At 61.4% G+C, this 56,624-nt stretch carries 54 protein-coding genes (2 of these 54 cut by a window edge); 32 read left to right on the plus strand and 22 right to left on the minus strand.

Annotation, left to right across the window (positions count from 1 at the left end; all coding sequences use genetic code 11):
- A protein-coding gene (locus HGO38_RS02750) for a helix-turn-helix domain-containing protein (RefSeq protein WP_250954376.1) crosses the window boundary here: on the minus strand, positions 1-660 show its 5' portion. Its footprint begins 207 nt before the window's first position; only the first 660 of its 867 coding nucleotides appear in the window; it begins with the start codon at positions 658-660; its stop codon lies off the left edge, out of view.
- 465 nt (positions 661-1,125) lie between these two features.
- Positions 1,126-1,962, minus strand: a complete 837-nt coding sequence (locus HGO38_RS02755) for an IclR family transcriptional regulator domain-containing protein (RefSeq protein ID WP_250954377.1) — start codon at positions 1,960-1,962, stop codon at positions 1,126-1,128.
- Between the two features lie 224 nt (positions 1,963-2,186).
- Here HGO38_RS02755 and HGO38_RS02760 point away from each other — a divergent pair, with 224 nt between their 5' ends.
- The 5 genes from HGO38_RS02760 to HGO38_RS02780 all read left to right on the plus strand — a co-directional run bounded on the left by HGO38_RS02760 (position 2,187) and on the right by HGO38_RS02780 (position 6,499).
- Entirely contained in the window at positions 2,187-2,942 is a 756-nt protein-coding gene (locus HGO38_RS02760) for a maleate cis-trans isomerase family protein (RefSeq protein WP_250954378.1), read from the plus strand.
- A 20-nt stretch (positions 2,943-2,962) separates the two neighbouring features.
- Positions 2,963-4,114 carry a thiolase family protein gene (locus HGO38_RS02765; protein WP_250954379.1) on the plus strand — a complete coding sequence of 384 codons (1,152 nt, stop codon included), beginning with the start codon at positions 2,963-2,965 and terminating at the stop codon, positions 4,112-4,114.
- The gene (locus tag HGO38_RS02770; RefSeq protein WP_250954380.1) at positions 4,114-4,536 is read left to right on the plus strand and encodes a Zn-ribbon domain-containing OB-fold protein; all 423 of its coding nucleotides are present in this window, start codon (positions 4,114-4,116) and stop codon (positions 4,534-4,536) included. The genes HGO38_RS02765 and HGO38_RS02770 overlap by 1 nt, the downstream gene beginning before the upstream one ends.
- 39 nt (positions 4,537-4,575) lie before the next feature.
- Entirely contained in the window at positions 4,576-5,961 is a 1,386-nt protein-coding gene (locus HGO38_RS02775) for a 3-oxoacid CoA-transferase (protein WP_250954381.1), read from the plus strand.
- A 109-nt stretch (positions 5,962-6,070) separates the two neighbouring features.
- Positions 6,071-6,499, plus strand: coding sequence for an SRPBCC family protein (locus HGO38_RS02780; RefSeq protein WP_250954382.1), 429 nt, complete (start codon positions 6,071-6,073; stop codon positions 6,497-6,499).
- 511 nt (positions 6,500-7,010) lie between these two features.
- On the opposite strand, the gene HGO38_RS02785 is transcribed toward HGO38_RS02780, so the two are convergent.
- Positions 7,011-8,258 (minus strand): MFS transporter, encoded by a 1,248-nt coding sequence (locus HGO38_RS02785; RefSeq protein ID WP_250954383.1) that lies wholly within the window; start codon positions 8,256-8,258, stop codon positions 7,011-7,013.
- A gap of 260 nt (positions 8,259-8,518) precedes the next feature.
- Here HGO38_RS02785 and HGO38_RS02790 point away from each other — a divergent pair, with 260 nt between their 5' ends.
- From HGO38_RS02790 to HGO38_RS02815, 6 genes are all read left to right on the plus strand, one after another.
- Positions 8,519-9,742 carry an acyl-CoA dehydrogenase family protein gene (locus tag HGO38_RS02790; protein ID WP_250954384.1) on the plus strand — a complete coding sequence of 408 codons (1,224 nt, stop codon included), beginning with the start codon at positions 8,519-8,521 and terminating at the stop codon, positions 9,740-9,742.
- A gap of 14 nt (positions 9,743-9,756) precedes the next feature.
- Positions 9,757-10,515 (plus strand): carboxymuconolactone decarboxylase family protein, encoded by a 759-nt coding sequence (locus tag HGO38_RS02795; protein ID WP_250954385.1) that lies wholly within the window; start codon positions 9,757-9,759, stop codon positions 10,513-10,515.
- Position 10,516: 1 nt separating this feature from the next.
- On the plus strand, positions 10,517-11,221 hold the full coding sequence (locus tag HGO38_RS02800; RefSeq protein WP_250954386.1) for a dienelactone hydrolase family protein: 705 nt from the start codon (positions 10,517-10,519) through the stop codon (positions 11,219-11,221).
- A gap of 123 nt (positions 11,222-11,344) precedes the next feature.
- The gene (locus HGO38_RS02805) at positions 11,345-12,190 is read left to right on the plus strand and encodes an SDR family NAD(P)-dependent oxidoreductase (RefSeq protein ID WP_250954387.1); all 846 of its coding nucleotides are present in this window, start codon (positions 11,345-11,347) and stop codon (positions 12,188-12,190) included.
- A 3-nt stretch (positions 12,191-12,193) separates the two neighbouring features.
- On the plus strand, positions 12,194-12,748 hold the full coding sequence (locus tag HGO38_RS02810) for a carboxymuconolactone decarboxylase family protein (protein WP_250954388.1): 555 nt from the start codon (positions 12,194-12,196) through the stop codon (positions 12,746-12,748).
- A gap of 109 nt (positions 12,749-12,857) precedes the next feature.
- Entirely contained in the window at positions 12,858-13,712 is an 855-nt protein-coding gene (locus tag HGO38_RS02815) for a fumarylacetoacetate hydrolase family protein (protein WP_250954389.1), read from the plus strand.
- Positions 13,713-13,801: 89 nt separating this feature from the next.
- Here HGO38_RS02815 and HGO38_RS02820 read toward each other — a convergent pair whose 3' ends face one another.
- From HGO38_RS02820 to HGO38_RS02845, 6 genes are all read right to left on the minus strand, one after another.
- A complete protein-coding gene (locus HGO38_RS02820; RefSeq protein WP_250954390.1) occupies positions 13,802-14,557 on the minus strand; it encodes a maleate cis-trans isomerase family protein in 756 nt (251 codons plus the stop codon).
- 67 nt (positions 14,558-14,624) lie between these two features.
- Positions 14,625-16,118 (minus strand): bifunctional 3-(3-hydroxy-phenyl)propionate/3-hydroxycinnamic acid hydroxylase MhpA, encoded by a 1,494-nt coding sequence (mhpA, locus tag HGO38_RS02825; RefSeq protein WP_250954391.1) that lies wholly within the window; start codon positions 16,116-16,118, stop codon positions 14,625-14,627.
- Between the two features lie 16 nt (positions 16,119-16,134).
- Positions 16,135-17,583, minus strand: a complete 1,449-nt coding sequence (locus HGO38_RS02830; protein WP_250954392.1) for an MmgE/PrpD family protein — start codon at positions 17,581-17,583, stop codon at positions 16,135-16,137.
- 31 nt (positions 17,584-17,614) lie between these two features.
- Positions 17,615-18,919 (minus strand): TRAP transporter large permease, encoded by a 1,305-nt coding sequence (locus HGO38_RS02835; protein WP_250954393.1) that lies wholly within the window; start codon positions 18,917-18,919, stop codon positions 17,615-17,617.
- A gap of 64 nt (positions 18,920-18,983) precedes the next feature.
- Positions 18,984-19,520, minus strand: coding sequence for a TRAP transporter small permease (locus HGO38_RS02840; RefSeq protein ID WP_250954394.1), 537 nt, complete (start codon positions 19,518-19,520; stop codon positions 18,984-18,986).
- Positions 19,517-20,536 (minus strand): TRAP transporter substrate-binding protein, encoded by a 1,020-nt coding sequence (locus HGO38_RS02845; RefSeq protein ID WP_250954395.1) that lies wholly within the window; start codon positions 20,534-20,536, stop codon positions 19,517-19,519. Before HGO38_RS02845 ends, HGO38_RS02840 begins: the two co-directional genes overlap by 4 nt.
- Before the next feature lie 140 nt (positions 20,537-20,676).
- Here HGO38_RS02845 and HGO38_RS02850 point away from each other — a divergent pair, with 140 nt between their 5' ends.
- The 5 genes from HGO38_RS02850 (at position 20,677) to HGO38_RS02870 (ending at position 24,393) form a co-directional block, all read left to right on the plus strand.
- The gene (locus tag HGO38_RS02850; protein ID WP_250954396.1) at positions 20,677-21,123 is read left to right on the plus strand and encodes a GlcG/HbpS family heme-binding protein; all 447 of its coding nucleotides are present in this window, start codon (positions 20,677-20,679) and stop codon (positions 21,121-21,123) included.
- 92 nt (positions 21,124-21,215) lie between these two features.
- Positions 21,216-21,749 (plus strand): VOC family protein, encoded by a 534-nt coding sequence (locus tag HGO38_RS02855; RefSeq protein WP_250954397.1) that lies wholly within the window; start codon positions 21,216-21,218, stop codon positions 21,747-21,749.
- Positions 21,750-21,869: 120 nt separating this feature from the next.
- Complete coding sequence (locus HGO38_RS02860) at positions 21,870-22,805, plus strand: fumarylacetoacetate hydrolase family protein (RefSeq protein ID WP_250954398.1); 936 nt, start codon at positions 21,870-21,872, stop codon at positions 22,803-22,805.
- A 127-nt stretch (positions 22,806-22,932) separates the two neighbouring features.
- Entirely contained in the window at positions 22,933-23,727 is a 795-nt protein-coding gene (locus HGO38_RS02865) for an IclR family transcriptional regulator (RefSeq protein ID WP_250954399.1), read from the plus strand.
- Positions 23,728-23,850: 123 nt separating this feature from the next.
- Positions 23,851-24,393 (plus strand): carboxymuconolactone decarboxylase family protein, encoded by a 543-nt coding sequence (locus HGO38_RS02870; protein ID WP_250954400.1) that lies wholly within the window; start codon positions 23,851-23,853, stop codon positions 24,391-24,393.
- A 105-nt stretch (positions 24,394-24,498) separates the two neighbouring features.
- On the opposite strand, the gene HGO38_RS02875 is transcribed toward HGO38_RS02870, so the two are convergent.
- The 7 genes from HGO38_RS02875 to HGO38_RS02905 all read right to left on the minus strand — a co-directional run bounded on the left by HGO38_RS02875 (position 24,499) and on the right by HGO38_RS02905 (position 32,382).
- Complete coding sequence (locus HGO38_RS02875) at positions 24,499-25,593, minus strand: branched-chain amino acid ABC transporter permease (protein WP_250954401.1); 1,095 nt, start codon at positions 25,591-25,593, stop codon at positions 24,499-24,501.
- A gap of 7 nt (positions 25,594-25,600) precedes the next feature.
- On the minus strand, positions 25,601-26,464 hold the full coding sequence (locus HGO38_RS02880; RefSeq protein ID WP_250954402.1) for a branched-chain amino acid ABC transporter permease: 864 nt from the start codon (positions 26,462-26,464) through the stop codon (positions 25,601-25,603).
- A complete protein-coding gene (locus HGO38_RS02885; RefSeq protein WP_250954403.1) occupies positions 26,451-27,173 on the minus strand; it encodes an ABC transporter ATP-binding protein in 723 nt (240 codons plus the stop codon). Before HGO38_RS02885 ends, HGO38_RS02880 begins: the two co-directional genes overlap by 14 nt.
- Positions 27,173-27,892, minus strand: coding sequence for an ABC transporter ATP-binding protein (locus HGO38_RS02890; protein WP_250954404.1), 720 nt, complete (start codon positions 27,890-27,892; stop codon positions 27,173-27,175). The genes HGO38_RS02885 and HGO38_RS02890 overlap by 1 nt, the downstream gene beginning before the upstream one ends.
- A gap of 59 nt (positions 27,893-27,951) precedes the next feature.
- Positions 27,952-29,232, minus strand: coding sequence for an ABC transporter substrate-binding protein (locus tag HGO38_RS02895; RefSeq protein ID WP_250954405.1), 1,281 nt, complete (start codon positions 29,230-29,232; stop codon positions 27,952-27,954).
- 287 nt (positions 29,233-29,519) lie between these two features.
- Positions 29,520-31,277, minus strand: coding sequence for an FAD-dependent monooxygenase (locus tag HGO38_RS02900; protein WP_250954406.1), 1,758 nt, complete (start codon positions 31,275-31,277; stop codon positions 29,520-29,522).
- A gap of 31 nt (positions 31,278-31,308) precedes the next feature.
- Positions 31,309-32,382, minus strand: coding sequence for a maleylacetate reductase (locus HGO38_RS02905; RefSeq protein WP_250954407.1), 1,074 nt, complete (start codon positions 32,380-32,382; stop codon positions 31,309-31,311).
- 101 nt (positions 32,383-32,483) lie between these two features.
- On the opposite strand from HGO38_RS02905, the gene HGO38_RS02910 reads away from it, so the two are divergent.
- A complete protein-coding gene (locus HGO38_RS02910; protein WP_250954408.1) occupies positions 32,484-33,434 on the plus strand; it encodes a LysR family transcriptional regulator in 951 nt (316 codons plus the stop codon).
- A gap of 977 nt (positions 33,435-34,411) precedes the next feature.
- Here HGO38_RS02910 and HGO38_RS02915 read toward each other — a convergent pair.
- From HGO38_RS02915 to alaE, 3 genes are all read right to left on the minus strand, one after another.
- Positions 34,412-34,750, minus strand: coding sequence for a hypothetical protein (locus tag HGO38_RS02915; protein WP_250954409.1), 339 nt, complete (start codon positions 34,748-34,750; stop codon positions 34,412-34,414).
- A gap of 7 nt (positions 34,751-34,757) precedes the next feature.
- A complete protein-coding gene (locus tag HGO38_RS02920) occupies positions 34,758-35,597 on the minus strand; it encodes a dioxygenase family protein (RefSeq protein WP_250954514.1) in 840 nt (279 codons plus the stop codon).
- 426 nt (positions 35,598-36,023) lie between these two features.
- Entirely contained in the window at positions 36,024-36,485 is a 462-nt protein-coding gene (alaE, locus tag HGO38_RS02925) for an L-alanine exporter AlaE (protein ID WP_284739284.1), read from the minus strand.
- A 298-nt stretch (positions 36,486-36,783) separates the two neighbouring features.
- On the opposite strand from alaE, the gene HGO38_RS02930 reads away from it, so the two are divergent.
- The 8 genes from HGO38_RS02930 to HGO38_RS02965 all read left to right on the plus strand — a co-directional run bounded on the left by HGO38_RS02930 (position 36,784) and on the right by HGO38_RS02965 (position 45,317).
- Positions 36,784-37,605, plus strand: a complete 822-nt coding sequence (locus HGO38_RS02930; RefSeq protein WP_250954411.1) for an IclR family transcriptional regulator — start codon at positions 36,784-36,786, stop codon at positions 37,603-37,605.
- 3 nt (positions 37,606-37,608) lie between these two features.
- Complete coding sequence (locus HGO38_RS02935) at positions 37,609-38,706, plus strand: ABC transporter substrate-binding protein (RefSeq protein ID WP_250954412.1); 1,098 nt, start codon at positions 37,609-37,611, stop codon at positions 38,704-38,706.
- 67 nt (positions 38,707-38,773) lie between these two features.
- Positions 38,774-40,492: an ABC transporter permease gene (locus HGO38_RS02940; protein ID WP_250954413.1), complete on the plus strand. Its 1,719-nt coding sequence runs from the start codon at positions 38,774-38,776 to the stop codon at positions 40,490-40,492.
- Positions 40,485-41,561, plus strand: a complete 1,077-nt coding sequence (locus HGO38_RS02945) for an ABC transporter ATP-binding protein (protein ID WP_250954414.1) — start codon at positions 40,485-40,487, stop codon at positions 41,559-41,561. The genes HGO38_RS02940 and HGO38_RS02945 overlap by 8 nt, the downstream gene beginning before the upstream one ends.
- 7 nt (positions 41,562-41,568) lie before the next feature.
- Positions 41,569-42,774, plus strand: coding sequence for a CaiB/BaiF CoA transferase family protein (locus HGO38_RS02950; protein WP_250954415.1), 1,206 nt, complete (start codon positions 41,569-41,571; stop codon positions 42,772-42,774).
- Entirely contained in the window at positions 42,771-43,619 is an 849-nt protein-coding gene (locus HGO38_RS02955; protein ID WP_250954416.1) for an HpcH/HpaI aldolase/citrate lyase family protein, read from the plus strand. Before HGO38_RS02950 ends, HGO38_RS02955 begins: the two co-directional genes overlap by 4 nt.
- On the plus strand, positions 43,616-44,632 hold the full coding sequence (locus HGO38_RS02960) for a hydroxyacid dehydrogenase (RefSeq protein ID WP_250954417.1): 1,017 nt from the start codon (positions 43,616-43,618) through the stop codon (positions 44,630-44,632). The genes HGO38_RS02955 and HGO38_RS02960 overlap by 4 nt, the downstream gene beginning before the upstream one ends.
- 7 nt (positions 44,633-44,639) lie before the next feature.
- Positions 44,640-45,317, plus strand: coding sequence for an RraA family protein (locus HGO38_RS02965; RefSeq protein WP_250954418.1), 678 nt, complete (start codon positions 44,640-44,642; stop codon positions 45,315-45,317).
- Positions 45,318-45,521: 204 nt separating this feature from the next.
- Here HGO38_RS02965 and HGO38_RS02970 read toward each other — a convergent pair whose 3' ends face one another.
- From HGO38_RS02970 to HGO38_RS02980, 3 genes are all read right to left on the minus strand, one after another.
- Positions 45,522-46,217 carry a FadR/GntR family transcriptional regulator gene (locus HGO38_RS02970; RefSeq protein ID WP_250954419.1) on the minus strand — a complete coding sequence of 232 codons (696 nt, stop codon included), beginning with the start codon at positions 46,215-46,217 and terminating at the stop codon, positions 45,522-45,524.
- Positions 46,218-46,582: 365 nt separating this feature from the next.
- On the minus strand, positions 46,583-47,128 hold the full coding sequence (locus HGO38_RS02975) for a flavin reductase family protein (RefSeq protein ID WP_250954420.1): 546 nt from the start codon (positions 47,126-47,128) through the stop codon (positions 46,583-46,585).
- 63 nt (positions 47,129-47,191) lie between these two features.
- Complete coding sequence (locus HGO38_RS02980; RefSeq protein WP_250954421.1) at positions 47,192-47,875, minus strand: FadR/GntR family transcriptional regulator; 684 nt, start codon at positions 47,873-47,875, stop codon at positions 47,192-47,194.
- 606 nt (positions 47,876-48,481) lie between these two features.
- Between HGO38_RS02980 and HGO38_RS02985 the strand changes: the two genes are divergently transcribed.
- The 7 genes from HGO38_RS02985 to HGO38_RS03015 form a co-directional block, all read left to right on the plus strand.
- Positions 48,482-49,957, plus strand: coding sequence for a 4-hydroxyphenylacetate 3-hydroxylase N-terminal domain-containing protein (locus HGO38_RS02985; RefSeq protein ID WP_250954422.1), 1,476 nt, complete (start codon positions 48,482-48,484; stop codon positions 49,955-49,957).
- 13 nt (positions 49,958-49,970) lie between these two features.
- Positions 49,971-51,005 carry a 2,5-dihydroxypyridine 5,6-dioxygenase NicX family protein gene (locus HGO38_RS02990; protein ID WP_250954423.1) on the plus strand — a complete coding sequence of 345 codons (1,035 nt, stop codon included), beginning with the start codon at positions 49,971-49,973 and terminating at the stop codon, positions 51,003-51,005.
- Between the two features lie 112 nt (positions 51,006-51,117).
- Complete coding sequence (locus HGO38_RS02995; RefSeq protein WP_250954424.1) at positions 51,118-51,999, plus strand: ABC transporter permease; 882 nt, start codon at positions 51,118-51,120, stop codon at positions 51,997-51,999.
- Entirely contained in the window at positions 51,999-54,020 is a 2,022-nt protein-coding gene (locus HGO38_RS03000) for an ATP-binding cassette domain-containing protein (protein ID WP_250954425.1), read from the plus strand. The genes HGO38_RS02995 and HGO38_RS03000 overlap by 1 nt, the downstream gene beginning before the upstream one ends.
- Before the next feature lie 98 nt (positions 54,021-54,118).
- Complete coding sequence (locus tag HGO38_RS03005; protein WP_250954426.1) at positions 54,119-55,189, plus strand: ABC transporter substrate-binding protein; 1,071 nt, start codon at positions 54,119-54,121, stop codon at positions 55,187-55,189.
- A 103-nt stretch (positions 55,190-55,292) separates the two neighbouring features.
- Complete coding sequence (locus tag HGO38_RS03010; RefSeq protein ID WP_250954427.1) at positions 55,293-56,438, plus strand: ABC transporter substrate-binding protein; 1,146 nt, start codon at positions 55,293-55,295, stop codon at positions 56,436-56,438.
- Positions 56,439-56,519: 81 nt separating this feature from the next.
- A protein-coding gene (locus HGO38_RS03015) for an isochorismatase family protein (RefSeq protein ID WP_250954428.1) crosses the window boundary here: on the plus strand, positions 56,520-56,624 show its start. The gene runs 558 nt beyond the window's last position; the window shows 105 of its 663 coding nt (coding positions 1-105); its start codon is at positions 56,520-56,522; its stop codon lies beyond the right edge, outside the window.

Consider the following 56,624-nt stretch of genomic DNA (forward strand, 5'->3'; position numbering starts at 1 on the left):
CATGCAGGCGAGCACCTTGCCATTGCGACGAATAGGGGCGGCGAGACTGGCACATCGCGGATGCGGTTGCTCCGCACAGGCGCTGACGCCATCGCGGCGGCCAGCCTCGATGATGTCGTCGATGAACACCCGGTCGCGGGCGCGACGATCATCGGTATCGGTGGAATTGCTGAGGGCGCACAGAATCGCCTGGCGCTCGTCATCCGGGCAGTGGCTCAGATAGGCACGACCCAGCGGGCTCAGCAGCATGGAACGCCGATGGCCGACCATGCCCACGTCGCATGACATGGGGCTGATGCGATGCGTGGTCCGCTGGATGACCATGGTCGACCGCTGGCAAACAGCGATGTCCGATGGCCAGATGACCTCCGAGGTCAAATCCTGCAGGGCCGGTACGGCGATCTCATCGATCCAGTCATGCCCGACATCGGTCCGGTTGCCAGCCAGCCGTTGCACGCCGGAGCTCAGACGATACTCGTCCCCGAGCTGGCTGTGATAGACCAGGTTGAGTTCGCTCAATGTCTCGAGAATGCGATGAACGGTCGGACGCGGAAGATTGACCTGTTCGGCAATTTCCGGCGGCGCCGCTCCTTTGACCGTGTTGAGGTACTGCAGCACCTCGATACCGCGCTCAAGAGCCCTGATATTCTTGTAAGTCATGGTTTCCTCCTCCCATTTCGTCGTTCTTTGCGAAGGCATGCCTCCTGGTCCCACCCTGTCAAACCTCCCGAAAACCGTTAAGGCCTCCGCTTTGACGGGCCGTGACCCATGCATTCACTCGGTGTTTATAACGCGTCGTCTGCCGAAAGTGGGTACACCAGGCGGACGGTGCCCAATTCGCAGCCGAAACGCTGAAAAAACGGCCCGAAAGCGCATCGGATGTCACCCTCCTGTGCACCCATGCTGCCGTTTTGCAACCATCGCTGCGTATCGCTGTGACCGGTACAATTCTGTATCGGACCTTGGCAATGGCCGATGACATGCAAAAATTCTGTCGCTCGTGGCTTACACTCCTCTGCCCGTGGGACTGTCGGCGCAGGACGCGCCGACCCGTCGCAGCATACCGGTGCACGCAACCCGTTCCTCAAGCGCGGTTGCGTGCACCATATCGGTCGGATCCGTCTTTCAAGCGTGCTCGTGCTGCGGACCACGCTGCGCCGGCCTGAAGGCAGGCTCCGGGGCGCGCCGGTCGGCGGCGTCGCGCTTGAGCTTCTGTTCAATGGCATCTTGCGCTCTCTGCAGTGCCGGCAGGAACCGCTCCAATCCGTCTTGCATCTTCACCGCACTCGGGATCCAGATGATGCTCAGACAGGCCAGCACACGCTCATCATGACGAATGGGAGCGGCGATGGCTGCGATCTGCGGATAAGAGCTCCGCCGCTCGACGGCGTAGCCGTCGCTGCGGATCTTGGCGATCATGTCCCGGGTATGGGCGCCGCAGTGGCTGTTGGGATCGACATGATCGCCAAAGCGCCCGAGATGTTCGAGAATCTGCACGCGCTGCTGCTGCGGGCAGAAGGCCAGGTAGGCGAGGCCGCAGGCACTCGTCAGCATCGAGCGATGGCTGTCGTCGAAATCCAGCAGCTTGATGTGAAACGGGTTCAGCGAATGGGTCGTATCCCGCTTGAGCATTGAGCAGCTATAGGTGTCGAAGGTGGTGATTTCGCTGGTCCAGACCACTTCCTTCTGCAGTTCCAGCAGAATGGGTTCGGCGGCCCAGAGCGCCCACACATCGTCCGTCAGCCCCTCTTTCAGGGCGCGTGTGGCGATGGTCGGGCGATACACCCCGTCCTTGCCAAGCGAGATGAGACCGCTTTTCTCAAGCGTCCCGAGTAGTCGATAGATCGTTGGTCGCGATAGCCCAAAATGCGCGACCGTCGTCTGTTTTGTCGCGCCACCGGTTTCGCTCAGAAACTCGAGCAAGCGTAGTCCACGAGACAAAGCCCTTATGTTATCTGTCATGTTGCACCTCCCATGTAGAGAGTGAGCCTTCACTTAACTTCTGTCAATCGAGGTGCATTTCGATGCGCCGGCGCGCTGAAGGCCGACGATTGTTGGCTTGGCGTATCACCTTGGCCATTCACCAGGCGGACGAGTGCCAGTCGGGAGTTGGCTCCTGGCGCCTTCACGATCAGAGATGAACGCGTTGATGCACCAGCTGGTGCATATGTCTTTGTGGAGTGAAAATGGCAGGTGCGGATACCAATTCCGGTGTCGGGAAGGGCTATGGGTGGCGCCTGAGTTTGGGCATGCTGTTGCCGTCGAGCAATCCGGTGGCCGAACCGGAAGTGACACGCATGCTGCCGGAGGGCGTTTCGCTGCTGACGACCCGGCTCAAGCTCGCGGGCAGCACCCGCGAGGATCTGCTGGGGATGACCCGTGACGTCGAAAGCGCCGTCGCGCTGTTGTGCGACGCAGGCGCGGATCGGATCGTCTTCAACTGTACCGCAGTGTCGACCTTCGACGTGGCAATGGGGGACGTGCTTCGCGAGCGCATCGAAAAGGTCGCGGCCCGGCCGGCGACCAGTACGGCGGACGCCGTCATTGGCGCGCTCAAAGCTCTCGGTGCGAAGCGGATCGGGCTCATCACACCCTATATATCGGCCGTCGTGGAGCGCGAGATCGCGTTCCTTAAGCACCACGGTTTCGAGGTGGTGCGCTCTGTCGGTCGGGATCTTGTCGAAGGCAAGGCGATGTCCAGCGTGGAACCGGGTCAGTGGTACCGCTGGACGATGGACAATGCGGACTGCGGCGCCGACGCCTACTTCCTGAGCTGCACCGCCATTCGCGTCATCGACATCATCCCCCATCTCGAGCGTGACCTCGGCGCGCCTGTGGTCACCAGCAATCAGGCCATGCTCTGGTGGTGCCTGCGCCATGCCGGATTGCAGGACAGTCCCGAGGCATTTGGTCGCCTGTTCACCAAGCGCTTGCCTGTCTGAAGACGTTGAGGACATTTGATATGAGTATTCGTGGTAAGGCCTTCATTGTGGGGGCATACGAGCATCCGGGACGCAATCTGCCGGATCATTCGGTGCAGCAGATCCATGCCGAATCGGCGATTGGCGCGCTTACAGATGCCGGGCTCTCGCTGCAGGACGTCGACGGTTATTTCAGCACCGGCCAGCTCGGGTTCGGCGGCATCTCGATGGCCGAATATCTCGGCCTGAAGCTTAGCTATATCGATTCCACCTTCACCGGCGGCTCCTCCTATATCGCACATGTCGGCCATGCTGCGGCCGCCATTGCCGCAGGAAAGTGCAAGGTCGCGCTGATCACGCAGGGCGCGAAGGTACGGGGTGTCATTCGAGGTGCCAAACATACGGCCGATACCCCGGAATTTCCGTTCGAGACGGTCTATGGCGAAACCAATGCCGCCGTCTATGCGCTGGCTGCCCGTCGGCACATGCATGAATACGGCACCACGCCTGAACAGATGGCCGCCGTCAAGGTCGCGGCGGCTGGCTATGCCCAGCACAATCCGAATGCGCTGTTGCGCAAGAGCGTGTCCATCGACGACGTCCTCAATTCGCCTGTAATCGCCGATCCGCTGCATCGTCTGGATTGCTGCGTGGTCACCGATGGTGGCGGCGCTCTCGTTCTGGCGGCGCCCGACGTGGCGCGAAGCTTGAAACGTCCGGGGGTCAAGGTCCTGGGCCATGGCGAGGCGATCCGGCACGGGGGGAGTGGGCCGAGCGACTTCGCCAGCACGGCGGCCGCTTTTTCCGGGTCGCGCGCCTTCGCAGAAGCGGGCGTCAGCCCTTTCGATATCCGATATGCGTCGATCTACGATTCGTTCACGATCACGGTCATCATGACCCTGGAGGATCTCGGCTTCTGCGCCAAAGGCGAAGGCGGAGCCTTCGTGGCCAGCGGCGCCCTGGGGCTGGATGGCATTCTGCCGATCAACACCGATGGCGGCGGCCTCTGCAACAACCATCCCGGCTATCAGGGCGGCATGGTGCGAACGATCGAAGCCGTGCGCCAGCTGCGCGGCGAAGCCAATCCGAACACACAGGTCAAAAACTGCAGCATTGCGCTGGCGCACGGCACCGGCGGCGGCATGTCGCGCCATGCCAGCGTCACGCTGGTGCTGGGGCAGGAGGACGCATGATGAGCGACAGTCAACACACGGACACTCTTCCCATTCCCGTGCCGGTGGTCTTTCCGGAAACCGAGCCGTTCTGGAAAGGCGCGCGGAAAGGCATCCTGCTTTTGCCGTTCTGCGGCCACTGCGCCAAGGCGGTTTGGTATCCCAAGGCAGTCTGCAATGCCTGTGGCAGCTCCGAGCTGGATTGGCGGGAGGCATCGGGGCTTGGCCAGATCTACAGCTTCACCGAAGTCTTCAAGGGTGAGGGGGCCTATCGGGAGACGCCGAGCTACATCCTTGCCCTGATCGATCTCGACGAGGGCGTGCGCATGCTCAGCAACATTGTCGAGTATGGCGCCGCGCCGCTGCACATCGGACAGCGCGTACAGGTGGTGTTCCACAACGGCAGCGACGATACGGCGCTCCCCCGGTTCAAGCCGGTTTGACGGGTTCGATGGCATTCATTTTCAGTGAAAGGAGAAGGCATGGATAAGGTCTTCAACAGTGCGACCGATGCGGTGGCGGATATCAATGACGGAGCGGCGATCGCGATTGCCGGTTTTGGCGTCGGCCATTCCTATCCCAACAGCCTCGTCGTGGCATTGCAGGCGCAAGGGGCCAAGCACCTCTCGATCATCGCCAACTCCCTTGGGGCCGGCGGGGACTTTCGCCCGCAGATCCTGGTGCAGAACGGCCAGGTGCGCCGGCTCGTCCTGTCCTTCTCGGTCCGTCCGGGCATGCCTTCACCGGAAGAGGAAAAGATCGCCGCCGGTGAAATTGCGCTGGAGATGGTGCCTCAGGGCATCCTCGTCGAGCGGTTGCGGGCGGCTGGCGCCGGTTTGCCGGCCTTTTACAGCCCGGTCACGGTCGGAACCCCGCTTCAGGACGGCAAGGAAGTGCGCCGGTTTGGCGACCACGACTACGTGCTCGAACACGCCCTGCCTGTCGATGTCGCCCTGATCCGCGGCCACCGGGCCGATCGGTTCGGCAATGTCGAGTTTCGCGGCAGCAGTGCGCATTTCCATGCCAGTTTCGCCAAGGCGGCCAAGCTTGTGATCGTCGAAGTCGAAGAGATCGTCGAGGCCGGCGAGATCTCACCGGAACGGGTGGGATTGCCCGGCATCTACGTGTCGCGGGTGGTGCGCACCAGCACCAAATACCCGCCGCCGACGGGCCGCATGGGCCGCCGTGCACCCGACAGCGGGCGCGAATATTTCGGCAAACCGGCTCTGACCCGCTCCAACATGGCGCGCCGCGCCGCCGCGCTCCTGCCGGAAGGCGGTTATGTCAATCTCGGTTCGGGTCTGCCGACGCTGGTGGCCGCCCATACGAAAGACAAATCCATCCTGCTTCACGCGGAAAATGGCGCGCTCGGCTACGATCTGCTGGACGACCCGACGCAGTTCGACGTCGACTTCTTCGACGCGGCCGGCAACTTCATCAAGATGCGTCCCGGCGGGGCGCTGTTTGAGAGCGTCGGCTCTTTCGAAATCGCCCGTTCGGGCAAGCTTTCGGCCGTCCTTCTGGGCGCCTACCAGGTCAGCGAAAAGGGCGATCTTGCCAATTGGGCCGTGCCCGGCCAGTCCGGCGGCGGCATTGGCGGTGCCATGGACCTGGCGTCCTCCGGCAGCCAGGTGATCGTTCTGATGGAGCATTGCGACGGCAAGGGCCAGCCAAAGCTGGTGCGCGACTGTGCGTACCCGCTCACAGCACCCGGCTGCGTGGACATGGTGATCACAGACCTGGCGCTGCTGGTCCGCAAGGGAAATGGGTTCGAAGTGACCGAGATTGCAGAGGGCTTCAGCCCGGATGAAATCCGCGCATTGACCCCGATCGACATCACATTTGCCGCTTCGATCGGGTCGATGTGACGCTGCCAAATGTGCCGCCCGGCAGCCAGCCGGATGCTGGGGAGACGGCGGCATCCCGTGTTTCAACCATCCATGTTGTTCCGACATGGAAATATCAGTGGAGACTAAAATGAGACTATCTCAGTCCGTTGAATTGAAGGCCCCTGCCTCGGAGGTCTGGACGTTTGTCAGTGACTTCTACAACTTTCAAACCTGGCAGCCTCATATCGAGTCGACGGCTCGGGGACCGGCGTCCGGCGAGCGCATCGTCAAGATGAAGCGGGGCAACACGATCCTCGATCGCATTGCCGTGCTCGACAACGAAAAGCGCACGCTGGCCTACGAGATGGTGCCGAACCAGGAACTGCCTCCAGGTGCGCCGAAGCTCGAAGGCTTCCTCGCGACCTTCATCGTCAACGAGGCCGGCTCCGGCTCCGAGGTCGAATATTCGATCGCCGTCGAGGTGCCGAGTGCCATTCAGGAAATGGCTGAAAAGGGCATCGGCAGCGACATCGCCGGCGCCTTGCAGGGCCTCAAGGACAAGTTCGGGGCAGTCTGACGTTTCCTCCCCACGACTTCCGGCAGGAAGTCGTTGCGCCGCCGCTCGCAAGAGCGGCGGCTTTTTTTTGTTTGACCGAGAGCCCAAATCGCGCCCTTGCCATTGCGTGAAGGTCCTCCTGCCGAGCGCTGCGCACCAAACGTGGCCGACGCCGCGCGGTTGATGGATGTTCGGATTAAGCCCGGCGGATTATTCGTGGACCGGTGTTGAACCAAGCAGGTTGCGATCGGGTCATCAGCACAGGCTGGGCGGGGAGCCCTGGTAAGGTAATGGCGATCGTCATCGTCGCTGGCCTGGGCCATATCTGGGACGGGGAGGTCCCGAAGTCCGGGGGCCGCAACACCGGGCACGTCAAGGCCGCCGGTTCCGTGGTGGTTTCGGTCGGGTGGATCTTCGAACCATCTGCCGAAACGGCAGGAGGCCGACCTGGTTTTCACCAGTGCCGACCTCCTTGCTTGGGAGCAAAACAGTGCTTTGCGGGGCTGGGCCGTTGGTCACGGCCCAGCAGCGATCATCGGGTTGGTGCGGGCGTTGCCTCCGACACGAACACCCGGCGATTGCTCATCATCAGCAAGGCCCCAGCGACATTCATTCCGGCAATGGCCAGAATGCTCGGAATGTAGGTCTGGGTGAGATCGAACAGCTGGCCGACCACGAAGGGCGCGACGGCGCTGGCGATCGTCATCATGGAGATTGCAAAGCCCGAGACCGACGCAAACTGCCGGGCCGGAAAGGTTTCGGCCAGCAGGGCCATCGAACTCACCTGGACCGCGCCATAGCCGGCGCCCAGCAGAACGGCGTAAGCATAGAGCATGAAGGTGTTTTCGGCGTAGCCGAGTGTCAGAAGACCGATGGCGAAGACGAGGAGGCCGCCGGTCAGGATATTGCGGGTGCCGAAACGGTCGCCCAGAGCGCCGACCATGAAGTTGCCGAGCAGCGTGGAGGCGGCCATCAATGACAGCGATGCTGCGGCGGCAGAGGGGGAGAAGGCGGAATCATGGAGAAGTGCCTGGCCGTGGGCGATGTAGAGCGAACTTCCGGCCCCGGCACTGACGATGCAGAGAATGACCAGCCAAAGCGCGGGCGATTTGTAGATTGATCCTTTCGGCTCCGGTGCGGAATCGGGCTGCGCAGTCTTGTCGACGCCTTCATTGCGAGCTGCGGACGGCGCATCGCGTACGACGAAGACGGCAAGACACAAGGCAAAAGCTCCGACGGCGATGAAGACAAGCCAGCCGGCACGCCAGTCGCCCTGGGCAATGACACTGCTGATCAGCGGCGCGGCGATGAAACCGCCCACGCCCATCGTCGCATAGAGGGTTGCAAACGCGCGGGCCTGCTTCTTGTCGAACCACGCCGCGACGCAGGCCTGATTGGCAATGAAGCCGCCGGCACTCATGGCCAATCCCATCAGGATGCCGAAGGCGAAGATCACCTGCCACGGCTGTTCCACCCAGAAGGCCATGGCGCTCGCACCGACGAGCAGCAGGAAGCTGCCGGCGATCAGCACGATGCGTGGTCCATAGCGGTCGACCGCCGAACCGATCAGCGGCGCCGTCAATCCGGTGACGGCCATGTTGACCGAGACCAGCAGGCCCAGCAGGCTGCGGTCCCAACCGAGCGACGTCACCATGGTGGTGTTGATCACGCTTGCGCCATAAATGGGGAAAGCCGCATTCATGCAGAGGATGAGCGCGCAGGCGCCCAGGATCACTCGGTCATACCGAGGATGGGTGGAATTCAATGGAGATAAGCTCATTGGTCGACCTCTTGATGTCGAAAATGTTCCGTATATCGGAGCCGGGCGCAACTAACCATTTAACCGCGCAGCGCAAACACTAGAGCGTTCCCAGGCGACAAGCATCTTGGCTTCTGCAGGCGTCCGGCAGATGTATCAGGGTACACATACCGGACGTTGGGTCGTCGCAGCTTGTCGATCTTGCACCGTGGGTCTCAAATCAATCCCAGGAGAGCACCCGCCGCAATTGCGGGTGCTGGTGCGGAGGATGAGGTGCGCCGATGGTCAGTCTTGAACGACGTTTTGAAGCAGAGGGCTTGCTACCGCCGGAGCCCAACCTGCGACCGGATGAGATGATTGCGCGCGCGACGTCGATGATCGGCACGCTGCGCGCCCGCCAGGCGGATGCCGAAGCCGCCGGCCGCCTGCTGGACATCACCCATGAGGAGTTCATGCAGGCGGGGTTCTATCGCATCGTGCAGCCGCGGCGGTTCGGTGGTTACGAGTTCGACCTGACAACTTACGTCCGCGTCATGATGGAAATTGCCCGCGGATGTCCGTCGAGCGGCTGGGTTCTGGCGCTCGTCTCGGGTCATCCGATCATGCTGGCCGACTTCAGCGACCGTGCGCAGATCGAAGCCTATGGCGATGACGGCGATTATCGGTGCCCATCGGTGGGCTCGCCCGTGCCGGTGAAGCCGGAAGAAGGCGGCTACCGCGTCAGCGGGGGCTGGGATTACGCATCGGGTTGCGATGTCTCGACCCACGCGATGGTCAGTGGGCTGACACCGGAACCCGATGGCAGCATGACGCCGCGCCTGATGCTCGTCGATCGCCGCGATTTCGAGATCGTCGACAATTGGCAGATGATCGGCATGCAGGGGACCGGCTCACGCCGGGTGGTCGTCAAGGATCTGTTCATTCCGGAGTATCGGACTGCTCCGATCGTCATGTGGCGCGGCGAACGTGGCGCGGCTGTGCATCCTAACCCGATGTATAACGGTCGCAAGGCATCGTATTTTGCCATCGAGCTTGGCGCCGTCATTGTCGGCGCGGCCAAGGGCGCGCTCGACATCTATGACGAGATCTGCCGCAGCAAATCCATGCGGTTCTCGCCGAAGCAGCGCCTGTTCGAGAGCCACGAGTTCCAGCAATATTACGGGGACGCGCAAACCAAACTCGATTCCGCCGAGGCGCTGCTGCTAAAGATAACCGAAGGCTATCTTGAAGCCTGCAAGTCGCACCAGGAGACCAATCAAGGCTTCAGCGAGGAGACCGACCGGCGGCTGTTTGCTGCTGCGCAGGAGGCCTGCCGGCTTGCCTGGGATGCGCTGGAAATCATTTTTACCACGGCCGGCACCAGTGCCGGCGCCAAACAATCGCAGCTGGCGCGCATCTATCGAGACGCCTCCGTGCAGAAGACGCATTTCGTCGAGCAGCGGTCGCGCACCGCGGTCAATGCGGCCCGCCTTCACTTCGGGCTCGCCCCGCTGACGCCGTTCTGATCGCGATGGACACGATGTTGACATCAGCAGGTGCGCCGCTCGATCCGGATTGGGTCCGTGCGGAATTCAAGCGGCGGCGCGGGCATTGGCATGATGACTGGGAAGCGATGCTGTCCTACTCACCGGCCTATGTTGCCGCCTATCTCGATTTTTCCGCCTATTCCAGCGAACACGGCACCATCCCGCCGAAACTGCGCGAACTCATCTATGTGGCGACGAATTGTTCGCCGACGCACATGTTCGAGAAGGGGTTCAAAAATCACGCCCGGCAGGCCCTGGAGCTCGGTGCCACCCCTGCGGAGCTTCTCTCCGTGGTCGCAACGGTCAGTGCGATCGGCATCCACTCCTATCTGCTGGTTGCTGCCGCCGTGGAAGAGTTCGCGCCAGGCCAGGTGGTCGCTGACGCAGGCCATGTGGAAAAGGTGCGCAAAGACCATCTCGCCGTCTTCGGCGCGGTGCTTGACGAGGTCAATGCCGGGATCGCGCTCGATCCACGCTTCTATGCCTGCTGGCTCGACTTTGCGGCCGCCCCGACACGGGGCCCCCATGCGGCGCTTTCGTTGAAGGAGGCACACCTGATCGCCCTGGCGGTCCATGCCCAGGTGACGCAGCTCAATGGAACCGGCGTGCGTCATCATGTGCGGGCAGCACTGGAGCATGGAGCCAGCGCGCAGGAGGTTCTCGATGTCTGCAGGCAGATCTCGAGCATGGGGATTCACGCCATGGTGTTTGCCCTGCCGATCATCAACAGCTTGAAACAGGGAGGTGTTTGACATGCAGGGCGTGGAGCGGCGTTACGACGCCGGGGGTGTCGAATGTGTGGGTTACTACGCGGCCGGGGACAGTGCCGCCAAGGTCGGCATTCTGTTGCTGCATGAGGCGCCCGGCCTCGGGCCGCATATGCGTCGGCGTGCCGATCTGCTGGCCGGTCTGGGTTACCATGCCTTCGCTGCCGACTTGCATGGAGGAGGGCAGTTGGTCCAGACGCCGGCCGAGGCACGGGTCCTGGTTGGCGCGCTGAAAGCCGACCCCGATCTCCTGATGGCACGGGTCGAAGGAGGGCTCAGAGCCCTGACGGAGGCCAGCCGGTTGGATGTCGAGGACATCGCGGTCGCCGGCTATTGCTTCGGGGGGTGGTGCGGTCTGGAATTTGCCCGCACAGGCGTACCCGTCAGAAACGTCAGCGTCTTTCACGGCGGGCTCACCAGCGAGCGCGGCGCCGCAGCCTTGAAAACCTCAGTGCTTGTCTGTGTCGGCGATGCCGACCCTTTCTCACCGATGGACCAGATCCGTGGCTTCCAGGAGGAAATGAGCAGCGCCGGCGTCGACTACCAGCTCTGCCTGTTCGGGGGCGTCGGACATGGTTTCACCGATCCCGACATTCACGGCGCCGGTCCCGGTTTCGGATACAGCGCCAAGGCAGATGCCGGCTCGTGGAGCGCCTTTGTTACTGCGCTGGGACAAACACCGACCGCCTAGAGCATTTCGGAAAAATCCGTCCAGCGGGGTCCCGTATGGACGCTTGGAAAGACAGATCGATAGAGCGTGTTCGTGTGTCGGCGACAGACGAAGACCCTCACGTTTGAACATAGGATTCAGCTGATGAAACTCGACGGAAAATTGGTGCTCATAACGGGTGCGGCGACCGGGATCGGTCGGGCGACGGCACGACGCCTCGGCCAGTTGGGGGCTCGCGTCGTCATCGTCGACTTGAACGGGGAGGGCGCTGAGGCGGCTGCCAAGTCTGTCCCGGGCGGCAAGGCGCTGGCGTTTCGCTGCAATGTCGCAAACGACCAGGAGGTCGCCGATTTGCAGCGGGAGGTCGAGAGCACCTGCGGCGCCGTCGACATCCTCATCAACAATGCGGCCAAGCCTCCGGTGACCGGATCCATCTTGAATACCGAACTCGATCAATGGCGCGAGGCCTTCGATATCAATGTGCTCGGTTATCTTCGCACCATCCGGGCCTTCGTGCCTGGCATGCTGGAGCGCAAGGCGGGACATATCGTCAACACATCTTCCGCATTGGCGCTGCTTCCCGATCCACCGATCCGCTTCATGGGGCCGTATATCGCCTCGAAAGGTGCACAGCTGTCGATGAGCTATGCCTTCGCGCATGCCTTGAGCGGAACCGGCGTTGGCGTTTCGGTCTTCTGCCCCGGCATTACCGCCACGGCAGAGATGCCGGGAGGCGTTCCGCCCACGCCGCCGCCGGGGATGCCGGCTCCGGAAGAGTTTGCCATCGGCGTGCCGAAGCGCCGCACGGTGCGGGTTCCGGCGGAACATGCGGCAAATGTCCTGATCGACGGTCTCGAACGGGACGCCTTCCTGATCTGCTCGCAAACCGGTTATCAGCCCGACCTGATCGCGTTCGCAACGGCGGGCTACGATCCGGCATCGATCGTCGGCGAGGCGCTTGGCGAGTTGTCCAGAAGCGTGGGGAGATAGCCCATGGGGCGGATAAAATATCTTTCGCCGGAAGACCTCGCGCCGGAGCACCGCAATATCCAACGCATGACGTCGAATATCACGCGGGCGGTCGCCCATAGCCCGGTGCTTGCGAAGCTCGTCGCGGCCAGGGGCATGTATTTCCGCCATGAAAGCGGGCTGAATCCCCGTCTGCGGGAATTGGCGATCCTGCAGGTCGGCTACACCACGCGCTCTGCCTATGAATGGGCCCATCACGTGGATGTGGCACTGTCCTTCGGGGTAAGCCCGGACGACATCCGCGCGATCGCCGTGGAGAGTGACGGCGGCACCTCAAATCTTGAGCCGCTCGCCCGAACCGTGCTGGCCGCAACCAGAGAGCTGACTGACCACATCACGCTTTCCCAGGAGAGGTTCGATCGTCTCGCGGAAGCCCTCAGCAGTGAACACCTCGTGGATCTGCTCGTGACGATCGGCGAATATATCGGTCTCGTCCGCGTCATGGCGGCCATCGAGATCGATCTCGAGCCGGAATATGTCCCGCGTCTTCTGGAGTTCCCGCTCCCTCAGGCCCGATGACTTCCATCCCCGACAAAAGCGGATGGCGTCTCAGCCGCTTTTGTCCCGGCAACCGACAGCAAAAACAGCGCCGTCCTGATAACAGGCGGCTTCAATAGGAGTGCTTACAATGAAACTGCTTACCTTTGAGATCCAGAACCGCATAAGCTTCGGCGCGGTTGTCGATGATGGCGTTGTCGATCTGGGCCGAAAGTTCGAAGGGCGCTACGCAGATCTCTTGGCTGTCCTCGAGGCGCAGGCCTTGCCCGAACTCGAAAGTGCATCCGTCGGCGCCAAGCCCGACTACCTGTTGTCGGATATTACGTTCCTTCCGGTCATTCCCAATCCCCCGAAAATCATCTGCATCGGCGTGAATTACGAGGCTCACCGCTCCGAAATTGGCCGGGATCCCAGCAAAAAGCCTATGGTTTTCGCACGGTTTGCGGCCACTCAGATCGGCCACATGCAGCCGTTGCTGGCGCCGCCGGAATCCCACACATTCGACTACGAAGGCGAGATCGCTGTGATCATCGGCAAGCCCGGCCGGCGAATTTCGCAAGAGGACTCCTGGAGCCATATCGCTGGCTACGCGCCCTACAATGACGGCAGCATTCGCGAATGGCAAGGGCATACCGCACAATGGCTGCCGGGCAAGAACTGGTATCAGACGGGCGGCTTCGGACCCTGGATGTCGACGCGCGGCGAAATTCCCGACAATGCGCCGCTGCAATTGCTCACCCGCGTCAACGGCATGGAGGTGCAGCGCGCCGACGCCAGCCAGATGATTTTCTCGATCCCGGAGATCATCGAATATTGTTCGACCTTTATCCCGCTGCAACCCGGTGACGTAATCGTGACGGGAACGCCCGGCGGTGTGGGCGTTCGCCGCTCGCCGCAATTGTTCCTCAAGGACGGAGACGTCGTCGAGGTGGAAGTCTCGGAGATCGGCATATTGCGCAATCCGGTTCGGGCGGAGAAAGCCTGATCGATGATCCAACCATAGACCGGATGCGGCCTTACGGCCGTATCCGATCTATTCTTCGCAAGAGATCCCGTCTCTTCGTCAATATGGCTTCAATAGGCGCTCAGGAGCTTGCCGAAACCCTCGACGGGCTGCTTGTAGCCGATCTCACGCAAACAATGCCAGAGCATGGCCTGGTTGCTGGTCACAACCGGACGTCCCAGCTCCCGTTCGAGACGATCGATGATCGGTGTCACGTGGATTGCGGTGCAGCTGAGGAAATAGGCGTCGGCGGTATCATCCCGATGTGCGCGGGCAAGTTCCACCCACTCGTCGGGCGAAACCGACGCCATGCCGTTTCCTTCCTTCAGATCGAGTCCCGTCTCGCTCAGGACTTCAATGCCGTAGTGCTTGAGGAACTCGACTTCCCGCAGGTTTACCGCCTTCACATAGGGCGTGATCAGGACGACGCGTTTCACGTTCATGGCCTTGAACGCGGCCAGCAGCGCATCGGCCGTGGTGGTTGCCGGCCGTCCGCAGGCGTCGGTGATGCGCTGCGAGATTTTCGAGCCCATGACGGGATCGAAGGTGGACACGGCCGTGCAATTGAAGACGATGAGATCGACACGGGCATCGGACAGCAATGCCGACGCTTCCTCGATCTTGTCGGTCATCCCCAGCAATTCTTCCCGCGTCGATCCGGCAAGCTTCAACCGCGTGGTGAGGACGGATATCCCCGACGGCAGCATCGCCGATAGTTCGGGCTCCGCCATCGGATTGCTCGACGGCAACAGCATGCCAATGCGCAATGGTTTGCGGCCGGCGTCCTGCGTCTCGCCCCTGACGGCTCGTGTATCAACAGTTGACATCATTTTCTCCATTCGTGAATTTCATGTGATCAAGGTCCAGGTGAAGGCCATCCACCGGGCAATCCCTTCAACTGGGTTCCATTTTCCGCTCGAAGATCGGCAGCAGTTCGCAGAGACGCTCCAGGTCTTCGGTCGTGTTCGCCGTGCCCAGGATGTAACGGTCGGGCCGGATGATGACGCTGCGCGCACCGATCTTGTCCAGGTAGTCCAGGCCTTCGCCGGGGAGGTAGAGCAGGTCGGCGTCCTGCCAGCGCATGCGTGTCGCATTCGATACTTTGTCGAGCAGATCATGGTGGCCGAGCACAACGAAGCGATGGCCGACCACGTCGTCCAGCGGACGTCCATCGGAAAGGATCGGCTGATGGGAGATCGTCCCGGCCGGTGCTGGCGCTGTCCCGTGCAATCCTGGCCCGAGCCTTGGATTGATCGAGGTGATCAGCCGCTCGCTCTTGGCCAGATCCTCATCCCTCTTGCGCGCCTGTTCAGGATCGGTCGTCTGGATGATGCTGCCGATCTGCATGGCATTTTCGATGAACAGCCGGACATGGGGCGACCGTTCCGCCTCATAGCTATCGAGAAGCGCGTGTGGCGCCTTGCCCTTGACGACGCTTGCGAGTTTCCAGGCAAGATTGGCGCTATCCCTAATTCCGGCGCAGAGGCCCTGGCCCAGGAAGGGCGGCGTCTGGTGTGCGGCATCGCCGGCAAGCAGGACCCGACCTTTGCGCCAGGGTGCGGCCATTATGGCATGGAAGAAATAGGCGACCGAACGTTCGATGTCGGCATCATCCGGTGTCAGCCAGGGGCTCAACAGAGCCCAGGTTCCGGCCGGTGTCACAAGCTCGCGCACGTCGTCGCCCGGCATGACCATGAATTCCCAGCGGCGCCGGTTGCCGACGCAACGCATGAAGGTCGTCGGACGGTCCGGGCTGCAGAACTGCACCGTGCCATCGGTCAATCCTTCGACATTCCGCTTCATCAGCAGATCGACGACGATCCATTGCTCGTGGCTGCCGAGATCTTCAAGCTCGCTGCCGATCATGCCGCGAACGGGCGACCGTCCGCCGTCGCAGCCGACCAGGTAGCGACCCCTGACGGTGTCGGTCTCGCCCGTCTTGCGCGTCCGGTATTGCGCGACAACGCCATCTTCGTCCTGTTCGAGTGCAATGACCTCACAGCCGATCAGCACCCGCGCGTCCGGAAAACGGTTGAGGCCTTGCCGCAGGGCGATTTCCAGCGCCGGCTGGTGAAAGCGATAGCTTCCATGCCAGTTCTGCGGACCGATCTCGGCCGGACGCGGCCATCTGAGGATGACCTCGTGCTGCGGGTTGATGAAGGTCATGCCGGGATTGACGTGGGTATCGGGTTTGATCTTGTCCGCCAGCCCGATGGATTGAAAGACGCGCATCACCTCGCCGTCGAAATGGGTGGCGCGCGGCAGAGTATACATCGTCTCGTCCGCCTCGATCACGCAGACGGACAGATCCATGGTGCACAGCAGGTTCGCCAATGTGGCGCCTGTCGGGCCGAGCCCCACAATGATAACGTCAACAGGGTCTGTCATAGAATTTCCTCTCCCGTTATGCAGCCGGTACGGTTCCGGTGCCGTGTTCTTCATCCAGACACATGTCCGGCACCGCTCTTGATATCAGCGTCACGTCGATGGCGGTCATCATGCGGGCCAGCTCGCGCCCGGCGGTCGGATTGTCCAGGTCCAGGCAGCATTGCTCAATTCGCTCGGCCTGGCTGTCGGTAATGATGCCGCGTACGAGCCGGCGAAATTTATTCCGCGCCGAAACAAGATCGAACGGCTTGTCGGGGTCGCCGAAGGCATTCGATACGGCGATCGAGGCAATCACGGTGTCGTTGACGAACAGATCGAGTGTCGCTGGGTAATGCTGCGGACACAGGTGCGCCAGCGCGGCGTCAGCGACGACCTCGACCTTTTGGACAAACTCCATAACGGCTGCCGCGGTCACCGCATCCGCCCGCTCGATATCGAGCAGATCATCAGGCCGGAACGCAGCCAGCGCAAGGTTGTAGCCGCAGCTGGTGATGCGGGCGAGGCGGCTCAAACTGACATCACGGTGGCCGATCATGCTGGCATGGGCCGGGGGAACCCTGACCACGACCTTGGTCAACGCATCCAGCGGAATTCCCTGCCGAAGAAGCGTTTGAAAGCCGTCGATCGCCGCGATGGCGTGCTTGGCAGCGCAATAGGGCTTGATGCTCGTGCCGAGCACGGCAGGCCGATCGGCGAAGAAACTCAGGAGCGGTGCTTGCGACAGCTGGATGCCATGGCTTCTGCCCGGCCATTCGCCGTTAAGAAGGTTCCTGTCGCCGTTGAAATCCTGCGCGGCGCTGAGGGCGGCAAAGCAGCCGGCCTTTGCGGCAAGGCCGGCCAGCAACCATCGCGCCGAGGTGCCGACGCTGCCAACGACGCCGCCGCTGACGCTGCCGCCGGGTCTGCCACTGGCCGTGGAGAGCGCAATCGCCAAGGCATGTGCGGTCCGCTCCCAATCCAGGTTCAAAAGCTTGGCCGTGACTGCCGCTGCCGTCACCGGCGCCAGCAGGTAGGTGGGCCAGATCCCCTTGTGCAGGATCTCAGGCCCGGACACCGCTTCACCAAGGCGGGTCATGACTTCGTAGCCGGCGTGGAGTGCGTCGATAAACAGGGCGGCGTCCGGGCGTTGCTGCAGATCGGTCGCCAGGGACAAGGCCGTCATGACGACAACGGCGCCGGGCGTCGTGCAGGAGGGCATATGCACATCATCGACCTCGCTCAGTCGCGCCGTGGCGACGCGGAGTGCAAGGGTGTCGAGCGTCGATGAGGTCAGCGGGGCGGCCGCCTCTCTTTCGCTGTTCCGAAGCCGCGACAGATGCTGGCCTTCCCGTGTCGCCCGTCCGGCAATCCAGGCGCCCACAGTGTCGAGCACGTGGATGGCAAGGCCGTCCGATGCATGAGCGTCCCGAGAATAGGCCGCTCCTGCAGAAATCCTTTTTGAAATGTCATCGATCAAAATGTTCATCTATGGATTCCCTGTGAGGTTCTAGGCGAACCTAGCTCCGTAGCCATGTGAGGGGCGCAAGCACGATTTGCGGGAACAGAGCAAGCAGGACCAGAAGAATGAGGTCGGCGATGATGAAGGGGACAACGCCTCGGTAGATTTCAGACAGCCTGATCTGCGGAGCGAGCCCGTGAATGATGAACACGCCAAGACCGATCGGCGGGATGATCAGGCCGAGTTCGACAATCAGCACATTCATGATGCCCCACCAGATGGGGTCGTAGCCAAGCTCGACGATCACGGGCAGCACGAAGGGCAGCGTGATGATCATCGCCGAGATTTCGTCAAACACGGCACCGAGGACCAGATAGGCCGCCAGCAATCCGAAGACGATCAGGATCGGCGGCGCATTGACCAGGCCGATGGCGTCGACAAGGCTTTCCGGCACGCGCGCCAAGGTCATGAAGTAGCTGAACACCGATGCCCCGGCGATCACCATGTAGACCATCACCGCCACATTGGTGGCGTCGAACATGCCGGAAAAGGTCGCCTTGAGGTTGAACCGCGACCTGACAAGGGCAAAGGCGACCGTCAGGACGGCGGCCACCGATGCGGCTTCGTTGACGGTGAAGATGCCGCTATAAAGACCGCCGAAGACGCAGACGATCAGGGTGAGGGCGGGCGCGGCCTTGCGCAGGAGAATTTTCCGTTCGGCCCAGGCCACCGGCTCCAGGATGGGTGCCATTTCCGGGTGGCGCCGGGTGGTGACCCAGATCGCTCCGAGATTGAGCAGGATGACCAGACAGACGGGAACGATCGCAGCGAGGAAAAGGTCGAGAATGAAGGTATTCGTGGCAATGCTGTAGAGGATCATGACGAGCGACGGAGGAATGAGCGCCTTGAGAGCGCCACCCGCGGCAATCGATCCTGTCGCCAGTTGCGGCGAATAGTTGCGGCCCAGCATCTCGGGCAGGGCGATCTTGGTAAATGTCGCCGTGGTCGCCGTCGAGGAGCCGCAGACGGCGCCGAATGCCGCGCATCCCGCAATCGTCGCATAGGCAAGCCCGCCGCGGCGGTGGCCCAGAAAGGACGCCGCGACGAGATAGATGTCCCGGGACAATCCCGCCGATGTGGCACAGATGCCCATCAGCAGAAACAGCGGGACGACGGCCATGTCGACGCTTGTCATGGATGCCGCCGGATCGCCCACCAGCAGCGTCAGCGCGGATGTCCAGGACGTCTGCAGGGCGAACGCCGTGACGCCGACAAGCATCATCGCAATGGCGATCGGAATTTTGAGGATGATGAGCACGAACAGCACAAGAAAGCCGAGGGCGCCGATGTATAAGGGATCCATGATTGCCTTTCCGCAGCGCGTATCACCGAGATCGGGGGCGTGCAGGGTTTTCGTATCGGGCGGTTCAATCCGCCGTGTGATCTGGGAGCGGCGATGGTCGCCGCTCACTCCTTATGTCTCCCAGCAGTTCCAGGACGACGACGAACTGGACCACGACTGCCATCCACAACAAGCCGTCGATGACGAACCAGAAGGGAGCGCGGGGGTAGCCGAGCATCGGTGTCACTTCGCCTGCGGCCAGGAAGTTGCGGGCGTTTTGCAGAAACTGCCAGGCAAAGACGGTCATGAATGCCAGGGTCACGAAGCCGGCGAACAAGGCGAGCAGACGTCCGACTAGCGGCGGCACGATCCCGTCGATGAACGTCACCTCGATATTGGCGCGCTCCAGAAAGGCCAGCGGTATGAAACTCGCCAGCGATACCCCGACAATCATCCCGCCAAGATCGCGGACGATATCGATCGGGTTGTTGAAGAGGGATCGGCTGGAGCCATCCAGGAGCGTCGCAACCGCAAAGCCCATGAGGAGGACCACGCCGGCACCCGCTAAACCATTCGCGAGGTGCCGGATGAACCGGGCAGGGACCGAGTTTGACACGCTCATCTCACCGGCCGGTCTGCGCGAACCTCTTCCAAGGTCTTCTGGAGGTCGGCCAGAAGTTCCTTGTTATGAGGGTCCTTGGCGGTGAACTCATCGATCACGTCCTTATAGATCGTCTTCAGTTCTGCCATTTCGGCCTCTGATGGGTAGACGACGGTCTGCTTCGGATCGGCTTTGAATTTTGCCACGGCCCGGTCGTTGGCGCCGCCTGTTGCCTCGATCCAGCGATCCGCCATCCATTCACCGCCGTATTTGCGCAGGATCTCTTGCGCCGGCGCTGGCAGGGACTCGAACTTTTCCTTGTTCATCAGCACGGCCAGCGGGGCGTTGCTGAACCGGCCGTAATAGTGGTGGCTGACGACGCGATCGATGCCGTAGTCGACGACCGGCGCCGATTGCATGGCGGTTCCTTCGACCGTTCCGCGGGCAATCGCCTCGACCGTTTCAGGCGTGGGGAGAACGACCGGTGCAGCGCCCAGGCGGCGCAGCGTGAGCGCTTCCGTCGGGTTGGTCGCCCGGATTTTCTTGCCCGCAATGTCCTTGTAGGACGAAATCGGCACGTTCATGTGAATGCCGGATGGGTCGCCGCCGAATGCGCCGAGCACGACGAAGTCGCTGTAGCCCTTCAGCTTGTCGGCAGCGACGAGGCGCGTGAAGGTATAGCTCGACTCGGTGATATTGCTGAAGATGCCGGGCAGTTCCAGCACGCCATTGTTTGGAAACCGACCCGCAGATTGTCCCAGCGTCGCGAAAGCGATGTCAGCAACACCATCCAGCACGACCTGCGGCTGCTGGCCAGCGTTGCGGCTCAAAGCGCCGTTCGGGTAGCCCTGGATCTCGATGATACCCTTACCGTCAGCGTTGACGGCTTCCATGAACGGACGGAGCACGCCGGTCCATGTCGAGTCGGTGTCGGCGTTGAAGAACGCCAGTTTCAATTGAACGGGTTCCGCCATTGCAGCGGAAGCGGCCAGGCCCAGCACGGAAGCCAGGCCCGCTGTCAGAATGCGTTTAAACATGAACTCCTCCCAGAGTGATGTCGCCGAGAACCGGGGACGAAAAAAGGATTGCCACGGCTATTCCGGAATGTCAATCAATCTAGTAATGTGAGATTTGGATAAATTTTAGATCCAGTCGTTTTTTTTGGGAGGACGCGAGAATGCATATGAGACCACACCTCAACGAGGCCGATGTAATCCTGATGTGCGAGGCTGCACGCGGGTGCGCTGCAGCAAATGGCTGGCGCGTGACAATCGCCGTGGTGGACGAGGGCGGAGCGCTTCTTCGTCTTGAGCGAATGGACGGCACTGGAGCGGCAAGCAGTGACATCGCCACGGGAAAAGCGAAAATGGCCGCAATTTCTCGGCGAAAATCCAAAGATATGGAGGAGCGAATCGCGGAAAGGCCGGTTTTTCTCAAGCTTTCATATGGCTTGCCGATTCAGGGCGGACTGCCGATACTGTTCGAAACGTGGTGCCTGGGTGGGATTGGCGTGTCCGGCGTCCAGTCTCATCAGGACGAGCTTATCGCGCAGGCAGCCTTGGATGCTTTGCTGTCGAGCGCCGCGGTTCCCCTGCCGGACAGAGTGATCGACGCGAATAACTAAGTTGACCAAAATCTCATAGTATGAGATAGAAATGTAATCCGATCACGGGAGTATCGGGTCTTTGTCAAAAATTGATTTGTCGGGAGGTACATATGCAGCAGGTCTCCATCAGCCATGTCGGGCTGTTCGTCCATGATCTGGCGCTCATGCTGGACTATTACACCAAGGTCCTCGGGTTCATCGTCACGGACGAGGTTCCGGGACGGATGTGCTTCTTGAGCCGAAACCTCGAGGAGCACCATCAGGTGGCGCTCTTCACCGGCCGCACGGCGGATACGCCGCAGGTGCAGCAACTTTCGTTCCGGCTGGATACGCTGGAGGAGGTGCGCGAAGTGCATCGCCGGCTGGTCGAAGGCGGAACCAAGGACATGAAATGCGTCAGCCACGGCATTGCCTGGTCGATCTACTTTCCGGATCCTGAAGGTAACCGCCTGGAATATTTCACCGACACGGAATGGTACGTCAAGCAGCCTTGCGCCGATCCGGTCGACTTCACCCTTCCGGCGGATGAAATCTATCGGCTTTCCGAGGCCCGCAATCGCGAGCATGACGACTTTCAGCCCCTGCAGCAGTGGCGTGATCGCTTCAATGAGAAGCTGAAGAAGAAGATGGCCGAGTCGCTCTGACGCGTCATTGCTTCCCTAACGGTTCAGCGCTTCGGCGCGCAGTCTCGGCCCGGTCGCGGGCCGCTACTGGCTTTCCATTCCCTAGCGCATTCAGCGGCGCCAGCTGAGAGATCTCAATCCATGAAACTCGCATTTTTTGATTCCTACAAACTCGGCGTGGTCCGGGGCGACAGCATTTTCGACGTCTCTTCCGTTGTCCAGGACATTCCCCATGTGGGGCCGCATGACCTGATGCGCGGATTGATCGAGCGGTTTGACGCCTATCGCGGCAAGCTGGAGGCTGCGGCCGATGCCGGCGTGCCGATCGCCCTGTCGTCCGTGCAGCTCCAGGCGCCGCTGCCGAAACCCGGCAATATCGTGTGCATGGCGGTCAACTACATGGAGGATGGCACGCTTGCCGAAGCGCCGGCGATCAACGCCTTCCACAAGGCGCCATCCGGCGTGATCGGGCCGGGCGGCACCATGGTCCTGCCGGACATGCCGGCGAAGACATTCGAGGGGGAAGCCGAGCTTGCTCTGGTGATCGGCAAGCGGGCGCACCAGGTTCCGGCCGACAACTGGCGCGACTATATCTTCGGTTACGTCAACTTCATCGACGGCTCGGCGCGTGGCACGGTCCCGGACAAGAACAATTATTTCCAGATGAAATCCCGTGATACCTTCGCGCCGATCGGCCCGTGGATCGTCACGGCCGACGAAATCCCGGATCCGCAGGCTCTGCAGGTCCGGCTTTGGGTCAATGGTGAACTCAAGCAGGATTTCAACACCAGCGACATGGCGCACAAGATTCCGCGTTGCATCGAGTGGCTGAGCCATATCCAGGCTCTGGAACCCGGAGATGTCGTGGCGACCGGCACCAATCACCGCGGACTGAATGCCTTTCAGGACGGGGATGCCGTCGAGCTGGAAGTCGAAGGGCTGGGCCGCCTGAAGATCGGCGTGCGCGATGACCTGAAGAGAACCTGGCCGCGCGATACGCGCGTCGACCTGATGGCCAAAGGGGTCAAGGGACCGGCAATCCAGCTGACTGGGAAATATGCCCCCGTCAATCCGTGAACGGCGCGAGGCAGGGGAGGCGCTGCAACTTGCACGCCTTCTCATCCCCGTCTAGCTTGGTTTCTGACGTTCGGGTTCCTGCGATGGCTCTCACCGATCGGCGCAACAGATCTACACGCGAGCACGTATGTCCAGTCTCACGAAAATGCTTCTCATTCTTGACCTGTTTTCGGTCGAGAAACCGATCTGGTCCGCAGAAGAGATCATCCAGCACTGCGGCCATTCGCGCCCCACAGGCTATCGCTATGTCAAGGAGCTGTGCGACGCCGGTTTGTTGCGGCGCGCAGAGGGGGGCTATTCTCTCGGCCCGCGCGTGATCGAAATGGATTATTACATCCGTCAGTGCGATCCGCTGCTCAACGCGTGTCGGCCGATCATGGTCCGCATCGCCCAGGAAACCGGCTGCGACGTGTTGCTCGCCAGCATGTACGGCTCGAAAATCATGGCGGTTCACCAGGAACTGGCCCACGAAACCGGTCAGATCGCCTTTGGCCGGGGCCGCCCGATGCCGCTGTTTCGCGGTGGTGGTTCGAAGATCCTGCTGGCGTCGATGAGCGCCTCCCAACTCCGGAAGCTGTATGGGCAGCACAGCGCAGAGATAGCGGAGGCGGGCCTTGGCGCGACATGGTCGGAATTCCGCAAGCAGTTGTTGCAATACCGCAATGACGGTCATGTGGTGTCGATCGGCGAACTCGACCCCAATGCCGCAGGCGTCGCCGTTCCGGTCCCGGTCGACGATGCGCTCGATCCCGCGGCCCTGGTGATGGTCACCACCCGGACGCGCTTCAATCTCATGGAGAAGGCATTGCTGATCGATATCGCCACCAATGCGGCGCGGCAGATCGAAACGTCCATGCGCGGACAGCGCGACACGATCACACGGGCCCAGCCACAATCCGGCGACCAGACAGAGACGCTCTGATCGATCGGATTTTTTGGTCGCAGGTCGGCCTTCCGAAACCAGACACTTTTTTACGCTCTGCGGACGCGCCCCATCGCGGGCGGCGCCCGTCACCTTGCAAACAAAGCATCAGGAGGTCCGTGCATGCGTCTGACCGATCTACAATTTCAAGACATGTCACCCGCTCAGCAAAGCGTCGTCGAGGAGGCCACGTCCGGGCGACGGGGTCATGTCCCGGCACCACTGCGGGCGTGGATCCACAGTCCGGAACTGGGTGCCAGAGCGCAACGTCTCGGCGAATTCGTCCGCTACGAGACGGAACTTGGTGCGGCTCTGTCGGAGCTGGCTATTCTTCTGGTGGCGCGCGACTGGGGGGCGATTTACGAATGGGATGTTCACAAACGGGAAGCTTTGAAAGCCGGTGTCGAACCGCAGGTCATCGAAGCAATCCGCACGCGCTCAGAGCCCGTCTTCGGAAGCGATAAAGCCTCGATTGTCTATCGCTATGTAAAGAGCCTCCTGGAAACGCGGTTCGTCCCGGACGCGCTGCACGCTGAGGCATTGAACGCGATCGGAGAGGCCGGTTTAGCCGAACTCGTCGGGATCGTCGGCTATTACGCTTTCGTGGCGATGACGCTGAATGCCTTCGAAATCGGCGTCGAGCAGGGGTCTGGAGAATTGGAATAAGCGCGTCCGCGAGGCTACGCCCAGGGATACGATCTGATCCTGCGACAGATGATGGCGGCATGCGGTGATGACCTGGACGTCCCGCGCTACGGTGGCGCGACACGCTCAGACCTCTTTTTCCGGTCCACCCTTCAGGAGACGGCGGACGGGGAAGAAGGCGATGCCGGTGCGTTCCGAAATCAGCCCCCACAGCCCGCGCGGCGCAAACAGCATGGTCGCGATGGCGAGCCCGCCGAGAAGCAGCAGATACCATGAGCCGTAATCGGCCAGCAGGTTCTGCAGCAGGAAGAAGACGATGATCCCGAGGATCGGACCTTCGATCGTGCCGATGCCGCCGACCACGACGATGAAGAGGACATAGGCGGTCCAGTCGGTGAGCGAAAAGGCGGCGTCCGGCGAGAGGCGCGCCTTCTGGAGATAGATAAGCGCGCCGGTGATCCCTGTCAGGAATGCCGTCAGCAGATAGATCGTCAATTTGAGCCGACGGGCATCGACGCCGAGCGCCCTGGCGGCGATCTCGTTGTCGCGCACCGCCGCAAGACCGAGGCCCTGCTTGCTGCGCAACAACCGATAGACGATACCGATGGTGAAGGCGGCCATCAGCAGCGCCAGCCAAAAGGTGATCGCATCCAGCGCCACGGCAGGCTTCATGGCGAACAGATCGCCGACGGCCGAGACGCCGATCATGTCTCTTACCGCCTCGCGCGGCAGCGAGGTGCCGGTGCCGCCGCCCAGCACCTTCCATTGCGCAAACAGCAGCCGGCCCACCTCGGCGATCACCCAGGTGCCGATGGCAAAATAGGGACCATAGAGACGGAACGCGAAGAAAGCGGTTGGCAGCGCCACCAGAACGGCGAAGATTCCGGCCAGCGGAACGGCGAGAAGCGGATCGACCCCGAGCAGGATGACCAGGCCGAACAGCGCATAGGCGCCGCAACCGACGAAGAGCTGCTGGCCGACAGAAATGAGCCCCGCATAGCCGGCCAGGAGGTTCCAGCTTTGCGCCAGCGTCAGCATGGTCAGAATGAAGAAGAGGTCCTGCACAGTGCCGCGCGACACGAAGAAGGGCGCAACGGCCAGCACGAGGACGATCAGCAGCGAAAAGCCCATCGCGATTGATGACAGCCGCGTCCGCGTCTCGATCCGCCAGCGGCGGGTGCCGAGGTCCGGGTTTGTCGTGATGTCGGTTCCGGTGGTCATGGTGTCCTCAATCATCGGCGCGGGGGAACAAGCCGCGCGGCCTGACCAGAAGCACGAGCAGAAAGGCGATATGGCCGGAGAGGATCTGCCATTCGGGATTGATGGAAGCGCCCAGCGTCTGCGCCACGCCCAGAACGACACCGCCGGCCAGCGTACCCCAGAGCGAGCCGAGCCCGCCGATGATGACCGCCTCGAAGGCATAGATCAGCCGCGCCGGTCCGGCGGTCGGATCGAAATTGGCGCGGGTGCCAAGATAGAGGGCGGCAACCGTGACCACCACCATGGCAAGCCCCGTGGCCATGGCAAACATGCGCTGCGGGCGGATGCCCATCATGCCGGCGGTCACCGGATCGTCGGAGGTGGCGCGAAAGGCCCGACCAAGGGCTGTCCGATAGATTAGCCCGTTCAGGGCAATGATGACGACGATGGCAGAGGCGAAAGTCATCAGCGGGATGACGCCGACACTCAAGCCGGCGACGGACAGCGACGCCGATTCCAGCGTTCCGACCGAAATGCGGCGGCTGTCGGCGGTGAACGCCTCCAGAAGGCCGTTCTGGATCACCACCGAGAGCCCGAAGGTGACGAGCAGGGGCGGCAGGATGTCCTTGCCGAGCGTGCGGTTCAGCAGATAGGTCTGCAGCAGCCAACCGGCTGCGAACATCAGCGGTGCAGCAATCAGCGCTGCGAGGAAAGGATTGATGCCGGTTGCGGCGACCAGAACGAGGATCAGGAAAGAGGCCAGCACGATCAGGTCGCCATGGGCAAGGTTGACCAGGCGCATGATGCCGAAAACAAGGCTGAGGCCGGCGGCGAAGAGGGCATAGAGCCCGCCCAGCAGCACGCCCTGGAGAACGGTATCAAGCCAGTTCATGCGTATCGGCTCCAAAATAGGCGGCGTGAATGTCGTCGCGGGCAAGGTCTGAGGGACGACCGGTCAGGGTGATGCGCCCCTCCATCATGCAATAGACGCGATCTGCCACCTTCAAGGCCTGGTTGATGTCCTGCTCGACGATCACGAGGGCGGCACCGGCCGCGCGGATGCGCGGAAAGGCGGCGTAGATGTCCTTGATGATTACTGGCGCCAGGCCCAGGCTCAACTCGTCGCACAGCAGAACCTCCGGGTTCGACATCAGCGCCCGGCCGATCGCCACCATCTGCTGCTGGCCGCCGGACAGCGCCGTGGCCGGCTTCGAGCGGCGCTCCTTCAGAATGGGGAAGAGTGCGTAAACGCTGTCGAGCGACCACGGCCCATCCACCTTGCGGCCATACTGGCCAACCTGGAGATTTTCCTCGACCGTGAGCGAGGCAAAGAGCTTGCGACCCTCCGGCACCAGCGCGATGCCGCGTGCCACCACATCGGGGGCGGTGAGATTGCCGATCGGCGTTCCGCGATGCCAGATGGCATCGGCAGCCGATGGCAGAACGCCGGCTATAGCGCGCATCATCGTCGATTTTCCGGCGCCATTGGCGCCGATCACCGCAATGGTTTCGCCGGCCTCCAAGCGCAGATCGACGCCGAACAGTGCCTGAAAATCACCGTAGAAGGCCGTCAGCCCCCGCGTTTCCAGAATGCTGGTCATCACACCTCCAGTCCGAGATAGATTTCGCGGACTTCACGCGAGGCCATGATCGCCTGCGGCTCGCCGATGCCGATCACCCGACCGAAATTCAACACCAGAATGCGTTCGACGACGGCGGTCAGGGCATGCAGCACATGCTCGATCCAGATCACCGCGACGCCGCGCCGGTGCACCCGCTGGATGGTGGCGACGAGTTGCCGACATTCGCCCTCCGTCAGCCCGCCGGCGATCTCGTCAAGAAGTAAAAGCTTCGGCTTGGTGGCGAGCGCCCGGGCCAGTTCCAGCCGTTTGCGCTCCAGCAGGCTCAACGAGCCCGCCAGCGCGTTGGCTTTGGCGATCAGGCCGGTCTCGACGAGAATGTCGGCACAAAAATCGGCGACATCCCGCTCGCTGGCCTGCTGACCGAAGGCCCCCGCCACCAGCAGGTTTTCATAGACCGTCAGGCGTTCGAACGGCTGCGGGATCTGGAAGGTTCTGCCCATGCCGGCGAAACAGCGCTGCATCGGCGGCATGTTGGTGACCTCGCGCCCGTCGAAGCGGATCGAACCGCTGGCCACCGACAGATTGCCGCTGATCAGGTTGAACAGGGTCGACTTGCCCGCACCGTTCGGCCCGATCACGCCGAGCGCCTCGCCCGGCTGCACGGCGAATTCGATATTCTCGGCAACCACGATGGCCCCAAAGGATTTTGACACGCCACTCAGTTCAAGGATCGGCATTCACAAGGTTCCTGGTCTCTCGAAAACCGCTCCGCTTTGGGCGGAGCGGTTGGTTGCGGTCAGGACAGGGGCTCAAGCTTGCCGCCCAGCGGCACGGATGGAATAAGCCCGTTCTCGACCACGACAAGATCGTAGCCGCCGCCGCTCTTGCGCCGCCACTGGCCGCCGACCAGCGGCGTCTTGGCGACATTCTTGCTGGCGAAGGGCGGCAGCTTGTCGCTGCCCCAGGCAACGGGTCCGACCAGCGTGTCGAGCTTGGTTTCGCCGATCGCCTTGGCCACGGCATCCGCATCGGCGACATCCTCGGCCCGTTTCATGACGTCCACTGCCAGTTCGAACAGCGCATGGGCAAAGCCGATCGGCTGCGTCCAGGGCCGGCCCGTCGCCGTGGTGAAGGCGGCCGCGACCTCAGCCGCCGTCTCGCCGGTCAGCGACGACTTGAACGGATGCGAGGGTGTCCACCAGACTTCGGTGGAGAGGTTATGGCCGGCATCGCCGAGCGCCTCGACGGTCTGCGGGAAGAGCAGCGCCTTGCCGATCGAAGCGATCTTCGGCTTCAGGCCCTGCTGCTTGGCCTGGTTCCAGAAGGTGGTGAGATCCGGCGGGATCATGACCCCGGTCAGGATATCCGTGCCCTTCTGCTTGAAGGCGTTGATCTGGGCGGAAAAATCGTCCGTCAGGTTCTGGTAGCGGCCGGTATCGGTCAGCCCATAGCCGAGCTTTTCCAGAACCGGCGGGAAGCCGACGGTCTTGTCGCCCCAGGCATTGCCGTCGCCATCGTTGGGAAACAGGCCGCCGACTTGTTTGTTGGTCTCGAGCTGTCCCCACATGCCGGTGAAGACGGCGATGATATCTTCGAGGCCCCAGAAGAAGTGATAGGCATAGTTGAACGGCTTCCAGCTTGCCGGATCGCCGGGATTGCCCTGCTGGCCGATGAACCACGGCTGCCACGGCGCGACGGTGGAAATGCAGGCCACGCCTTCCGCCTCGCAGGTGGTCGAAACCGGATTGGTCGTCTCCGGCGTCGAGGAGACCAGCATCAGGTTGACTTCGTCGTCAACGATCAGCTCTTTCGCCACTTCAGCCGCCCGGTTGGGATTCGACTGGCTGTCCTTGACGATGACCTCGTAATTGAGGCCCATGCCTTTGGTCGCCGCCTTGAAGGCGTCGATGACGAATTTGTCGGCCTCACCGAAGCCCGCAAGCGGGCCGGTCTGCGGGCTGACATAGCCGAGCTTGATGGCCACATCCTGGGCAATCGCCGGCGCGGCCAGGCCGGATGCGGCCACAACCGCCCCTCCGGCCGCCGTGGTCTTCAGAAAATCGCGTCTCGTGAACATGTTTCCTCCTCTTGTTGTTCCTGGCGCGCGTCAGGGTCTGTCGCCCGCCACACGCCGCCGTCCTTGCCCCAGGGATACGCGGCCTGCCATGTCCGGAAATCCCGTTACGTCAGCTTCGGGTGCGGGTCCCGCGATCCTCGATGGCGGCCATTGCACGGCTCAGCTTTGACATGCGTCTCCTCCCAAATCGGCGCGTCGCTGCATGAAGGCTAACAGGCGGCAATCACATAATTGATCTGTTTCCTCGCGGAAAACATGTCATCCGGTTATGAACTGCCGCCCACGCTTCAAAGTGCCAGAACCTGACGCAAGACCCGGCGCAGGTCATCGCCCGGCGCGGCACTCGCCCCCGTGCTGCGCCAGCAGACATGGTGGTCCGGCCGTACCAGAAGGCAGCCGGTATCGGCGATTTCGCTCAGCCGTGCCCAGTCGCCGCTGTGGTCGACATAGGTCTGGCGCGGACCGATCACATGGGTGGTGATCTCGATGCCGAGTTCGGCGCCCGCGGCCTTGGCTGCCTCGACCCAGGCTTTGCCGCCGAGCCCGGTCAGCAGCGTGAACTTGCCATGGCCGCACAGATCGAGCGTGGACACCTCGGTGCCGCCGACATGCTTATAGAGCCAGGCATGCGGCACGCGCCCCCCCGGCCAGGTGGTCGGCTGGTGATGGAGATCGGCGTCGAGCAGAAAATCGGGTTCGATCTGGCCATCGGTGACGATGGCGTTGGACCGGTAGCGCTGGTTCATTTCGACGCCATGGGCATCGAACTCGTATTTCTTGAAGGCGATGGCCTTGCGGATGGCCTCGCGCTGCTGTTCCGCCGCCTCGGTTCCGTCGGTGCGCGCCGCAAGGTTCTTCTGCATCTGCACGGGATCGACGCCCTCGCTCATGCCGAGCGCTGCAAAGATCGGTCCGGTTTCGCCGATCGACTGGTTGGCGCGGGTGACGATCTGCTTGGCAACGGGCGCGCGTTCGGTATCGTAACTCTCCAGCAGGCGCTCGCCGGCCTGACCCTTCAGGACCATCGCCAGTTTCCAGGCGAGATTGTAGGAATCCTGGATCGAGGTGTTCGAGCCAAGACCATTCGACGGCGGATGGCGGTGAATGGCATCGCCGACGCAGAACACCCGACCGTTCGACGTCCGCGTCGCGTAAAAATTGTTCACGGTCCAGGTATTGGCAGACAGCAGTTCGATCTCCAGATCGGGATCGCCGATCAGTTGCCGCGCGACGCCGGTGGCAAACTCGGCGGTCACATCCGGCTCGGGACCATTGATGTCGTAACCCCAGACGATCAGCCACTCGTTCCACGGCCGCACCATGCGCACCAGGCCCATGCCGATGCCGCCGACATCGGCGCCTGGCTGCATGACCCAGTAGAGAACGGAGGGACGATGGGCGACATATTTGCTGAGATCGGCCCGGAACAGGATGTTCATGGATCCGCCGACCCCCATCTTGCCTTCGAAGGGCAGGCCTGCATGTTCGGCGACCAGCGATTTGCCCCCGTCGGCACCGATCAGATATTTCGACTGGATGGTGAATTCGCGCCCGGACAGCCGGTCACGGCAGGTGGTGATGACGCCATCGGCCGTCTGCTCGTGGCGAAGATATTCGGTGGACATGCGCGCCTTTGTGCCGCGCGAACAGGCCGTCTTGAACAGCAGCGGTTCCATCATGGTCTGCGGCAGGTCGTTCATCTTGGTCGGCGACGACATCAGATGCTCGGCCTTGCTCAGCGGATGGTTGCCCCAGGCCTTCAGGCGACCGATTTCCTCGCCGGCCAGGCTTTCGCAGAAAATGTTCTCGCCCATCAATTCCTGGTGGGTGGCGAACATATAGGCCTCTTCCTCCACATCGCGGCCGAGATCGCGCAAGACCTCCATGGCACGCTGGTTGGTGATGTGGGCGCGTGGCGTATTGGCCAGCCAGTGATAACGGTTGATGACGACATTGCTGATCCCGTAGGTCGACAGCAGCGCTGCCGCCGCCGATCCGGCCGGTCCCGTGCCAATGATCAGCACATCAGTGGTAATTTCAGCCATTCAAGTCCTCCTCCCAATTTTCAAAAAAATGTCAGGCCAATGGCGGCTCGCCGGCCCAGGCAGCCTGTAACAGCTGCCGTATCGCATCCCGCTCCACCGGGCGGGGATTCCAGTATGGATTTTTCGCGGCCAGATCGGCCGCCCGGTCAAGGTCGCTCTCCTTCAGGCCCAGACCGTGCAGCGCCATCGGCGCGTTGACCGACTGGGCAAAGCGATACAATGCCATGCCCGGTTGGTCGTCTCCGAACAGCTCGGCCAAGGGCCGCAGTTCGTCGCGTGCCGCAGCAGCGTTGTAGGCAATGGCATGCGGGAGAACCACGGCATGGGTCTCGGCATGGGGCAGGTCGAAGCTGCCGCCCAGCGTGTGGCAAAGCTTGTGATGCAGTGCCATGCCGACCTGGCCCAGCACCGTGCCGCACAGCCATGCACCATAGAGCGTTTCGGCCCGCGCCCTGAGGTCGTCGGGATTGACCAGAACGCGCGGCAGGGCATCGCGGAAGGCGCGCATTCCCTCCACCGCCATCAGCGAGGTCAGCGGTGTGCGGTTCTGGGCGTAAAGCCCTTCGGCGGCATGGGCAATGGCGTTCAGCGCGCTCGTCACGGTCATGGCGACCGGCAGGGTGCGCACCAGTTCCGCGTCGTAGAGAATGACTTCCGGCTGGATTTTGGGACTGGTCAGCGTGGTCTTCACACCGTCTTCGGTCTCACCGAGAATGGCGGTCGCCTCGCTGCCGGCATAGGTGGTCGGCACGACGATCTGCGGCAGGTCGGTGCGCAGCGCAATCGCCTTGCCGAGCCCGGTGGTCGAGCCGCCGCCGATCGCCACGAGGCAATCGGCCGCAATGTCACGGGCATAGGCGACGGCCTCCTCGGAAATCGCCACCGGCGTGTGCATGCGGGCACCGGTAAACGTCCCGGCGGCGTGATCGCCGCACAGGCTTGCGAATTCCGCAGCGATATGCGCCTGCTCCGGCGTCGTCAGGATCAGGGCGCGCCGGCAATCGAGCCGCTTGATCTCGGCGACGAGATCATGGCGTATGCCGACACCGAACCGCACGCGAACGGCTGGCCACTGCGCGGCGAACTCGTCGCGAAAAAATGACATAAGGCTCCTCCTGCCGGTCGATCTCCATCCTCGAAAACCAACTTAAATCAGGTCATGTCGGATATTGATCGCAAGATTGAGACATAATATAATGTTCCGTTATGAAGATAGACAGCGAACATCTCGAAATTCTGGCGGTGATCGTCGAGAAGGGTGGCCTGACGGAAGGCGCTGATGCGCTCGGCAAGTCGCAGCCATCCGTTTCGCGGACCATGGCGCTGCTGGAGGAGCGGATCGGAACACCGCTGTTCGAGCCGGGCCGGCGGCCCTTGCGACCAACGGAACTTGGCAGCCAGCTGGCGCGCCTCGGCGCCCGCATCCGCACGCAAAGCCTGGAGGCCAGCCGGCTCGTGCAACGGTACCGGGAGGGACAGGCCGGACACCTGCGCCTGGGAGGAACGCCGATCTTCTTCGACGGCGTCGTCGCCAGCATGGTGGCGGATTTCCAGAACCGCCATTCGGATGTGCAGATCGCCCAGACCTACGGCTATTTCGACCAGCTGTCGGCAAGCCTGCGCAGCGGCGCGCTCGACCTTGCCATCCTGCCGGTGCATGCCAAGATGATCCCGTCGGACATGCACTTCACGCCGCTTCTGACCGGTCGCAATGTCATCGCCTGCAGCGCCACCCACCCTCTGGCGCGGCGCAGCGTCATCACGCTTGCCGATATCGAGCCCTATTCATGGATCGCGCCGCCTGCCGACAGCCCGCTGTTTCGCGATCTGCAGCGGGCCCTGAAGTCGATCGGGCTCGACGAGTTCAAGGTGAGTTTTTCCGGTGGCACGCTGGCGTCGATCTTCAGCGTCGTGGTGGGCTCGGATGCGTTGACGGTGCTGCCCTATTCGGTGGTCTTCAGCCACCGGCGGACAATCCCGATCCAGGCTCTGCCGTTGCGCATCGAGCATCCGGAGCGCCAGCTCGGCCTGCTGACCTTTGCCGACCGGGTGCCGCCGCCAGCCCTGCCACGCTTCGTGGCGTTCATCACCGAAAAATTCAAGCAGCTCGACTCTCGCATGGAGCACGAGCAGCAGGTGACCCGCCGCCGCGGGTAAGATGGCAAGCCACGCTGCTGAGGCCAGAGCGGAGAAGAAAGGAAAGACACGCGTAAGTCTCTGATACTGAATATTTTGCAATGTATCTTCAAGTCAATCCGGACAATATAAATTGCCTTGGCCCGGCTCCGATCTCTGCGAATTCGTTTAAATTTCACAAGATGCGCTGGCCTGAATATCCGTTTTTTGATTCTGAAATTCCCTGCGGCCCCTTCAAGTTCTCGTTGACATTTAATGTAGTCAATAACTATTATATTTTTACAATATTGTTATATGTCGCAAGTTGAATTTGCGGGATGTTCCAGTAAACATAAAATGCCTTGGCAAAATAGAGGGGCGAAACGGCCCTCGTTTTGTCCAGCGAAACTTGGGGGGGCTATATGAAACGATGTTTGTTTGTATTCGCTTTTTTGAGTCTGGCAGGGCAGGCCCTAGGGCAAGTTCTTCCTCCGGGGCCAATGCCACCGCCTCTTCCGGGGGGAATGCCGCCGCCTTTTCCCGGGGCAATGCCGCCGCCGCCTGTTTGTGTCGTTCCTCCCCCTCAACCCGGTATACCGCCGGTTGCTTGCCAGTTGCCCTTTCCCCTGCCGCCAGGCGCGCCATGTCAGTGTGTAATGCCTGGTGGAGGAGCCATTTTCGGGACTGTGTCTCCTTGAGAGCGCGCATTGATAATGCTTAATTAGCTATTGGTACTAAACACTTTAGTGGAACTGTACCGCGGCATGCGAGTGCCGATCGAATCCGGTATGCAGCGGGTATCTCGCTTCATGGGCCAATATAAACTGGCAATTGGTTTTCCGGTCGGACGATTTCGGCGCCTGTGTCCGAATGCGCTGGCTTGTACTGTGCGCGAATAGGGATGCAACCCTTGGCCGGCGGCGCTTGAATTCCAACGCCTAGCCATGGCGGGGTATGCCTATTGGCCGAAAAATCGGCCAATGAGTTTGATAAATGAGAACGGCATAAGCCGTCCCTATCTATTTCAACGCCACATAGGTTGCCGGGTCGAGTTGCGCGATGCGGACCGCCACCCGTGCGCCGGTCACCGAGACCAAAAGGGAGCGCAGTCGCTCGGCTGCCGCCCGGATGGCTTCATCCGTCCGGTCGGTGTGGGGCAGGATCAGGAGCTCGGTATTGATCGGCGGCTGATCCGGCATTCCCAGCACCCGGATCACCGCCAGTTGGCAGGCGGGCGGCGCCACGCGAAAGGCATCGCAGAGCAGGGTGCGGATCGGTTCAAGCGCTTCGCTGAGGCGCAGACGCACGCCATCGAAAATCGTTTCATCGACATAGATCTTCAGATTTGGCACCGCCACCTCACTCTCATACGGGCATCATGATGAAGTCGAAAGGGGAGCGCCAGAGCGTCGGGGCACCTTCCAGCCGTTCATAGGGAGCAATCAGCGTTTCCTTCACCCCGAACACCGAGTCGGACGACAGATATTGATCGCCGCCAACAAAGGTATGGGTGACGAGTTTGCGGAAACCGGGAGCGCTGATCATGTAATGCATGTGGGCCGGTCGCCAGGGATGGCGTCCGAGATGGCCGAGAAGCTGGCCCACCGGCCCGTCATCGGGGATCGGGTAGCTGACAGGGCGGATGCCGATAAAGCTGTAGTGGCCATCGGCCCCGGTGAAAAAGCGTCCCCGATTGTTCCACTGGGGCTGGATGCCCGGCTGCTGCACATCATAGAAACCGTCGGCATTGTCGGACCAGACGTCGACGCAGGCCCCTTCGATCGGCTGACCCTCAAGGTCGAGGACACGGCCTTCGAACAGGCAGCTTTCGCCCTTGCCATCCAGGCTGATGACCGCACCATGCTCGCGAACCGGCGCATTCTCGACATGGAAGGGACCAAGCACCGTGCTTTCGGTCGCGCCTTTTGGTCGACGGTTGGTGACGGCGTCCACCAGCATCGAACAGCCCAGCACATCCGAGAGCAGGATGAATTCCTGCCGTTCCTGCGTACAAATCTGGCCCGTCCTGGTCAGAAAATCGATCGCTACCGCCCACTCGTCGGAGGTCAGCTTCACCTCCTTGACGAAGGCGTGCAGGTGCTTGACGACACCTGCCATGATTTCAGCCAGCCGCGGATCCGTATCGATGCCGATGCGGGCATTCACGGTTTCGACTGACGCTTCCTCCACGAAATATGTCACGATATCCTCCTTGGGCCTCGGCGCGCTCCAGCGCCTATGCCCTGCAATTGACGTGCGCTTGCTTGTCGGCACTTTCTCCAACGGTGCCGAACCGCGCAATGCCATGACACTAGGGTAGTTTGATCGGCAATTTGATCGTTTCACATGCGCATAACATAACTTCTCATTATAAGTTGGGACGAACGACAGCCGGACCAGCGCGGGGTCGTTCGGGTGGATCACGCCGCGTGGTCGCGTCGCTCGCCGCGTTGGGGGGAAGGTTTAGAGGCCCAGCTCCTGCTCGCGCGGCAGAACCGCCGGCTCCGATTGATCCGCAACCAGAATTATGTCTAACGAATATCGACGCATGGAATTGAGGACTGGCGAGGTCCGCCGCAGGCGGTGGACAAACCGCTCAAGTCTGCAGTCGGCCGAAAAACGACCTTCAGGTCAAGCGTTCAGTGACATTGGCTTTTCGCCCCCAGGCGGCAGACGGAAGAGGCGCCTTATCCAGTTCAGAAATGCTCCGTAAGGTCGGCCTAGCACGAGCATCATCACCGCCGCACCCAGCACCCCTCGCACCAGGCCTTCGCCGGTGGCTCCGCTAAGCGCGATGATCGCAGCGTAGATCGGCACCTGAAAACTCATCAGTGCCCCGGAGTCCCATAGAACCTGGGAACATCGTGTTTCCTTCGCATGGCTCATCATAAAGTCGCGCCACAGGCCGTAAGGCCGCCCTACCGGAACCATCAGAACCCCTCCGATCAGACGAGCATGAAGGACTTGCTCCCAAGTCATTCCTGCGATGAACCGCTCGTTGATGATGCCGGTTGTGGTGAAGAACAGGATCAAAGCCAGCGTATCCGCGACATATGCCCATGTGCTTCCTGATCGCGTAGGTGTCTCTGCCAAGCGGTTTCTTCCCTTCGTCTGGTCATATCACGAGGGCAAAGCGCCCTAAGGTCTGGTTTGTTCCAAGACTGGAGGATCAATCAATGATCGCTGTTGGCGCATTGTTGCCGTCACTGTTGCAGGGGTAGCTTTCGGCACAGCCTACCGCGCTTGATCAATGAGCGGGTGCTGTTGCCTCCGGGCCATCAGCCACGACGTGCGATTCGGCTGTGTAAAATCACCCTCACTTGGCGCTCCAGCTCTTCGGACATTCCCACCCCAAGGCCAGGCTCGGAGTCTCGACACTGTCGATTCAAGATTGACCGCAGGTACGATATTCAGTATCATGCGTTCATTCAGTATAGTGAACGATCTGGGAGGGTCTCTTTTGAGTGGTCGTGGGGTCGAGCGTGTCCTTGATATGATCGAGTGGTTTGCCGCTTCGACGGGGCCGGCCGGGCTGTCGGAGATTGCTGCGGCCTTGGCCATGCCGAAGTCGAGCGCATTGCAAATGCTGCAGTCATTGACTGAGCGCGGCTACGTTCGCCGTCTTGAGAGCGGCGAATACGAACTGCGGCGCCTCCCGGGAGAAATTTCGTCCGACGGTCACAACTACGGTGCGCTGATCGCACTGATATCGCCCTATATGCTGGCGGCTGTGGAGCAGACCGGGGAGAGCGGCTTCATTGCCGTGCTCGAAGGACAGTCGATCCGCTATCTCAACAAGGTCCTGCCGAAACGCGAAATCCTTTACGATCGCGACATCGTTCCAACGCGACCAGCGCACAAGGTTGCAAGCGGAATTGTCCTTCTTGCTGCCGGTAGCGACGCGAAGGTCGATAGCTACGTGTCTGCCGCATCTCTTTCCGAAGCCGAAGAGGCGAAGCTGCGCGAAGCCGTGGCGAGCGCCAGAGCGTCAGGCGTCTATGTCAATCCCATGGGGATCGTTGAAGGAGCGGCAGGGGCTGCTGCTCCCATCGTCGGAGCGAGTGGCGAGGTCATTGCCGCGTTCAACATTTCCGGTCCCCAGGCAAGGTTCATCTCAAATTCCGGCCGCATCAGTGACGTGGTCAGGGAAACTGCGGTCGCGATCAGTGAGGAGCTGTCGCGTCGCCGTCGTCGTCTATCCAAAGGGAGGTAAGCAATGAAATTGACCACACTTTCGGCCGTTGCAGGGTTGCTCGTCGGCATTGCCGGCATGGCTCATGCGCAGGACGTGCCTGAGGGCTATCCGGCCGAATATTCAGCGATCATCGAAGGATCGCGCTCCGAAGCCGGGCTGATGATCTACTCCAACATGGCGGATAACAACTGGCAGCCGATCATCAAGGGCTTCACCGCAAAGTATCCGTGGGTGAAGGTCGAGACGGTGGATCTCGGATCCGGCACTGTGCATTCGCGCTGGGAGGCTGAAAAGGGCTCGAACGCCCGCACCGCCGATCTCCTCGTATCCGGTGCCAATGACCGCTGGGCGTCCTATGGCAAGGACGGGTTGATGGAAGACTACACAAGCCCCGAAGTTGCAAAGCTGCCGGAATTTGCCCATCCGTATCCGGGCGTAAACGTCCTTTCGACGGACCCGCTCGTCATCACCTACAATGCCGCGCTGCTCTCGGAAGACCTGCGTCCGAAGGGGTTTGCGTCATTGGTTGCTGCCGCGACGGCCGATCCGGACGATTTCAAAGGCAAGATCACCACCTATGACGCCGCCCGCAACAGTTTTGGACTGAGCGCCTGGTGGAGCTATATGAACAAGAAGGGTGAACAAGGCTGGAGCGACCTTCGCAAGATCGGACCGATGATCCGTGGCGAAACGTCCGGCGGCCCGATGAATGAAAAGATCGCGACTGGCGAGTACTTGATGGGCATCGCCGTATCCGGGATCACCATCTTTCCGCGACTGGAGCAGCCGGGCGGCGAGGTTCTCGGTTTTGCATTTCCCGACGACGGTACGATCATGATGCTGCGTGGCATGGGCATTCCCAAGGGCGTCGCCAATCCGAATTCGGCGAAGCTCTTCGTCGACTATGCCCTGAGCCAGGAAGGGCAGACGCTCGTCGGCAAGGGGGGACTGGTTCCCTATCGTGAAGACGTGGCCGAAGACCAGGTCCGCTACACCTTCCAGAAGATCGGCGGTCTCGTCGGCGAGGACAACATGATCATTGCAGGTTTCGACCAGCGTCTGATCACCGAGGCCGGGCCCTTCGTCGAGAAGTGGAATGCGGCAATCGCTGGCCGCTAAGGCTCCGCGCGAGGGCCGTCCACGGTTTTGTGGCGGCCCTCCCAACAAACCCTGACAGGAAAATTCGATGACGGATATCAGCCACGCCGGCGCGGCCGGAAGGGGGATTGACCGATCGCGTGCGATCTACTGGGGCGTTGCGGCGCTGACGACGATCCTCGTATTCGGTCCGATCACCCCGATCGTCTTCCAGGCCTTCCTCGACAAGCCGCTCTATGACGAGACGGCTGTCTTGACGGTCGGCAATTTCAGCCGTCTGTTCAGCGAACCCGGCATGGCCGGCGTCTTTTTCAACACGCTTTACTTCGGTGCGTTGACGATGGTCGTTGCGCAGGTCTTCGGCGCGATCATGGCCGTTTTGGTCGGTCGCACCAATCTTCCCGGACGCAAGTGGCTTGGTGAAATCTTCATCTGGCCGTTGTTCGTCTCGAACCTCGTCATCGCCTTCGGCTGGTTCACCATGTACGGCCCGTCGGGTTTTATGACGCTCGCGGCCAAGACCTATCTTGGTGGCGCACCGTGGAACCTCTACAGCGTCACGGGCATGGGCGTGGTTGCGGGACTGAGCCAGGCACCGCTGACATATCTGATGTGCCTTGCCGCTGTCACCAAGGCCGATCCGCTGCTGGAGGACGCGGCGCGCTCGACGGGTGCTGGCCCTTTCCGGGCGCTGTTTTCGGTGACCATTCCGATGATCCGCCCTGCGATCATCTATTCTGCCGTGCTGAACTTTGTCGTCGGCATCGAGATGCTGGCGATCCCGCTTCTATTTGGCGGCCCGTCCGGTATTCAGACCGTGACCACCTTCCTCTACAATGCCGGCATCAATGCCTCGGTGCGCCCGGAATACGGGATCGTCGGTGCCGCCGCCGTCATTCTTTTGGTCGTCGTGGCGCTGCTCGTCTGGCTTCAGGGCTTCCTGATGAAGTCGTCCGGTCGCTTCGTCACCGTGCGCGGCAAGGCAAGCCGCCCTTCGACACTCGATCTTGGGCCATGGCGCTGGCCAGCCTTCATCTTTGTCTTCGCCTTTGCCTTTCTGACGATCATCTCGATCTTCGGCGGCATCTTCATGCGCTCGATGGTGAGTTTCCTCACCCCGCTGATCCCGTTCTGGAAAGTGCTGACAACCGCCAATTTTGAACTTGTCATGGGATCGGCCAACTATGTGCGCTCGATCGTCAACTCCATGCTTGTCGCAACGATCGGTGCTGCGATCGGCACATTCTTCATCCTGGTCATCGCTCTGGTCGCACGTCGTTCGGACTTCCGGCACAACCGCGCACTCGAATATATCGCGCTTTTCCCGCGCGCGCTGCCGGGCATCATCGCCGGCCTCGGCTTCTTCTACGCGATCATCTGGCTGCCGGGAGCAGACGTCATCCGCGGCACGATCGCCGTGCTGATCCTTGCCTTCATGATCCGCTACATTCCGGTCGGCTTTGGCGCCATCGCGCCAGCGCTTGCCCAGATCGGGGAGGAGCTCGACCGGGGTGCACGCATTTCCGGCGCGGACTGGTGGACCACCGTGACGCGCATCATCGTGCCGATCCTGAAGCCGGCGCTGTTCAGCTGCTATGCACTGCTCTTCATCCACTTCTTCAAGGAATATGTGACCGCGGCCTTTCTCTACCAGCCCGGTTCCGAGATCATCGGGACCACCATGCTGCAGCTCGTCGCCCAGGGCGACAATGGCCCGGTCTCCGCTCTCGCAACCATCCAAGTCATCATTACCGCCGCGTTCGTCATACTCGCACGCCGCGTCATGGGAGCCAAAATCTATGGCTGATCTTGTTCTGCAGAACCTCACCATCAAATACGGCGCCGTCACGGCCGTCGACAATCTCAACATTCATGTCGCTTCGGGCGAGTTCCTGACGCTGCTTGGACCGTCCGGTTGCGGCAAGTCGACCTCGCTGTTTGCCGTTGCCGGCCTCAACCACGCGACATCAGGCACGATCCGGATCGGCGATCGGGTGCTATTCGACGGCAATCCGAGCAACACGGTGCCGCCGGAGAAGCGCAATATCGGTCTCGTCTTCCAGTCCTATGCGCTGTGGCCGCACAAGACGGTGGCGGAAAATCTGGCCTTTCCTCTGATGCTTCGAAAGATCGGCAGGGCGGAGCGCGACGAGCGCATCAAGGATGCACTGGGTCTCGTCGAGATGCTGCCTTACGCCAACCGTTATCCCTTCGAGCTTTCGGGCGGACAGCAGCAACGCGTTGCGCTCGCGCGTGCCCTGGTCTATCGGCCGCCTCTTCTCCTGCTGGACGAACCGCTGTCTAACCTCGATGCGAAACTGCGCGAGCGGGCCCGCGTCTGGCTTCGCGAGCTGCAGGAGCGGTTGAAAGTCACCACCATTTACGTCACCCATGATCAGTCTGAAGCGCTCGCCGTTTCCGACCGGATTGCGGTGATGAGCATGGGCCGTATGCGCCAGCTCGGCACGCCGCGCGAAATCTACGAGCGGCCCGCCGACAGTTTTGTCGCGGATTTCATTGGATCATCGAATTTCTTCGATGGCACGATGATCGAGAGCGGCACGGACGCAGCCCGGGTCCGCCTGGTCGATGGCAGCGAGATCGTGACGCCGCCGGGCCCAGCGGATGCGACGGGCGCGGTGGTTGTCGCGGTTCGGCCGGAGAAGATCGAAATCGTCAACCAAACTGGCCCGAATACCTTGCGGGTGACGATTGAGCAGCGAACTTATCTGGGCTCCGTCTGGCAATATGCGGTGCGCTCGGGTCCGATCGAGTTTCGCATTCAGACACCGCTGGAACTGAAGGACGGGTCCATTCTGGTGCATGTCCCCAAGGATTATTGCGCCGTTTTTCCCGGAAACCGCGACCAGAATTGAGGTCAAGATGGCAGAGAATACAAAGACCGTCCGATTTCAGCCCGATCGCAAGGGGCCGTTGCATGGCATCCGCGTCATCGATCTCAGTCGTGTCGTGGCAGGCAACATGCTGTCGCTCCAGCTCGGCGATTTCGGTGCGGATGTCGTCAAGGTCGAGCCCCCACAGGGGGATGCCTTGCGAGAATGGCGCGACGATGGTCATTCCCTCCACTGGAAGACCTATGGGCGCAACAAGCGCTCGATCGCGCTCAATCTGCGCCAGCCGAAGGCGCTGGAAGCGCTGACGAAGCTGCTCGAAACGGCCGACGTCTTTATCGAGAACTTTCGTCCGGGCACGCTCGAGGAGATGGGGCTGTCTCCGAAGGCCTTGCTGGAACTCAACCCGAAACTGGTCATCGTGCGGATTTCCGGTTTCGGCCAGACGGGCCCCTATGCCAAGCTTCCCGGCTTCGGCACGCTGGTGGAAGCGATGAGCGGCTTTGCCATGCGCACCGGGTTCCCCGACCGTGAACCGGTGCTGCCTCCCCTGGCGCTGGCTGACATGATTTCCGGTTTGACCGGGGCCAATGCGGTGATGATGGCGCTGTTTGCCCGTGAACGGGGCGATGCTGCGGGCCAGGTCATCGACCTCTCGCTGCTCGAGCCGATCTTCGCATCGCTCGGGCCCGAGGCTTCGATCTATCATGTCACAGGCAAGGTCAAGGAACGGTCCGGCTCGGGCTCCAACACGGTTTCGCCGCGCAACGTGTATCTGTGCCGCGATGGCAAGTATGTGGCGCTCTCCGGCTCGACGCAAGCGATCGCGAGGCGCATCTTCGAGATCGTCGGCCGGCCCGACATGAAGGACGATCCCCGCTTTGCGACCAATGCGGAGCGCGTGAAGCATCGCGAACTGGTCGACGCGGCGCTCGCGGCCTGGTTTCGCACACGAACCCGGGACGAAGCCCTTTCGGAGATGCGCAAGGCGGGCGCCACCGTTGGTCCCGTCTATGACATCGCCGACATCAGCACCGATCGGCATTTCGCCGAGCGGGAGATTGTGGTCAATGTCGAGGATGCCGATCTCGGCAGCATTCCCCAGCACAACATATTCCCACGGTTTTCGCAGACACCCGGGGTCTTTCGCCACCCGGCGCCCGAAGTCGGCGAGCAGACCGAGGCTATTCTGGCCGAAATCGGCATGACCCTGGGTGATCTGGAGGGGGACGAATGATCGCCTCGCTTCTTTATGTCCCAGGCAATGCGCCGCGATTTCTGGAAAAGGCCGGGCACCGTGGCGCCGATGTCGTGATCGTCGATCTCGAGGATGCCGTGCCGGAAACGGCCAAGACCGAGGCGCGGGACAATCTGACGAAATGGGTTCCGGAGATCAAACGCACGGGCGGCCAGGTTTTCGTCCGCATCAACAATGGTGATCGCTTGTTCGACGATGCCGTGGCGGCGACGCTGGCCGGAGCCGATGCGCTCTATATTCCCAAGGTCAGTGGCGTGGACATTCTCACGGGTCTCGCCGACCATCTTGAACGACATGAGACAGAGCGGGCACCGATCAAGTTCGTGCCCTTGATCGAAGACTTGAAAGGCCTGTTCGAGGTTCGTGCCATCGCTCACGGTCCACGGGTCCTGGCGGTCACCTCCGGTGGCGAGGATCTGGCAACCGCCATGGGCGCCCAGCCGACACCCGATGTGCTGCGCTATCCCAAGCTGATGATCCATTATGCGGCCAAGGAGGCGGGAGTGCTCTCCTTCGGCATGCTGCGGACCACCGTGGACTTTGCCGACAAGGAGGCGCTTCGGGCCGCGGCATCGGAGGCGCGTCAGTTCGGCTTTGACGGCGCAACCTGCATCCACCCGTCGGTGGTGCCGATCCTCAACGAATGTTTCGCGGCCAGCCCGGACGAAATCGCCTGGGCGCAGAAAGTCATAGCAGCCAACGAGAAAGAGGCCGCCATGGGGCGAGGGGCCTTCATGCTGGATGGCAGGTTCATCGATGCGCCGATCGTGACACGCGCACAAAATCTTTTAGACCGCTTTGAGAAAGGACGGGCCACCTTATGACCCATGACAGTTTCCAGGGGGTACGGCACGGCCAACGGGGTCGGCGAATCCTCGTCACCCACAACAAGATTGCCGAGAAGGCGATCCGGCTCCTGAACGATCACGACATCGACGTGTTCTTCTCGCCACCCTACGATGCATCTGACATTGTCGCCAAGCGCGCAGCGGAGCTTGGGATCGACGGCATGATGGTGCGCCAGGGACGCATCACCGAGGAGGTGATCGCCGCCTCGCCCCGTCTCAAGGTCATTGCCAAGCACGGCGTGGGTATCGACAATGTCGATATCGCCGCTGCCGCAAGGCTCGGGATCCCGGTGCTGCGAGCGATGGGGTCGAACTCCCGTGCCGTCGCCGAACATACGATCGCGCTGGCGCTCAGCCTCATCAAGGAGATCTTGCCGCTCGACAAGGCTGTGAAAAGCGGCGAATGGCCAAAGCCGACCTTCATCGGCAAGGATTTTCTCGGAGCGACGATCGGCCTGATCGGTTACGGCGGTATCGGGCGGGAAACGGCCCGCATGGCGGAAGCGCTTGGCATGGAAGTGGTGGTGCACGACCCCTTCGCCCCGGGGGCCGCGGAAGCGGACGGCTTCGCCTCGGCAAGCGACATCGACAGCATGTTGCCGGATCTGGACATCCTCAGCATTCATTGCCCGCTGACGGCGGCAACCCGCGACCTGATCGGCGCACGTCGGCTGGGCCTGATGAAGAAGACCGCTGTTCTGGTCAACACCGCCCGAGGCGGCATCATCAATGAGGCGGCGCTTGCCGATGCGCTGTCCGCAGGCACGGTTGCAGGCGCCGCACTCGATAGTTTTGCCACCGAACCACCGGCTGCCGACAGCCCGCTCTGGGCCTTGAGCACCCTGATCGCCACCCCGCATATCGGCGGCGTGACCTACGGCTCCGCCGACGCGATGGCCGTGATCGCTGCCCAGCACATCATCAGCATTCTCGACGGCAACGCGCCGGACGAGCGTTCTGTTGCCCGCCCCACCGAACTTTCCATCTGAGGCTCTCATGACTTACGGATTTCGCATCAAATTGAACTGGGATCGTATCGATCCGGCGCTTGTCGAATCGTTCAAATCCCTTCCGGTCGCCAATGTCAGCGATTCCATGTCTCGCATTTGCGGGCTTGGTACGGGCATACGGCCTATGCACCGGTCCGGCAATCTCGCTGGCGCGGCCTTGACCGTGAGAACGCGTCCTGGCGATAATCTTATGCTGCATAAGGCCATCGACATGGCGCAACCCGGCGACATTATCGTGGTCGATGCAGCTGGCGACATGGCGAATTCCCTGATGGGGGAGTTGATGCTCGCCCATGCGATCCGTCGCGGCGTCAAGGGTTTCGTGCTGGACGGTGCCATCCGCGATGCCGAGGCTTTTCTGGAGCGAAATATTCCCGTCTTTGCGCGCGGGGTGACCCATCGCGGCCCTTACCGCACGGGCCCTGGAGAAATAGGCTTGCCGATTGCGATCAACGGCACGGTCGTCGAACCCGGCGACCTGATCCTTGGCGATATCGACGGGGTTGTCTGCGTTCCGAAGGCGGACGCGTCCGCGATTCTCAAGGCGGCGACCAAAAAGCACGAGGCAGAGGCAAAGCAGATGGCAGAGACTGAGGCCGGCGTGGTCAATCGTGAATGGGTCGACAAATTCCTCAAGGAGGCCGGCTGCGAGTTTATCGAGTAGGCCGTTGCGCCCAACATGTCACGGACGATGCGCGGCGTTGCACCGCGCATCGTCATCCATCAAAGTTCGATGGTGCAACCCAGTCGGGCAAGGACAGCTGCGACCCAGGCACGGTCATTGCGCGGACACTCTTATGCTCTCGCGCGGCCCTTTCGTTTCGGTCTGAAATTTTCGCGACTGTTGGAGCCCATGGGGCCGCTTCAGCTAAACAACGACGCCGAAGCGGCTGGCCATCTTGCGTTGAACCACGGCCAAGTGCTCCCACATGGCGCGCTCGGCGCGGTTGGGGTCGCGAGCCGCGATCGCGTCGGCGATCATCTGGTGCTCGCTGTCGCGCGCTTTGATGCGATCGGCTGTCGTCTCGTCGTCGCTGTCGGCAAAACGCAGCCGGCTGTCGTTTTGGACCTGATAGAGCAGAATGTGAAGTTCCCCGGCCAGGCTGTTACGCGAGCCGGCGGCTATGGCGCGATGGAACAATTGGTCGGCCTGGCTCGGACTCATGCCGGGATGCGATTTTGCCTGTTGCAGGATCCGGCTGATTTCTGCCGGCGAGGCGCGCAGTGCCGCAAGCCGGGCCAGCACCGGCTCTATCATCATGCGCATCTCCATGACTTCCATGGGATTCGTCGACTGTACCAGCCTGTCGCTCCGGTTGGTTGCAGGCGAGGGTAAGCGTCGTCCGCTGCGGGTCGGCTGCAGCTCGCCCCGTTGGCGCAGGATCTGGAGCACCTTGCGCAATTGATGGCGCTTGACGTTCAGGCGGTCTGCCAGCAGGCGCTCAGCCGGCAGGCTGCCTTCTTCATCGATGATCCGGCGCAGGACTTCCACCACATCGGCGGGCTCTTGAGCACCGCCCATTGTAACAATGTCATCGATCATCCGTTGATCTGGCTGCTGCATGGAATTCCCTTCTGCCAACATGTCCGCTCCCACATCCCCGTCTCCACGGGGCTCACTCGTTGGAGAATCGGCAGGCCGGAGGCCAATGCCACCTTTTTTAGAGACGGGTCGGCCCGGATGCCTGGGGTCAACTTGCCCCGAGTCAATCGACCGGTTTCGGCGAGTATGTCACAGGCCAGCGAGGTGCAATTGATTCCGATCAACTGGCCCGTGCCATGGGCCAATCTTTTGACCATTCGACATTGTTGGTGGAGGATTGGTTGAATTTTCCCGCGCAGAGCAGTCGGAGCCCGCTTTCAGGACCGGCACATGTCTCCATGGCCGATCGACGGCAAGGTTATCGTGCCGCCGATGCGAACTGGGGCCTATCCCATCGGCAAGATGGGGGCAGGGAAGCTGAATTGCCCACCGGCATAAACCAGCGCCCGCGATGTCCTGTCCTGCATGATGGCCTCCACGCGGCCGACGAGAACGGCATGGGTCGGCGATTCATATTCGCATTCGAGGCTGCAGTCGAAGACCGTCAGGGCGTCCTCCAGCACAGGAGCGCCGGTTGCCAGGTTGCGCCAGTTGCCGAGCTGGAAGCGCTCGGGGCCGTAGACCTTGGTCATTCCGGCAAAGTGCTGGGCCAGTGCCGATTGCTCTTCGTCCAGGAAGTTGGCGGAAAAGCTGCGGTTTGCCCTTATATGGGGCAGGATGGTGCTGTTGAGGTTGACGCAGACAAGCACCATCGGTGGCTGGTCGCTGAGCGAGCAGACAGCCGAGGCGGTGATGCCATGGCGCAGGTCACCCGTTCCCGTCGCGATGATCGTCACCGGCGTGGCAACTTTTTTCATGGCTGCGCGAAATGTCAGGGCGTCGACACATGCCGTGCCCGCGTCTCCGTCAGCGTTGATTGTATTCGGTACCATCGCAAACCTGCCTGTTCTGTTCGTGTTCGGGATCGATTTTGCTTAGAGCGTTTGTCTCGGGCCTCAGGAGCCGGACGAATTGCCGCCATTCAGCCATTTCATGATGGCAACCACATGCTCGCGCATGGCCTGTTCAGCCTCAGCTGCCCTGCGTCCGCGGATCGCATCGACGATCGCCTCGTGATGCCTCCAGCCGGTCTCGTTGGTATAGGCGGGCAGGCGGGTGCGGATGGCGTCGTCCCAAGTCAAATCCATGACCTGTTCGAGGAGGTAGGCGGCGAGGATATTGTGGCTCGCAACCGCAATTGCCCGGTGGAACCGGTTGTCGTTGCCGCGGTCGAATACGGTTGGTTCGCTGATCGCATGGGCGGCGACAATCTCTTCGATCTCGGTCTGGGTGCCGCGCGTTGCCGCCAGGCGGGCGATCTCCGGCTCCAGCAGCAGGCGGACCTCCCAGAGTTCGGCCGGGCTGGTCTTGCTGGCGATGTTTGCCTTGGTGGCGATCATCTGTCCGGTGCTGCGGGCGCGGCTCTTGGAAACGGGGCTGTTGCGCGGCCGATTTTCCGGAATTCTGTTGTCGTTGCGCAGTGTCGTCAGCGCCTTGCGCAGCAGATGGCGGCTGACGCCGATGCGCTCTGCCAATTGCCGCTCGGGCGGAAAATCGCCCCCTTCGGCAAGGCCGAGTATGGCCTCCGTCACGTCGTCGACCGAGGTCAGTGACCCGTTTATGGGCAATTCTTGGCTCATGGTGATCCTCCAAATTTTCTGAGCCGGTCACTCCATGCCATTGCGACGACTGATGTTAGCCGCAGCAATGGTTTTTTCGTCTCGACCTATGGGCGACCGCTCAAGCTTGTTGTTTGCCTTTCTATACAGCCAGGTCAACCAGATGTCCAGATGCAGCTTTGGTTGCGGAGTGGTTGTTGGTTGGTTGTCGCAGTTTGTGCACATAATTTGATCATTAAAATAGATGCACAAAAAAACGTTCATAAAAAATTCTGTGAATAATCTATATAAAGATCAAATATATAGGTTGATCTGTCAGGCTGATTATCGCGAGAGAAGGAGGCTTTTCGAAGAAATTTTCCAAAAATTCCACTTGCCATGGTCTCAACCAAAGTCTAGCCTTCGATGCAGGTTAAGCGGCGGTTGTGTTTTTGGTTGTGAACAGCCGGCGCGTCGATCCAGATAAGACCATGACATTTCCGGTGGTTGGTCCAGCGCAGATGCTGCGACAGGCTCCGGCACCCTTTGCGCCGATCCTCGCTCTGGATCGGGAGGATATCTGTGTGCCCATCGTTCCGGTCCGCGCCGTGCGGCCCGAACAGGCTGAAAGAGACGGAAGTCAGACACATGAACACGATGACGAAGCCCGTGACCAAACACGCTCTCAAGACAGGCGAGGCATTCAAGGCTTCGCTGGATGACGGACGTCAGCTTTGGGTCAACGGAGTCAAGCTGAACAAGGTTACCGACGAGCCGGCGCTTGCTGCGGGCATCGATCTTATGGCGTCGATGTTCGACGACCAGTTCACCGAAGAGTTTGCCGACGCCACCACGGTTCTGGATAAGAAGTCCGGCCTCATGACCACGCGTTCCTGGCAGGTCCCTGAGACGATGGACGAACTGCTCGGCCGCCGGAAGATGATCGAATACACCTCGCGCAAGACGGTCGGGACCTTCGGTCGGCCGCCGGATCTCGGCCCAACGCTTGCCGTCGGCATCCTGGCGCATCTGCATCTCTTCAAGGATTTCAAATCGGCCTTTCCGGAGTGCCAGCCGGATTTCGTCGAAAACGTCCAGCGCTATGTCGAATTCGGCCGTTTGAACTCGATCACCTGCGCCGAGAGCCTGACCGGCCCGCAAAACGACCGCTCGTCGCCGCTGGCACAGGCCGCTTCGCTGTTGCGGGTCAAGCGGGTTGAGAAGGACGGTGTCTATATTTCAGGCGCCAAGTCGGTCGGATCGATCGCCGCCCAGACCAATGAGATCTTCTTTTCCAACCTCGCCTATCCCGGCACGCCTTCCGAGGCCGCGGTGTGGGGGTCTGTGCCGATCAATTCCGATGGCATCAAGCTCGTCAGCCGCGAGATGCTGTCCAATCCGGGTGCAGACCCGTTCGACCATCCGCTCGGCCACAAGGGCGAGGAAGCCGACCAGCTTGTCATTTTCAAGGATGTTTTCGTTCCCAAGGAACGGATCTTCAATCTCGGCAACGAGCATGTCTCGGCGATTTCCGGCAAGGCAACGCTCTTCGCCCACTACCATGTTCTGACCCGGTTGAAGGTCAAGTCCGAGGTCTTCGTTGCCTGCGCCAAGCAGGTGACCGAAGTGCTCGGTACGGGTCAGATCCCCGGTGTCCGCGGCATGCTGGCGGAGATCATCGAGTATAATCGTACGCTCGAAGCGTTCCTCATCGCCGCCGAAACCAATGCGCAGATCAATGAAAGCGGCGTGATGTGTCCGGACGTGATGATGATCACGACTGGTCGTCTCTACGCTATCCGCAACTATCCGCACATCATCCATGTCCTGCAGGAAATGTGCGGCCAGGGCCTGGTGATGCGCTTCGGCAAGGCCGCCTTCGAAAATCCCGACATTGGCCCCGATCTTGCAGAGCTGCTGCCGGGCAAAGGCGTCACCGGCATGCAGAAGGAGAAGCTGATGAACTTCATCTGGGACCTGACCTGCTCGTCGCTTGCCGGTCGCGTGGCGCTTTTCGAAAACGTCAACGCCAGTCCCGCGCCGCGCATGCGGGAGCGCCTGGTCGCCGAATTTGATACCGCCGCGATGGTCGCGGACCTGAAGAAGATTGCAGCGCTGGATTGAAGGACGCACGATCATGACCACTCAACATGAAATGGTGGCATTGTTCACCGAACAGCTGAAGCTCTGCGCGCTGAAGCCTGATGAAACCGTCATTGTTCTCTGCGAACACGATATCCGTGCGGATTACGCAGAGGCCTTCCTGCTTGCAGCGCGCGATCTCGGAGCGACACCGTTCCAGATCACCGTGCCGCTGCGGGAAAGACGGTCCTCGCGACAGACCACAGGCAAGACTGCGATCGCCGGCAATCGTCCGGTGATCGAAGCGCTCAAGAAAGCCGACATCATCATCGACGTGATGGGCACGCTGTTCTCGCCGGAACAGGACGAGATCTGCGCCGCGGGTGCACGCATGCTGTTCGTCCGCGAACCGTTCGACGTTCTGGCGCAGAACTTCCCGACGCCGGACCTGCGCCGCCGGATCGAGTTCGGTGAAAATCTGCTCAGCAAGGCGAAGACGCTTCGGATCTGGTCCGACGCCGGCACTGACGCCACCTTCGATATGGGCGGTTATCGGGTGATGACCCAGTATGGCTATACCGACACGCCCGGCCGTTGGGATCACATGGGCACCGGCCAGGTGCTCAGCCAGGCCTATGACGGCAAGGTCAATGGCACGGTGATGGTCATGCCGGGCGATACGGTCACCGCCTTCCAACGGATGGTCGAGAGCCCCGTCAAGCTGACGATCAAGGACGGTTTCGTCACCGATATCGAAGGGGACGGAATGGATGCCCCCTTGCTGCGCGACTATATGGAGAGCTTCAAGGATCCGCGGGCCTATGCGATCAGCCATATCGGCTGGGGCCTGCTGAACACGGCGACCTGGTACCACCGGGCGATCACCCGGACCCGCACCCAGGAAATCAGCGTCAACTCGCTGAGCTATTACGGCAACGTGCTGTTCTCGCTGGGCCCGAACACCGAGCTCGGCGGCACGAACGACACCCAGTGCCACATGGATATCCCGCTGCGCAAAAGCTCGCTTGCGCTGGATGGCGTGACGATCGTCGACAAAGGACGCATCGCCATTCCCGAAATGGCCGTCTGAAAATGCGTCGGCCCCGTGGAGGGGCCGTGCGTGATGTTGACTGCGGATAGTGACAGGAAAAATGATGATTCCGATCGACGCATCTGAGCCAGCAGGAGAGGGAAGCAGGCTGTTGGCCGATCCGCCCAGCCTGACGCTGACGGCCTGGCAAAGGCAGCAGCGAGGCCTGACGGTCTCCCTCATGACGCTCCCGATTGTCGCCATGGTGGCTGTTTTCGTGATGCCCCTGCTCGTCCTGTTGTGGATGAGCTTCGGCGGCGGCGGCAAGACAGGCTTTTCGGTGCAGGGCTATATCGACCTGGCGCAGCCGGTCTACCTGAAGCTTCTGATGTTCACGCTGCAGCTGGCCCTTCTGACCACCGTGCTTTGCGCGCTGTTTGCCTACCCGCTGGCCTATCTGATGGTCAATGTCAGCTCGCGCTTTGCCGCATGGATGGGCGTCGTGCTGTTCATCACCCTGTGGCTGAGCTTTCTCGCCCGTACCTTCGCCTGGATCATCATCCTGCAGCGCCGCGGGCTGGTGAACAATTTCCTGATCAATATCGGCGTCATCGATAGCCCGCTTGAGCTGGTCTACAACAAGCTCGGTGCCTATATCGGCATGGTCCATATCCTCCTGCCGTTCATGGTCCTGACGCTGATCCCGGCAATGAAAGCCATCGATCCGGCCTATGTGAGGGCGGGATTGAGCCTTGGCGCGAGCCCGGCGCGGGTGTTCCGCGAGATTTACCTTCCCCTTAGCCTACCCGGCCTCGTCGCCGGCTCGATGCTGGTCTTCACGCTGGCGTTCGGCTTCTTCATTACCCCGGCAATTCTCGGCGGCGGCCGTGCTCCGACCATCGTCATGGCGATCCGCGACCAGATCCAGCAACTCGGCAACCTTCAGCTCGCGGCCGCCACGTCGATGGTCCTGCTGGTCTTCTGCATCGGGCTTCTGTTCCTCTACGACCGCTTTGCCGGCATCGACCGCATCTACCACAAGGGAGCGAAGTGATGGAACTCCTGATCCAGGGCAATGCTGCCCGCGCATTGAAAATTTACGGCTGGGTCCTGCTGGTCATCATCATCATGCCGGTGATCATGATCGTGCCGATCAGCTTCGGCGCCGGCAGTGCCATTGTCTTCCCGCCGAAGGAGCTTTCGCTCGAATGGTACCGCAATCTGATCGACGATCCCCGTTGGGGCCAGGATGCGCTGCTGTCGCTGCAGATCGCAGCGCTTGCCACCGCCTTGGCAACGGTTGTCGGAACGGCCGCAGCAATCGGCATATCGCGGATCGAGAACAAGGCATTGGCGAAGTTCATGAAGATGTTCTTCATCGCCCCGATGATCGTGCCGCTGATGGTCATTTCCGTTGGCCTTTACATCGTCTTTGCGCGCAATGGCCTGCTCGGCTCGATGTGGGCGCTGGCGGTCGCGCACGCCATCGTCGTGCTGCCCTTCGTGGTGATGCCGGTGATGTCGCGGCTCGCCAGCCTCGATCCCGCCTATGAGAGAGCCTCCGCCTCGCTCGGGGCGACCCAGCTGCGCACGCTGTTCGAAGTCATTCTGCCGCTGCTCGTCCCTTCGATCATCGCTGCGGCCATTTTCTCCTTCGTCTTTTCCTTTGACGAGGTGGTTCTGGCACAGTTCCTGGCCAGCCCCCGGTTTGAAACGCTGCCGCGCAAGATGTGGGACGGTCTCAGCCAGAACGGCCTGGACAAGACCATCACCTCGATTGCGTCCGTCCAGCTCTTCATGGTGCTGATCGCCTTTGCAGGCTGGAGCCTGTGGAAAATGGGCCGCACCGGGCGCCTGGCGCGCCGCAAGGAAGCTGCCCTCGCAAACGCCTCCCTTCATGTCGCTTCGTCGGTTGCCGCCGATGCCGCTGTCCTTCCCGCAAATGGATCCCTGCCCATGAACGTCGCGATCAAAACCGCCGTGCCTGCTCCAGAGGCTGTTGCTGCCAGCCCCGGCGAACAGCATGGCTACGGCATCGACTTCCAGCATCTGAGCAAGTTCTATGGCGACAAGGTGGTCGTCGAAGAAGCCAATTTCTCGGTCAAGCCAGGCGAATTCCTGACCATTCTCGGGCCATCGGGATCGGGCAAGACCACCCTCCTGATGCTGATCGCGGGCTTCATCTCGCCCGATGCCGGTCGGTTGATGCTCGGCAAGCGCGACATTTCCCGCGTGCCGCCGCATCAGCGTGACATCGGTGTCGTGTTCCAGTCCTACGCGCTCTTTCCGCATATGACCGTGGCCCAGAATGTTGCCTATCCGCTGCGCGCCCGCCGCATGCCCAAGGCCGAGCAGGAGGCCAAGGTCAAGTGGGCGCTGGAGCGGGTGCACATGCAGGAGTTTGCCGACCGGCGCATCACCCAGCTTTCCGGTGGGCAGCAGCAGCGGATCGCGCTGGCCCGTGCCATCTCCTTCGGCCCGCGCGCCCTTTTGATGGACGAGCCGCTGTCGGCGCTCGACCGGAACCTGCGCGTCGAGATGCAGCGCGAGATCCGCAGCCTGCAGCAGAGCCTCGGCCAGACCGTCATCTTCGTGACCCATGACCAGGAAGAAGCGCTCAACATGTCCGACCGGGTTGCGGTCCTCGACCAGGGCCGCGTCCAGCAGGTCGCCAGTCCGCGCGACCTCTACCTGCAGCCGAGGAACAGCTTCGTTGCCAATTTCTTCGGGGAATCCAACCTTTTCCGCGGTACGGCGGACGGTCACGTTCTGACATGCGGCAACGGTGTCTTTCCGCTGGCGGAAGGGCGCTCCGGCGCAGCGGTTCTCTGCGTCCGGCCGGAAACCGTGCGAATGGCGGGCGTCGGCCAGCCGGAACCGGTTCCGGATTGGGCGATCGACGCATCGCTGACAACAGCCCGCTTTCTCGGCAGCCTGCTGCACATGCAGTTTGCCACCGCGCACGGTCCGCTGATCGTCACCCGGCCGCTGGATGGCACGGTCGAAGTCCCCGAGCAGGGCGCGCGCCGCCGGCTGTTCTGGGTTCCGGAAACCGCGCATGTCATGGCCCGCTAACGGAAAGCGGATCGAGACCGGCTGTCACTTACCGAAAAACCTCCCAACTTCCCACAGGCCGACGTAACAGGCCCAACTTGTCCCAACAGGAGAGACCGATGAAATCGCGATTTGGATTGGCTGCCCTCGTGGCGCTCGGAATGTCATTGCCCTTCGGACTCCATGCGCAGGACGCGCCTCCGGAATTCAAGGGGACCGGCAAGCTGGTCGTCAACAACTGGGGCGGCCCGACGGTCGAGCGCATGCATGCCGCCTGGTACGGCGACTTTCCGAAGGCGACCGGCATTGACATCTCCTTCACCTCCATTCCCGACGTCGCCAAGCTCAAGATCATGAGCCAGGTCGGCAATGTCGAATGGGACGTGGTCGATTTCGAAGGCGCCCAGATGCTGCAGGCCATGAGGGATGATCTTCTCGAGCCGATCGACTACGACCTGATGTTCAAGCTGGTTCCCAAGGAACAGCTGGACCCCGCCCAGATGACCAAATACGGCATCGGCTCCATTGCCTTCGGCACGATCATGGCCTGGAATCATGAGACGGTGGGCGAAAAGGGTCCGGCCAACTGGACGGAATTCTTCGACAAAAAAGCCTTCCCCGGTCGGCGGGCGCTCTATGCCCGTCCGAAGCCGACGCTCGAAATCATGCTGATGGCCGACGGCGTGCCGGCCAAGGATGTCTATCCGATCGATATCGACCGCGCCTTCAAGGCCCTCGAAAAATTCGGTCCGAGCGTCGATCTCTGGGTCGAAAAGACCTCTCAATGGGACGTGCTGATCCAGAACAAGGAAGTCGACCTGATGGGGTCCAGCCTGGGCCGCACGGTGACCCAGATCGACAAGGGCGAACCGCTGTCGATCAACTTCAACCAGAGCATTCTTGAGCAGTCCTACTGGACCATTCCGAAGGGCGCGCCAAACGTCAAGGACGCCCAGAAGCTCGTCGCCTGGATGATGAAGGCCGAGGGCCAGCGCGCCTCGCTGAAGCTGCTGCCCTATTACAGCGTGGCCAATAAGACGGCGCTTGACGGCCTGCCGCCGGAGACCCTCGCCAAGCTGCCGGGCACCGCGGAAAACTCGGCCAATAGTCTGACCATCAATGCAGAGTGGTGGTTCGAACACGATGCAGAAGTCCAGACACGCTGGCTGAACTGGTTGAGCAATCGCTGATCTCCGTCTGTCGTCTCTGCTGTATCCGTCCGAGAATTTCCTCGGGCGGACGGGCAAGCCGTGCCGCAACCAAGTCTCATCCCTCTTCCTCGGAGATATTCCCATGTCGAACGATCATGACGCATTCACGAAGCCTGGCCTGCCTGAGAACTCGGAAATAGATCGTCGCGGCTTTCTCGCCGGCATCGGGGCCGCGGGCCTGGCATTTGGTGCGGGCATTGCGGGCGGCGCCGGCATCCGGCCTGTAATGGCGCAGGACCTTTCGCGGCTGAAGGGGTCGGGCGACGTCGTCGTCTGCACCTGGGGCGGCGCTTCGACGGATGCCATGAAGGAGATCTGGTTCACGCCGTTCTCGCAGGAGACCGGCATCAATGTTTCGACCGCTTCCGTTCCAGACATCGCCAAGCTCGAGGTGATGGAAAATGTCGGCAGCGTCGAGTGGGACCTGATGGATGCCGAAGGCACGCAGATGGAACTGGCGATCAAAAAGGACCTGCTGCAGAAGATCGACTACGACCTCATCTTCAAGATCGTCCCGAAGGAGCAGATCGACCCCAAGGTGATCAAGGAATACGGCGTCGGATCGGTTGCCTTCTCCACCGTGATCGCCTGGAACACCGGACTGTTCGGCGCGGACGGGCCACAGAGCTGGAAGGAATGGGCCGACACGACCCGCTTCAAGGGGCGGCGCGCGCTCTATGCCCAGCCGCGGCCTTCGTTCGAGATTGCCCTGATGGCAGCCGGCGTGCCGCCGGAAAAGATCTACCCGATCAATATCGATGACGCCTTCAAGGCGCTCGACGAGCTCAAGCCGAAGATCGACCTCTGGGTCGAAAAGACGTCCCAATGGGGCGTCCTGATGCAGAATGGCGAGGTTGACCTGATGGGATCGAGCCTGTCGCGCACGCTGGACGAGAAGAAGCGCAGCGGCAAGATCGATTTCACCTTCAACCAGAGCATTATCGAGCAGGATTACTGGGTCATTCCGAAATCCGCCGCCGGCGGTGCCAATGCGCAGAAGCTGATCGCTTACATGCTGATGGCCAAGGGCTCGCTCGCCTTTGCGTCCAGGATGCCGTTCAACGTCGCCAACACGACGATCTATGGCGACATTCCGGAGGAGATGCAGCAACAGCTGCCCGGCTACCCCGCCAATGCCGCCCGAAACGTACAGATCGACCAGGCCTGGTGGACAGCCAATTCCGACCAGGTCCGCCTGCGCTGGCTCGACTGGCTGAGCAAGGCCTGACACCGAAAAGCAAAGGTGGGGCCCACCAGGCCCCGCCGGCCCGACCACGCGCAGGACGCATTTTCGACAGTAGGAGCAGACGTGGAACTTTCCGACATGACGGCCCGCCAGATGTTCGAACATCTGAGCAAAAACCCGACGCGCCCCCGTTATGGCTTCGGCACGCGCCCGATGCTGATCAATGTC

It is taken from the genome of Rhizobium sp. CG5, assembly GCF_023701945.1.
In the GTDB taxonomy this organism is placed as follows: Bacteria; Pseudomonadota; Alphaproteobacteria; order Rhizobiales; family Rhizobiaceae; genus Allorhizobium.

What these genes read in the sequence shown, in the direction of transcription:
- HGO38_RS02755 (WP_250954377.1), bottom strand. Translation starts at nt 1,962, where the DNA reads ATGACAGATAACATAAGGGCTTTGTCTCGTGGACTACGCTTGCTCGAG.
- HGO38_RS02760 (WP_250954378.1), top strand. Translation starts at nt 2,187, where the DNA reads ATGGCAGGTGCGGATACCAATTCCGGTGTCGGGAAGGGCTATGGGTGG.
- HGO38_RS02765 (WP_250954379.1), top strand. Translation starts at nt 2,963, where the DNA reads ATGAGTATTCGTGGTAAGGCCTTCATTGTGGGGGCATACGAGCATCCG.
- HGO38_RS02770 (WP_250954380.1), top strand. Translation starts at nt 4,114, where the DNA reads ATGAGCGACAGTCAACACACGGACACTCTTCCCATTCCCGTGCCGGTG.
- HGO38_RS02775 (WP_250954381.1), top strand. Translation starts at nt 4,576, where the DNA reads ATGGATAAGGTCTTCAACAGTGCGACCGATGCGGTGGCGGATATCAAT.
- HGO38_RS02780 (WP_250954382.1), top strand. Translation starts at nt 6,071, where the DNA reads ATGAGACTATCTCAGTCCGTTGAATTGAAGGCCCCTGCCTCGGAGGTC.
- HGO38_RS02785 (WP_250954383.1), bottom strand. Translation starts at nt 8,258, where the DNA reads ATGAGCTTATCTCCATTGAATTCCACCCATCCTCGGTATGACCGAGTG.
- HGO38_RS02790 (WP_250954384.1), top strand. Translation starts at nt 8,519, where the DNA reads ATGGTCAGTCTTGAACGACGTTTTGAAGCAGAGGGCTTGCTACCGCCG.
- HGO38_RS02795 (WP_250954385.1), top strand. Translation starts at nt 9,757, where the DNA reads ATGTTGACATCAGCAGGTGCGCCGCTCGATCCGGATTGGGTCCGTGCG.
- HGO38_RS02800 (WP_250954386.1), top strand. Translation starts at nt 10,517, where the DNA reads ATGCAGGGCGTGGAGCGGCGTTACGACGCCGGGGGTGTCGAATGTGTG.
- HGO38_RS02805 (WP_250954387.1), top strand. Translation starts at nt 11,345, where the DNA reads ATGAAACTCGACGGAAAATTGGTGCTCATAACGGGTGCGGCGACCGGG.
- HGO38_RS02810 (WP_250954388.1), top strand. Translation starts at nt 12,194, where the DNA reads ATGGGGCGGATAAAATATCTTTCGCCGGAAGACCTCGCGCCGGAGCAC.
- HGO38_RS02815 (WP_250954389.1), top strand. Translation starts at nt 12,858, where the DNA reads ATGAAACTGCTTACCTTTGAGATCCAGAACCGCATAAGCTTCGGCGCG.
- HGO38_RS02820 (WP_250954390.1), bottom strand. Translation starts at nt 14,557, where the DNA reads ATGTCAACTGTTGATACACGAGCCGTCAGGGGCGAGACGCAGGACGCC.
- mhpA (WP_250954391.1), bottom strand. Translation starts at nt 16,118, where the DNA reads ATGACAGACCCTGTTGACGTTATCATTGTGGGGCTCGGCCCGACAGGC.
- HGO38_RS02830 (WP_250954392.1), bottom strand. Translation starts at nt 17,583, where the DNA reads ATGAACATTTTGATCGATGACATTTCAAAAAGGATTTCTGCAGGAGCG.
- HGO38_RS02835 (WP_250954393.1), bottom strand. Translation starts at nt 18,919, where the DNA reads ATGGATCCCTTATACATCGGCGCCCTCGGCTTTCTTGTGCTGTTCGTG.
- HGO38_RS02840 (WP_250954394.1), bottom strand. Translation starts at nt 19,520, where the DNA reads ATGAGCGTGTCAAACTCGGTCCCTGCCCGGTTCATCCGGCACCTCGCG.
- HGO38_RS02845 (WP_250954395.1), bottom strand. Translation starts at nt 20,536, where the DNA reads ATGTTTAAACGCATTCTGACAGCGGGCCTGGCTTCCGTGCTGGGCCTG.
- HGO38_RS02850 (WP_250954396.1), top strand. Translation starts at nt 20,677, where the DNA reads ATGCATATGAGACCACACCTCAACGAGGCCGATGTAATCCTGATGTGC.
- HGO38_RS02855 (WP_250954397.1), top strand. Translation starts at nt 21,216, where the DNA reads ATGCAGCAGGTCTCCATCAGCCATGTCGGGCTGTTCGTCCATGATCTG.
- HGO38_RS02860 (WP_250954398.1), top strand. Translation starts at nt 21,870, where the DNA reads ATGAAACTCGCATTTTTTGATTCCTACAAACTCGGCGTGGTCCGGGGC.
- HGO38_RS02865 (WP_250954399.1), top strand. Translation starts at nt 22,933, where the DNA reads ATGTCCAGTCTCACGAAAATGCTTCTCATTCTTGACCTGTTTTCGGTC.
- HGO38_RS02870 (WP_250954400.1), top strand. Translation starts at nt 23,851, where the DNA reads ATGCGTCTGACCGATCTACAATTTCAAGACATGTCACCCGCTCAGCAA.
- HGO38_RS02875 (WP_250954401.1), bottom strand. Translation starts at nt 25,593, where the DNA reads ATGACCACCGGAACCGACATCACGACAAACCCGGACCTCGGCACCCGC.
- HGO38_RS02880 (WP_250954402.1), bottom strand. Translation starts at nt 26,464, where the DNA reads ATGAACTGGCTTGATACCGTTCTCCAGGGCGTGCTGCTGGGCGGGCTC.
- HGO38_RS02885 (WP_250954403.1), bottom strand. Translation starts at nt 27,173, where the DNA reads ATGACCAGCATTCTGGAAACGCGGGGGCTGACGGCCTTCTACGGTGAT.
- HGO38_RS02890 (WP_250954404.1), bottom strand. Translation starts at nt 27,892, where the DNA reads ATGCCGATCCTTGAACTGAGTGGCGTGTCAAAATCCTTTGGGGCCATC.
- HGO38_RS02895 (WP_250954405.1), bottom strand. Translation starts at nt 29,232, where the DNA reads ATGTTCACGAGACGCGATTTTCTGAAGACCACGGCGGCCGGAGGGGCG.
- HGO38_RS02900 (WP_250954406.1), bottom strand. Translation starts at nt 31,277, where the DNA reads ATGGCTGAAATTACCACTGATGTGCTGATCATTGGCACGGGACCGGCC.
- HGO38_RS02905 (WP_250954407.1), bottom strand. Translation starts at nt 32,382, where the DNA reads ATGTCATTTTTTCGCGACGAGTTCGCCGCGCAGTGGCCAGCCGTTCGC.
- HGO38_RS02910 (WP_250954408.1), top strand. Translation starts at nt 32,484, where the DNA reads ATGAAGATAGACAGCGAACATCTCGAAATTCTGGCGGTGATCGTCGAG.
- HGO38_RS02935 (WP_250954412.1), top strand. Translation starts at nt 37,609, where the DNA reads ATGAAATTGACCACACTTTCGGCCGTTGCAGGGTTGCTCGTCGGCATT.
- HGO38_RS02940 (WP_250954413.1), top strand. Translation starts at nt 38,774, where the DNA reads ATGACGGATATCAGCCACGCCGGCGCGGCCGGAAGGGGGATTGACCGA.
- HGO38_RS02945 (WP_250954414.1), top strand. Translation starts at nt 40,485, where the DNA reads ATGGCTGATCTTGTTCTGCAGAACCTCACCATCAAATACGGCGCCGTC.
- HGO38_RS02950 (WP_250954415.1), top strand. Translation starts at nt 41,569, where the DNA reads ATGGCAGAGAATACAAAGACCGTCCGATTTCAGCCCGATCGCAAGGGG.
- HGO38_RS02955 (WP_250954416.1), top strand. Translation starts at nt 42,771, where the DNA reads ATGATCGCCTCGCTTCTTTATGTCCCAGGCAATGCGCCGCGATTTCTG.
- HGO38_RS02960 (WP_250954417.1), top strand. Translation starts at nt 43,616, where the DNA reads ATGACCCATGACAGTTTCCAGGGGGTACGGCACGGCCAACGGGGTCGG.
- HGO38_RS02965 (WP_250954418.1), top strand. Translation starts at nt 44,640, where the DNA reads ATGACTTACGGATTTCGCATCAAATTGAACTGGGATCGTATCGATCCG.
- HGO38_RS02970 (WP_250954419.1), bottom strand. Translation starts at nt 46,217, where the DNA reads ATGCAGCAGCCAGATCAACGGATGATCGATGACATTGTTACAATGGGC.
- HGO38_RS02975 (WP_250954420.1), bottom strand. Translation starts at nt 47,128, where the DNA reads ATGGTACCGAATACAATCAACGCTGACGGAGACGCGGGCACGGCATGT.
- HGO38_RS02980 (WP_250954421.1), bottom strand. Translation starts at nt 47,875, where the DNA reads ATGAGCCAAGAATTGCCCATAAACGGGTCACTGACCTCGGTCGACGAC.
- HGO38_RS02985 (WP_250954422.1), top strand. Translation starts at nt 48,482, where the DNA reads ATGAACACGATGACGAAGCCCGTGACCAAACACGCTCTCAAGACAGGC.
- HGO38_RS02990 (WP_250954423.1), top strand. Translation starts at nt 49,971, where the DNA reads ATGACCACTCAACATGAAATGGTGGCATTGTTCACCGAACAGCTGAAG.
- HGO38_RS03000 (WP_250954425.1), top strand. Translation starts at nt 51,999, where the DNA reads ATGGAACTCCTGATCCAGGGCAATGCTGCCCGCGCATTGAAAATTTAC.
- HGO38_RS03005 (WP_250954426.1), top strand. Translation starts at nt 54,119, where the DNA reads ATGAAATCGCGATTTGGATTGGCTGCCCTCGTGGCGCTCGGAATGTCA.
- HGO38_RS03010 (WP_250954427.1), top strand. Translation starts at nt 55,293, where the DNA reads ATGTCGAACGATCATGACGCATTCACGAAGCCTGGCCTGCCTGAGAAC.